This is a genomic window from Brevundimonas sp. NPDC007368 (genome assembly GCF_042869015.1).
Classification (GTDB): Bacteria; Pseudomonadota; Alphaproteobacteria; order Caulobacterales; family Caulobacteraceae; genus Brevundimonas.
Genome location: NZ_JBIAFA010000003.1, coordinates 438,273 through 484,683, shown reverse-complemented (window position 1 = coordinate 484,683; position 46,411 = coordinate 438,273). Strand labels below are relative to the sequence as shown.

Below are 46,411 nucleotides of genomic sequence, written 5' to 3'. Positions count from 1 at the left end.
GGCGCCCTGAACGAAGCGGCTCATACCCACCTCCTGCTGACCCGGAAGGCTATCCTAATTCGCTCGATCGGGAGGCGTTTTCACACAGCCTCGACTCTTAGGTGACCTTGGGAAGGTCCGCTCGTGGGTAAAGTCGGTGCGATCGACCCGCAACGTGGAGCTGTGTTGATCGGAATCGCTGACTGGAGGTAGCCGCCCGACACTTGGCGTGGCAGTCATTGGGTCAGGGAGAGCATCGTCGCCTCGGACACTCTGTAATCCGGGGCGCCGATGATGAGCCGATCCTATTGGGTCGTTCCGCTCTCGCCGCGAAGCATTTCTACGATCACACCCACCCCCACCACGATCTCTCGCGCCTTCTGAGCGGTCACCGGCTTACTGCCGTGAACCACCTCGTTTCGCAATCTCATCCACCCGTCGAGTTTCTTGCGATCCTGGGCCGGGATCAGGCCTAGCACAGTGGCCGCGTCCAGCATCGAGCGAAGCGACTCGACGCGGAACTTGTTGCTGGCGTGGAGGCTCGACATCGTCATGGACAAGGTTGGGTCGTTTAACCGTTCCCGGAGGCGCGTTTCGAGAAGCGTCATGGCCGAAATGACAGCGGCGCGAGGTTCGTTCTGCGAGAGGAGCCGCGCTGGCTCGGTGTCGAGGCCAAGGCCCAGTTCTCCAGCGAAGGTCGCAAGCAGCTGGGTCAGGTCTGAAACGAACCTTTCGATGTCGCCGAGCGGCCCCTCCGGAATGGGAAAATATTGCGCGCCGGCGATGTCCATGTGTCGCCCAGCCACGTCGGGCTGCACGACGATGGTGCGCAGCGCCGCCCGTGGATCCTTGCCGCTCGCGCGGCTGCGGCGCGTCAACGCCATGCGCAGCTCGGCGATGGTGCTTTGCGTGGTCGGCTCGACTACCATCACCGCGGATCGGTCGATCAAGGCGTCAATCTTCGCGTTGACGTTGTCGCCTGGCGAAATCACGTCGTCGGCCGTCACCGGCACAAAGCCAAGCGCCTGTACGTATGGGAAAACTTCGCTGCGGTAGAGGGACAGGCGGTCGACAGCGATTGAGAAGAAGCAAAGGCGGGTTGGCGCATCGCGGGGGAGGAGGAGCTCGCGCAGCGGTTCTTCTTCGGTGACCTTGCTAGCGGAGATAACGTTGTCGCGCCAATGGGCATGCAACTCTTCGAAGGCTTCGGCCAAGGTCTCGCCGTATCGCGACTTGGGACCCGGTAGGTTAACGACCTTGACGCCGCGCCGCTCGTAGCGGGCGATCTCGGACGCGCCAGCCTCGACCATGATGGCGTAGGCCATGCGCCCCGTACGGCCTAGTCTGCTGGTAACGATGTTCCAGATCTGCCGGAAGTCGGGGTCATCAAGGCTGTAGCCGACGAAAACCGCGGTGCGGGTGATCAGCAGGTTGGCCAGATAGGTTGCGATCAGAGGATAGCGCGCCAGGAATCCGTCATAGTCCTCCTCAGTCACGACCAAGCGGCTTGGGTGACGAAGGTCGCCGTGAAGCTTCAGGAGGAGTGTGCCGGAGGGCGAGCCGTTGATGGAAAGCTGCTCTTCGTCGACCACGGTGTAGACGTGGTTGGGCCCGCGCTCGTATTGGCGCTCGAGCAGAAAATCGAAGTTAGTCGTGCAGGCGATGTCGAACGGCAGTTCGCAGAACGCCTCGTGGGCGCGACCGGGCTGGGCGGTCTTGATGTGTAGGATGTCGATGAGGCGCTCGATCAGCTTGGAGCGGCCGAACTCGTGCTGGAAGGCCGAGATCGCATCCAAGGTACCCATCGGCGAGAAGTCGGTAAGGTCGCCCGACAGCGTCTCGCCTAGCTGAGGCCACAGCGGCATCTTTGTCTTCGGCGGCATCTTGGCATTCAGCGACATCCCCGCGCCGACCACAGGAAGCCAGCGCCCTGAGACCAAGTCCGCCAGCAAGGGCTTCGGGAAGAGCTCAAGGTGCTTGGTCGTCATCTTGTTTGCCGGTCCACGACGCCGGATTTTGACGTCTAGACGCAGAAGCTACGTAATCGACGCTCAGCTGCAAAGCTTCTTGCTGCGCGCTCCATCGGGCGCTACGCGGCCCAGCCGAGCCGTGGGCCAGGCTTAGGGTCGATTTCGACCCTAAGCCTGAACCATAAATGTCGTGTTCCTGAATGCTGCCAGCGTGAGCAACTGGCACCGAGCAGGGGAGGGATATCGAGGTCACCATCGAGGCCGGCCAGCCGCCGCGGGTAGTCTGTCAGAAGGTCTCGCAGGCCTGTTCTTGATCAAGCCTGATGGTCGCTCCGCCTGCGTCCGGGTTTGTCGCGAGCGGTCGCCATGGTGGCGTGACCGCGTTTCGCTTGGAAAGGTTATGTTTAAGGAAGTCTTTCCGCTTGCGTTGGATGGTGGGCCGCAACCGACGCGTCATGGGGACGCGGCAGCAGAGTTAGAAGCATGGCCGAGACGCAGATCGAGTGGACTGACGCCACTTGGAATCCGGTGGCGGGCTGCTCCATCGTCACCGCTGGTTGCACCAACTGCTACGCCATGCAGATGGCTCGCCGTCTCGAAGCCATGGGCGTCGAAAAATACGAAGGTCTGACCCGCAAGAGTGGCAAACGCGCGCTGTGGAACGGCGTGGTGCGCGAGGATCGTTCGGCGCTCGAAGTACCCTACGGATGGCGCAAGCCTCGGAAGATCTTCGTCAACTCAATGAGCGACCTCTTCCACGACGCGGTGAGCGAGGACTTCATCGTCGACGTGTGGCGGGTCATGCGCGAGACCCCGCATCACAATTACCAGATCCTCACCAAGCGGCCCGAGCGCATGGCCGAGGTCGTGGCGCGCGCGATCCCCGATGTGCTGCCAAATGTCTGGCTAGGCACCAGCGTCGAGAATGAAGACGTCATTGGCCGGATTGATCACTTGCGAGCCGTGCCGGCCGCCATACGGTTCATCTCGTTCGAGCCGCTGATCGGCCCGGTGGGGGCCGTGAATCTCATGGACGTGCACTGGGCGATTGTCGGCGGCGAGAGCGGTCTAAACGCGCGTCCGATCCGCGAAGATTGGATCGACGAGATTTACGCGCAATGCGATACCTATGATACAGCCTTCTTCTTCAAGCAGTGGGGCACTTGGGGCAAGGACAACAAGAAACGCTCCAAGAAAGCCAATGGCCGCGAATACCGCGGAAGGACCTGGAACGAGATGCCTGCGACGCCGGAAGCGATCTGAGGCCCAGGTCGTTTGCGACGCCGCCCGGCGGGGGATAGTCGGACGACATGGTCACCAAGCATTATGCGTGGAAGGTGGGTGAGCGGCTGCCGAAGATCGGCGCGCACAGCATCGCCAAACACGACGTCTTCGCCACCTACATCGACAGTTACATCAAGATCCTATCGTCCAATCCCCGCCGACGGGAATTGAACCTGACGATCGTCGATGGCTTTTGCGGCGGCGGCGCCTACCAGAACGGTTCGGTCATCGTTCCGGGGTCCCCGCTGAGGGTGCTTCGCGCGGTAAAGGCGGCCGAGGCTGGTCTGACGCTCACGCGCCAGAACGGCTTTCAGATGAAGTCGCAGTTCTTCTTCATCGACAAGCAGCCCGAGCATATTGAGTTCCTGCAGTATGAGCTCATGAAATCGGAATTCAGCGGCGAAGTCGGAGCTTCGATTTCGGTCTCCACCGGTCTGTTCGAGGAAAAGGCTGCCGAAGTCATCCAGAGGATCAAGGATCGCGGATCAAGCCACCGGGCGCTGTTCCTGCTGGACCAGTACGGCTGGAGCGCCGTCTCGTTCGCGACCATCCGGCAGATCTTCGCCTGCCTCCGCAATCCCGAGGTGCTGCTCACTTTCTCGGTCGACTCGCTGATCGACTACTTTTCGGACCAGACGGCGCGGACGTCCGGCGGCCGCGCGATCGAACTCGATCCGGCAATGGGCGAAGCGATCAAGGCGCTCAAGTCCGAACAGGATCAACGACGCCTCATTCAAGGCTTTCTTTACAAGCACATCATTGGCAGCACGGGCGCAAAATACTACACGCCCTTCTTCATCAGATCAGCCGACAGCCGGCGCTCCTATTGGTTGCTCCACCTGTCCAAGCATGAGCGGGCCCGGGACGAAATGGCTCGGCTCCACTGGGACATGAGCAATCTTTTCTCCCATCCTGGCGACGCCGGCTTCAACGCGCTCGGCTATGACCCTAGTGTCGATCCTAAGCAGATTAGGCTTGAGTTCGACTTCGGGGTGGACGCCCGCAAGGATTCACTAGCTGCGGCGATCAATCAGTTGCCTCGGATGATCCGGGACGACGCGCAGGATGCGAGCGTGCCGGTCACGCTCGGCGACCTCTTCCGGGCGCATTGCAACGAGACGCCGCTGACCTTCGAGATGGTCGCCGACGCGGTGATACAGCTGCGCGACACCTATGCTGAGGTCGACGTCTTCACCGCCGAAGGCAAGGCCCGTCCGGCGGCCAAGAGCCTCAAGTGGAACGACATGGTGCGTAACAGGCCGCAGAAGTCGTTCATCCGTCGAATGGGGGTCTAGCCTGCCGCGTTGTCCTGGAATCGGGTGTCAGCGAGACTTGGCGAGCACCGCCAGTACCGCGTCGACATCGGCCTGGCCGATGGCCATGAGCCTTTTGGCCTCAGTGCGCTGAATGTCGCCTTCTTGGAGGTGCGGCGGAGTCCGCAATTGGCGCCGAACAGTCATCTCTCTTGGTTTTTGGGGATCAGCCGACAGCGGGCCCTCCAAGCGTCGGTATGGGGTGGTTAGCGGACGCCGGTGCGGGTGAGGGGCAGCATAGCTAATCCCAGCCCAGTCGGGGCGATGGCGAAGTCCGACGCGACCCGCATACTGCGTGTTTCTAAGCCGGGGCTATCGAGTCCACGACGGCTTGCCAGCGTGCCGCGTTGTTTGCGGCACCCTCTTTCAAGCAGTTCTGTCGGTAGTGTTGAGCGTATTTGATTCTCAATCGATCAACGTCTGACTTCAGAACCTCTCTGAAGCGGGTATAGATTCCTGCACGAATGATGGCGGCTGTTTTGCTGTCATAGTTGGCACCGAGAGCTGGGCTGACAAATTTGTCGAGATACGTCACGCCGGCGTTGGGATGCCCAACGTATGATTTCTCGGATCGACGGCCTTGGTGCTCTATCGGATGCAGTAGGAAATTTTCATAGAGTACCGGCAGAGTTTCGCCACGTTCGAGAATTCTATCGTATTCCTCGACGACAAACCAGTAGACGTCTTGTTCGGTAGGCAATGACTGGGCGAGATCGCTCGCGACAAGTTCAGTCAGGCCCTCAAGTTCCTGTGAGTTCGTTGGGGCTTTTGAAAGCCATCTTTGGCCGATCCAAAGGCCAGGCTCTACGCCACCCATAGCACGAATGATGCCGCCCCAGCGTTTGCCTTCAGCGATCTCTCCACCAATCATGCATCGCTCGTAACAAGCCAATGCCGTCTTGAAACGACCGGCACTTAGGAAGCCATTTTGGCTTAGGCAGTAGTTTAGAAAAATCTTGGTGATCAGAAGCTGCGAAGTCGGCTCGCCGAACTGCTGCGAGATCGTTGGCTGCACCTGATCTCGAAGATATCGGAGCGCACCAGGATCGCTTTGCGCCGCTGCCCAAGCGACTTCGACCGGGTCGGGCTGGAAAGGGAAAAGAGCCAAGAGCCTTTTTGCGGCTTCGCCGAAACTCTGCTGGCGAGCAAACTCAGCCAAGATGAACCGCCATCCCGCTTCCTGATCCGTGACAAGCTGGCCTAAAGACTCGGTCGCCTGGTCCTCGATTTTTGCAAGTGCATCTTCCACCGACACCCGAGCGGCGGGACCCCTGGGGCCTATGCCGAAAATCTTACTCCACATCGGAAAGCGCGCCTTGGTTACACAGATGGATGGAAAGCGTCGCAAATCAGCATCATGAAGACAAGATGTCCGCAACGGGTCGGTTCGCGCCTTTGGCACCGCGTCCGAATGCAGACCTTCGGCCCATCCGCGCAATGTCGCGTTTGCGGCGTGGTCTGCATGGCCGCTCGTGGCGCATTTGCGACCTGCGCGCTTCCTCTGGACTTCCAGCGCGACGCGAGCGGTAGTCGTGGGCATGACGCGCGATGAACTTGACCGAGACCCCATGCTGGATCCCGACGACGCCCTGGAGGCCAAGCTGCGCCTCGGGGTCATGGCTTCGGCCATTCTGGACCATGCCCATATTCTGAGCACCGATACGAGCCTGTTGACGCTATCCGAAGCGGGGTCTGTGCTAAAGGGCTACGCAGAGGACTTTCAGAAGCTGGCCGCGGCGATGGAGGTCCTGGAGCGTCGTTCGGTTGTCCGCTCTATTCGAAGCTGACCAAGTCGGGCAGGGAGGTTTGTAGTCCCTGCGCTAGCTTTTCCAGCACCGTCACCGTGGGATTGCGCACGCCACGCTCGACGCCGGACACATAGGTGCGGTGCAGGTCGGCCCGGTCCGCCAGCTCCTCCTGAGACAGGCCCTGAGCCTGTCTCAACCGCTGCACGCGGGCTCCGAGTTTGCGGCGGACGTCCATGGCCGTAGATGAGGCGGATGCAGCCGATCGGGCGACAGACGATGAGTCTCATTTCAGGTTGACTTGAGCAGACCATTCGAGCGACCAGCGGCATGTGATGAGACTCATGGTCTGCGTAACGGATTGGGTGAAAGACCTCTTCCTCACAGCATGCCCTGGGCTTCTGCAGGACGGCGAGACGCCGTCGTTTCATTCAGTTGGGGGGCATATGGAAGCCTTGGTTTCGGCCGTCGGATTTGTGTCGGTCTTGGTCGTGTTGTTGGGACTAGCGATGCTGGTGAAACCGTTCTGGTTCATCCAGAAACGCTGGCAGGCGGGGCTGCTGATGGCGGCAGGCCTCTTTGTGGGAGGTTTCGTGAACGCCATGCCGGTCAAGCGGCCTTCTGGCATTCCCGAAGCGGAATGGGCTGAACGCGTCCGGGTTTGCGCGGAAGCCGACGAATTGCGCGAATGTCCGTTGAACAACGCTGATGTCGAAAAGGCCAGATTGAAGGTCGCGGAGGCGACCCGGAAGGCTGCAGCGGAGGCCGAGATCAAGACGGCCGAGAACCGGGCCAAGGAAGCCGAGAAGCTGGCCCGCGCCCGTGAACGAGAGTTGGAGGCGACCGCGTCTGCGATGGAAGGCGGCGCAGCCAAGATCAATGACACGACTCAGCAGCAGCTCTGGATCTCCGCGACCGAGCGCTCCGTAAAGGGCCATATGAAGGACCCGGGTTCGGTTCGCTTCCGCAATAGCCGCTTCAACGCCTACCAGGGGCGTACGCCCGTCGTATGCGGCGAGGTCAACGCCAAGAACGGCTTTGGGGGCCACACCGGCTACCAGAAGTACATCGCGTCCGGCGAGATCTTCGGTCCCTACCTCGAGGAGACGACGCCGGCTGGGGAGTTCGCCAAAGCCTGGAACGAACTCTGCGTTTAAAAGACCTGCTACAACTGCGACAGCGGCGTCCGGAGGACGCCGCTGTTCTCATTCATGCTGGCCTGGGTCCGTCGCGACGCGCATGACCACGGAGCGTGTTCCGCCCACCGCGACCGATGGCCCAGTTGAGGAATTGGCTGACGCTGTCCACCTGGTCGTCGTGCTTGGCGTTGGGGAAGGTCAGCATTTCGCGTCGCAAATCCTCCAGCCAGGGCGTGTCCCGGGGCAGTTTGGCGAACCCCGAGTAAAGCCGCTCTACCGAACTGTAGAGGCGTTCCGCCTTCGGCAGCCGGGCGTCCGCTCCGAGCCGCATGCAGGATGGGGCGTGGTGGGCTGGGTCGCCTATGCAGCGCATATCCCGCCCGAGGTCTTCCAGGAGGGCGGGGCCTAGCGAGGATTTCTCGACCAGGATGACGTCGGCGCGCCAGCGCTTCCGCTCCGAGCGGACCCGATCCAGGAGGTCGGCATAGGCCAGTCGGACGCGGATGACGTCGAGCAACAGCCAGCTGGCGCCGTCATGGCCCCAGACCGTACCGACGGAATAGTCAGCGGACGGGTCAGTGGACGCCGCTGGATCCCAACTGTGCACGACCTTATGCAGACCGTGACGCTCTGGGCGATCATTGTAGAACTGGATCCGGTCCCAGCGGACGTAGTCGCCTTCGGTCGGGGTTGGGTTCTGCTGGTACTGGGCCTCGAAGGCGCGACCGCCCATTTCCGCACGGATCCGCTCCAGCACCTCGCGGGATTCCCGGGCCGGGTTGAGCACGTCTCCGATCCGCCGTGCATGGCTGCGACCATGGGTGAGCGGGATGAGCTCATCTCGGACGGCGATGGCCGGCAGGTCCAGATGGCGAAAGCCGCCTTTGGCCGAAAGGTGGGCCGATACGTCGTCCTCATGCAGGCGCTGCTGAATGGCGACGATGGCGCCGGTCCGCTTATCGTCCAGACGGCTGAGGAGGGTCTCGTCGACGAACCTTTGGGCCTTGGAGCGGGCCTCAGGGAAGGCGGCGTCCTGGGCCTTCATCAGGTCGTCGATGATGATCAGGTCGGCGCCCAGGCCGGTCACCGTGCCGCCGACCGCGGTGGCGTAGCGATAGCCGCCCTGGCGCGTGGCCAGGTCCGCTTCGGTGTCGCGGACGATGGAGCGGGCGGTCTCGGGAAAGACCTGCGCGTACCAGGCCGAGTTGATCACCTTGCGGAAGTTGCGTGACAGGGCTGCCGAGAGATCCTGACCGTAGCTGGCGCAGATAATCCGCGTCTCTGGGCGGCGTCCCAGCAGCCAGGCGGGGAAGGCCACGGTCGTCATCACCGACTTCAAATGCCGCGGCGGTACGGTGATCTGAAGGCGGCGGTTAGAACCGTCGGCTATGTCCTCTAGCGCCCGCGCCATGGCCGAGAGGTACCAACCACGGGCGAGGGGCGTGCCTGGGTTGAGGGTTGGGAAGACCAGGTCCAGAAAGACGCTGAAGTCCCGTCGCGCGAGGGCGTGGACCATGGCGTCCGCCGGCAAGGGAAGGGTCATGCCGCCCTCCCTTCGCTGAGATCCGCGATGTAGCGGGCGATGATCTCGTCGTACTCGGCCGGCTGAAGTTCGCTAGTTGGTGACGATGCCTGCTGACTGGCGACAGCCGCCGCATCCTCTTGGGCGTATTTCATCAAGGCGGCGAAAGCCTTGGCGTCGCCCTTGGCGGCTTTGTCGACCTGCTGGATGACCGCGACCCGAGCCTTGGACATCATCCGCGTCCGACCGTTCTGAGTGACGGGAACGGGACGGTCCAGTTCTTCACGGAACAGGGTGAGGAAGTTTTTAGAGCCTTTGGGACGGCCCTTGGGGTTGCCGGACTGGCCTGGCTTGAACTGGGCCGCCTGCGGAGGTCGGCCGTAGCCGACCTCATAGTGGCGTGGTGACTTGGGAGGTTTGGACATGGATCATCCCCCTCAAGCGGTCGCACGCGTGCGCACACGCGCAGCGGGCAGGGTGATGACGGGCGACGCGACTGCGGGTGGAGCTGAAGTCGCTTTCAGCCGTTCCGCGCGGACCTGGCGGAAGGTCTGGCCGGTAGAGGCCAGGCGGGCCTCTCGGCCCGTGAACTCCTGCCAACGGATGACGCCGACATCCACATACTGGGGGTCCAGTTCTGTGGCGCGCCCGCGCCGTTTACACTGTTCGGCAGCGATCAAGGTGGTGCCGCTTCCGCTGAACAGGTCCAGGACGACGTCGCCTCGCGCCGAACTGTCGAGGATAGCGTCGCGGATCAAGGCGAGGGGTTTGACCGTGGGATGCATCTCCCGGGCTTTGGCCTTGGCGGCCCCGAAGCCGTTGACGCCTTCATAGGTCCAGACGTTGGCGCGGTTGCGTCCATGGACGCCCAATTCCACCCGGTTGAGGTGGGGCGCGCCGGCCTTGCGGAAGAGGAAGATAAGCTCGTGGCGCGAGCGATAGAAGCTGCCCATGCCGCCGGCGGTCTTGTCCCAGACGATCAGGTTGAGCAGGTCCAGCTTGGCGGCTGCAGCGGCCGTGAGCGTGTGGCTCATGTGTCGCCAGTCCATGCAGTAGTAGCAGAGGCCGCCGTCCATCAGGGTCTCGGCGATGCGCATCTGCACCTGGGTGCTGAAGCTGGTGAACTCGTCGTCGCTCATCTCGCCGGACGCCATGACGAACTCGCCGTGTTTGCCGCCGCTGGTGACATGGCCGGCCACGGCGACATTGTAGGGTGGGTCGGTGACCACGACCCGAACCTTCTCGCCTTCCAACAGCAAGGCAAAGCTCTGGGGATCGGTGGCGTCGGCGCACAGCAACCGATGATCCCCGAGCAGCCAAAGGTCGCTGACCTGACTGACCGGGGTGTCGGGCAGACCCGGCAAGCGATCGCCATGGTCGTCGCGGTTGCTGTCGCCGCCGAGAATGATGGCGTCGATCTTGGCGGGGGAGAAGCCGGTGACCTCCAGGCTGAAGCCGAGATCTAGGTTCGACAGCTCCTGCAGCTCGATCTTCAGGGTCTCGGCGTCCCAACCGGCCAACTGACCCAGTTGGTTCTCGGCGATAGCGAAGACGCGCAGGGCGTCGTCGTCCAGATGGCTGACGCGGATGCAGGGGACGTCGGTCATGCCGAGCTGGCGGGCCGCTTCGACCCGACCGTAGCCGGAGATGATCTTGTCCTCGGCGTTGATCAGGACCGGGACGAGGAAACCGAAGTGTCGAATGGCGCCGGACAGGGCCGTGATGGCGCTCTTCTTATGGATGCGCAGTTTGCGCGACAGGGGCGCCAGGTCGACGATCGGCCTGTTCTCAATCGCCAAGGCGAGGGTTGGGGGAAGCGAGGGCGCGATATCGGTCGCGTGGCCGTAGCCCGAGGACATGATGATCTCCTGAAGTTAGGCGCGCGCCCGCGGTCGTGCGGGCACGGGATCCTTTGATGGGATTAAGGGGGAAGCGATGGCGATGGCTAGGAACACGGCCTGCCCGGCATCTATGGTCAAGGCTTCGAGAACGGCCTGATGCTGTGCAGCTAGGCAGCGGGTTTAAGTCCCGCAAGGCGACGCTTCGAATATTCCCACAAGCGTCTGGACTTGCGCTGCATTGGAAGCGGTAGTGATCCCGTTCCCGCCCGGCCTTCCGGGCTCAGGTTAGTAGGGCGCAAGCCGCGCCGGCAAACCTGAGGGAACTCTTATGTCATCGTCCAAGACGTCCGCTATCGCTGCGGTGGCTGCACCGACCTCCAAACTCGATCGTTTGATCGCCCTGCTGCAACAGGCCGATGGGGTGGGCATGCCGGCCATGATGGCGGCCACCGGCTGGCAGGCGCATTCGGTCCGCGGCGCTCTGGCCGGCGCCCTGCGCAAGAAGGGCCATGCGGTCCGAAGCGAGAAATCGGAAGCGGGCCGCATCTGGCGCATCATTCCGGCGGAGCCGCAGGCATGACCGCCGATCTGGCGCAACAGCTGGCGACGATCCAGGACATGGGCGTGGACGGTTTGAGGTCGGTCTGGAGGGAGCGGCTCGGCGAGCCGCCCCCGATCCGCTCGCGCGACATCCTGCGCCGGGCGCTGGCGGAACAGCTTCAGATGGCGGGTGCGGGCCGGGATGCAGTGTTGGATCGGCGGCTGGCCAAGGTCGCCGCCCAGCATCGCACCGGATGCAAACCCAAGGTGCGGACAACGACCTTCAAGCCGGGTTCGACCCTGGTGCGGGAATGGCAGGGTGAGCGCCACCAGGTCGAGGTGGCCGCCGACGGCTACATCTGGAATGGCCAGAAGCACGCCAGCCTCTCCAAGGTCGCGCGCTTGATCACAGGCGTGCGTTGGAACGGACCTCGGTTCTTTGGTCTGCGAGAGGGCGAAGCCGCATGAAGACGCCCACCCGTCCGATCCGCTGCGCCATCTACACCCGCAAGAGCACCGAAGAGGGGCTGGAGCAGGACTACAATTCGCTGCACGCCCAGCGCGACGCCTGCGCCGCCTACATCCTGTCCCAGGCCGGCGAAGGCTGGACCCTTCTGCCTGAGGTCTATGACGACGGTGGGTTCAGCGGCGGCAATATGGAGCGGCCGGCGTTGAAGCGGCTGATGGCGGAGATCGAGGCGGGTCGGATCGACGTGGTCGTGGTCTATAAGGTCGACCGGCTGACGCGGGCGCTGACCGACTTCTCTCGGATCGTGGACGTCCTGGACAAGGCTGGGGCCAGCTTCGTCAGCGTGACCCAGGCCTTCAACACCACCACCTCTATGGGGCGATTGACCCTGAACGTGTTGCTGTCCTTTGCTCAGTTCGAGCGCGAGGTCACGGGCGAGCGCATCCGCGACAAGATCGCGGCGAGCAAGAAGCTGGGCATGTGGATGGGCGGCGGGGTGCCGCTCGGCTACGATCCGGACGGCCGCACGCTCGTCATCAATCCTGCCGAGGCGGAAACCGTGCGCGGCATCTACCACCGCTACCGGGAGCTGGGCTCGGTGCACCTGCTGTGCCGTGAACTGGCCGACCAGGGCGTTCTGTCGAAGCGCACCGTCAGCAAGACCGGCGGGGTGCGAGGCGGCGTGCCCATCGAACGGGGGGCGTTGTTCCATATTCTGCGCAACCGCATCTACATCGGCGAGATCCCCCACAACGGCGCCCATTACCCAGGTCAGCATCCGGCCATCGTCGATCGCGACCTGTTCGACGCGGTCCAGGCCAAGCTCGGCGAGAAGCAGCGTCGGCCACGAGCTAAGGGGCAGCCGCGCCGCCCACATACGGGCGCGCCCCTGACGGGCTTGATCTACGACAGCGCTGGCAACCGCATGTCCCCCGTCAGTTGCTCGCGCAAGAACGGCGCTACCTACCGCTATTATGTTTCGACCGCGATCCAGTCAGGCGCGCCAGATAAGGCGGGCGCGTGTCCGCGGGTGTCAGCGCCGATCGTGGAACAGGCCGTCGCTGACCACCTTCAGAGCTTGGGGCTCTGCCGACCAATCGACCTTGCGCCGGATTGGTCTCGCGTCCGCGATCTGATCGATCGGGTGGAGGTCGGCGCCGACGCCCTGACGGTCGCGCTTGATGCTGAGAGGCTCGATCTGGCGACACGCGATCTCCAGGGGCGTGAGCGCCTGATCCTGGAGCAGCTTGAGCGGAGAGAGGATGGGGTCGTGATCCGGATCCCGATGCGCATTCAGAGACGGGGCGGGAGCAAGATCGCCGTCGGCCCTCAGGGTCAGTCCCCTTTGCACAAGGCGGCGGTGGATCCAGCTCTGAGCTCGGCCCTGATCCGCGCGGAATCCTGGAAACGCAAGCTGTTGGCCGGCGAAGCCGAAAGCCTTGAGAGCATCGCGAAAGCCGAGGGGGTAAAGGCCGCTTACGCCGCTCGCCTGATCCGAACCGCCTTCCTGGCACCTGATCTGAAGCAGGCCATCCTTGATGGCGACCAGCCTGAAGGCCTGACCTTGCAGAAGGTGATGACCCTGGACGTTCCGCTCGATTGGGATGCGCAGCGGCGGCTCTATCGCGCCTGATGCGTTTGACGCCCTCGATCCCTGTTTAGGGCGAGGGCGTTCCCTGTTCCCCTGATATTTTTCCCTGATACGCCGTTTTGAATTCCCTGTTCCTGCCGCGGGAATTCGAGGCCTAGGATATCTGCTGTAGCCCGCCGCACTTGGGTTTGCGCGGCGGTTCTTTCGTTGCGGCGACCACGAGAGCTGAAGCGATTCCCTGTATTTCCCTGTAAACAGGCAACGCGCCTCTTTCCGGGGAAACCCAACCGACCATCGGCAAACGGAGACAGGGCGCGATAATGGCCGCTGAACAGGCGTGTTCAGTCGCGGCGGAGACGCCAGAATCGTCTCTGCTTCCGTGCAGCCTGCGGTAATGTCGGGGTAATTTTTTGTGAAACAGCGAACCGTCAGTCAGCGACTGACGGCGTGGCGGAGAGGGTGGGATTCGAACCCACGGTACGCTTCCACGTACGCCGCATTTCGAGTGCGGTACATTCGACCACTCTGCCACCTCTCCGCGGGGCCGATATTCGCTTGGTCGAGCGAGGGGCTTCTCTAGTCAAAGGCGGCGCGGGCCGCAAGCGATTCCAGCGAAGAAATTCGATAAAATTTTCAGCGCTGTCCGGGCAGGGTCAGGCCAGGCGCGGGACCGCCCAAGGGATCGGCGCCGACGAAGCGGAAAAGCTCGGCCGGACGACCGCCGGTATCGCTGGAAAAGACCCCTGTGGCCTGAACCAGACCGGCGCGTTCGACGCCGCGACGGAAGTTCTGCTTGTGCAGGGAAAGCCCCGCCACGGCCTCGGCCGCCGCCTGCAAGGCGGAAAGCGTGAAGGTGTCAGGCGTCAGGTCGAACAGGACCGGGCGGTACTTCAGCTTGGAGCGCAGGCGGCCCAGGGCGGTGGCGACGATGCGGCGGTGGTCGGAGGCCATCGGCAGATCGGGCAGAGCCGACGGCGGGGGGCGGTCGTGGTCGCGGGCGGATTCGGCGACCAGGCCGGCCTCATAGAGCAACTCGTAGCGCTCCAGCACCCGTTCCTCGTTCCAACGGCGCTCGGGCGTCAGGGCGAACAGGGTCTCGGCGCGGCCCAGGCGGCGCGCGTCGCCGTCGGCCCAGGCGCGCAGTGCGGGCGTCAGCGTCGCCATCACGGCGGGCGGGCCGTCGCGCCAGTCCTCCCACGGGAAGATGTCGAAGACGGGGGTCCAGGCGGCGTCCAGGCCGGGGGCCTCTGGGGCGTCGGCGGTCAGGGCCAGATAGCCGACCGAGACCTCGCGGGCGCGTTCAGGGCCGGGCGTGGCGCGCGGCGAGGCGCGGCCCGCATCGCCGAAGGTATAGAGTTGTTCGACGAAGCCGAGCGGAAAGCCGGTCTGCGCGGTGACGAAGGCGCGCAGGGCCAGTTCGAAGGTGCGGTCACGCGCCGGATCGAAGGGGCCGAAGGGCAGGGCCGGGGCCCCGTCGGCGGCATGGGTGGTCAGGACGACGGCCTGACCCGCGCGCAGGGCGATGACCACGGCCGACAGGCCGATCCGCACGCCCTGTTCGTGACCCTGAAGCGCCCCCGCCTGCGTCATGCAGTCCCTATTCCGTGTGCCAGGCGTCGGCGCCGGGCAGGATGCCGACAGCTTCGGCCAGAACGCGGTAGCGGTCCAGATAGCGTTGCTGCGCCACCGAGGCGGGCAGGGGGTCGATGATCAGGTCATAGCCGGCGGGCGGGGCGCCGAAGATCTGCAGCGACTCGCGGCGGTTGAAACCGGCCAGTTGCGTCGCCTCATAGAAGGCGCAGGCGCGGTCGGCCTTCTTGATCAGGGTCTTGATGGTCTGAGGCGTCTTGGGCGGGAGCTGGAAGCGGACGTGGATGGCGGCTTCCAGACGCGCCTCGAAGTCCTTGTAGCCGGCGCCGAGGGCCGACTTGAACGGCGAGATCATGTCGCCGATCACATATTCCGAGGCGTCGTGCAGCAGGGCGGCCAGGCGCCATTTCGGCTCCAGCCCCGGGCGGATGTGGGCGGCGATCTCCTCGACCACCAGCGAGTGCTGGGCGACCGAGAAGGCGTGCTCGCCGATCGTCTGGCCGTTCCAGCGGGCGACACGGGCCAGGCCGTGGGCGATGTCCTCGATCTCGATGTCGAACGGCGAGGGATCGAGCAGATCGAGGCGGCGGCCCGACAGCATCCGCTGCCAGGCGCGCGGGGGCTTGGGGGCTCTGGGCTTGGGCTTGGGCGCCAGGTCTTCGTGTTCTTCGGCCAAGTTCGGGATCCTGCGCATGGGGCAGGTGAGGTGACGCATCCCGAACGCCCGATCAAGGCCAAGCGTTGCGATTCGTGGGGGTTAATCCCCGACGTTGAGCGTCACCAGGGCCTTGGCGGCCTCGAACACGCGGTTTTCGTTGCGATCCTTGCCGCGCACGGTGGCGACGACGATGGGGCCGCCCGACGGGCCGCGCGCCTCATAGCCGACGACGCGCCAGCCTGTGGTCGAGGACTGGTCGGCGGTCATCATGAAGGTGGCGCGGACGGCTTCGCCCGGGGAACTGGTGCGGATGCGGGCGGCGCCGTCGCCGGCGTCGATTGTCACGGTGTCGGCGTCCGAGCTCGAGCCTGACCTGGAGCGGACGTTGACCTGGCTGTTCCGGTCGTCGGCGCGAATGGTGATGCCGCCGATCTTGATGGTGGCGCGGTCGCCGTCGGCGTCGATGTGCATCCCGGGCAGGCGGACGGTGGCCTTGTCGCCGCGGGCGTCGATGCGCATGCCGGGCGCGCTGATGTGGGCCGAGTCCGCAGCGGCTTCGGCCTCGGTTTCGGCCTTGGCCGCCGCGCGTTCGGCGTCGGCGCCCGCGCGCTCGGCTTCTGCCTCTGCCCGGGCGGCGTCGGCTTCGGCCCTGGCAGCCTCGGCGCGCGCGCGGTCTTCGTCGGCGCGGGCTTCCGCCAGGGCTTCCGGCAGATCGGCCGACAGGCGGTCTTCGAACTTCTTCAGCGCGTCCTGGACCGATCCCCCGTTCAGCGAAACCAGATGCAGAGTGACCTCGGAGCCGCGCGGGCCGCTGTAGACGCAGGCGGTCCCGTCAGCCTGGGCAGAGCCCTTGCGGGTCAGCACGCCCTGGGTCTGCGGGCATTGCAGGGTGTCGACGACCTTGAGCACGCCCGCTTCCTTGCCGGACGTGGTCGAGGTGATGCGCACCGTGCCGGCGTTGTCGCAGGCGGCGGTCATGAGCGCCAAGGCGCAGGCGGGCCAGAGGAGATGATGCATGGTCGGCTCCTGTTCAGGTCCGATTGTGCGCGCAAGGCGCGGCTATTCCAGTGAAATCGCGGTAATCGACGGGGGCGGAAGCGCGGCGGCTTCAGGAGCCGGGGCGGCCGCCTTCGCGACGGTTCAGGAAGGCCAGGCGTTCGAACAGATGCACGTCCTGCTCGTTCTTCAGCAGGGCGCCGTGCAGGGGCGGGATCAGCTTGCCCGGCGTCTTCTCGCGCAGGGTCTCGGGCGAAACGTCTTCGACCAGCAACAGCTTCAGCCAGTCCAGAAGCTCCGAGGTCGAGGGCTTCTTCTTCAGGCCCGGCGTGTCGCGGATTTCGTAAAAGGTCCGCAGCGCCTCGGCGACCAGGCGCGGCTTGATGCCGGGGAAATGGACCTCGACGATGTCCTGCATGGTCTCGGCGTCAGGGAAGCGGATGTAGTGGAAGAAGCAGCGGCGCAGGAAGGCGTCCGGCAGTTCCTTCTCGTTGTTCGAGGTGATGACGACCACTGGGCGGATCTCGGCGCGGATCGTCTCATCCGTTTCCTGGACGTAGAACTCCATCCGGTCGAGTTCCTGCAGCAGGTCGTTGGGGAACTCGATGTCGGCCTTGTCGATCTCGTCGATCAGCAGGACGGGGCGGACCGGGGCGGTGAAGGCCTCCCACAGCTTGCCCTTCTTCAGGTAGTTGCGGACGTCGTGGACCCGCTCGTCGCCCAGCTGGCTGTCGCGCAAGCGGCTGACGGCGTCGTATTCATAGAGGCCGTTATGGGCCTTGGTCGTCGACTTGACGTGCCAGGTGATCAGGGGCGCGTTCAGCGCCCGAGCCAGTTCATAGGCCAGGACCGTCTTGCCGGTGCCCGGCTCGCCCTTGATCAGCAGGGGGCGCTCCAGCGCCACCGCGGCATTGACGGCGACCTTCAGGTCGTCGGTGGCGATGTAGTTGGACGTGCCTTCGAACCGGCTCATGAACAACCTGCTCCAATCGGGTGAAATGAGCAGGTAGCTTATCAGGACGCGCCTGAACAGGCCGCCACGAAGGTCAGGTGATGCGCTTGGCCGAAACCGGGTCGCTGGCGGGGAAGGTTTCCTCGACGCCCTCGTCGATTAGGGCTTCCTGGCGGTTCTCCGCTTCCTTTTCCTTGTCCTTCAACTGGTCGGGCTTGCCTTCCTCGCGGGGGGCCTTCTTGGCGGGCGGGGTGTTGGGGTCGGCGTCTTCATGGGCCTTGGTCGGGCGATGGTCGCTCATGCTCTCTCCTCAGTATCAGGGCCATAGCCCAGGTCCTCGATGTCGTCGTCGGACAGGCGCTTCGCCTCCCAGTGGGCGGCGCTGGCCTGGGCGCCGCGCTGGTTGCGCATCAGGCCGGCGTAGACCAGTTCGACCTCGTCCGGGCCGGAGCCGACCTCGCCGTCGGCGTCGATCTCGCTGACCCGGGGAGGGTCCACGCCCAGCAAGGCGTCCGCCTCCGCTTCGATGCCCTCAAGCGCCAGCGCAGCGTCCAGATCCTGATCCTCCTCGTCGAACGGTTCGTCGTCGGCGTCGCCGTCGGCCTGGGTGACGTCCAGCACGTCGTCGGCTTCATCCAGCGAGAGATCGCCGTCGCCTTCGTCGTCGATATGGGTCTCGTCATAGATCTCGGCCTGATCCTGAGGGTCGAAATCGATGTCCGTATGCGCCACGGCCTCTACCTCCCTGTTCCTCAGGACAACGGCCCAGGTCGGCGCGGCGTTCCGCGTCAGCTCGCGGCTGCCGCCGGAGAGAAGTGGAAGAGATGGTTAACCACGACGCTTTACAGTTCCTCAGCCGCCGACCGTTCAGGTTGGGGCGCGTCACGGAGATTCCCTTTGCCGCTGAAATTATCGCTCAAGCCCGGCGAGAAATTCGTCCTGAACGGCGCCGTCGTCCAGAACGGCGACCGGCGCGGCGTCCTGGTCCTGCAGAACAAGGCCAGCGTCTTGCGCGAAAAGGACATCATGCAGCCCGAAGAGGCGACCACGCCCGCGCGCCGCATCTATTTCCCGGTCATGATGATGTATCTGGACGAGGGTGAGGCGGCGAAATTCTATGATGAATTCGCTCTGCGCCTGACGGAGTTCATGGGGGCGATCCGCAACCCCGAAATCCTGTCGGAATGCGTCGCCTGCTCCAAGCACGTGCTGGCGCGGCAGTACTACAAGGCCCTGATGGGCGCCCGTAAGATCGTCGATTACGAAGACCAAAGGCTCGGCAATGTCGCTTCAAGCGTACAAGACGGCGGCGACGCGGGCTGAATCACCGCGCGAAATGGAATACCGGCTGTTCGGCCAGGTGACCCGCGCCCTGATGCACGCGTCCACGGTCGACAAGTCGGACATCACCACCCGGATCGACGCGATCGACTGGAACCGTCGGCTGTGGTCGACCCTGTCCACCTCGTGCAGCGAGCCGTCCAACGCCATGCCGCAGGCGCTGCGGGCGCAGATCATTTCTCTGGATCTGTTCATCGGGCGGCACAGCTCGGCGGTGATGCGCGGCGACGGTGATTTCGAGACCCTGATCGACATCAACCGCATGGTCATGCAGGGCCTGGCGCCCCAGGCGCAGCCCGCCTGATCACGATGGCGGGAGCGGCCTTTACGACAGGCTGCGACCGGTCCTAGCCTGACCTTCCTGTTCAGCAGTCGAAAGGAGGTGGCCAGTGTCTCATTGTCATCAATCGCGAGCGAAGGCCGCGATCTGGACCTCGCGTGAGGCCCGGGCCTGATCCTTAGGGAAGGCAGCGGTCAGGCCGTTCGCGGTCCGACAATGAAGCGCCGCTGGGGCAACCCGGCGGCGCTTTTTCGTGGGCGCTAGAAGATCGTGGCGAACCAATGAGCGACGCCGTGAATAATGGCCATGACCGTCGTCCAGACCAGGGCCAGATAGACGCCGCAGACGGCCGTGCCGACCAGACCGGCGATGATGAAGACACCGTCGCGCTGAATGATGGCCAGGCCAAAGATGGCCAGGGTCAGGCCGGGCAGGGCGTCGCCGAAGGGCACGGGCAGGGCCATCATCAGCGCCAGCAGGATGCAGATCACGCCGACGACCACATCGGCGAATTCGCCGGTCAGAACGGGGATGCGGGGCCGGGTCAGACGTTCCACCTGACGCAGGCGCGGCAGGATCTTCTGACTGGCGCTCTGGTAGGTAGCGCGGCTGACGGAGGCTTTCATCAGCCAGCGCGGCAGCCAGACCTTGTCGCGCTGTAGCGCCAGTTCGGCGGCGATCAGGATGATCGGAACCGAGAAGACCGCCTTGCCGCCCGGGGGCCAGGGAATCAAAGCCATCAGCGCCAGCATCAGAATCACGGCGCCGAAGCCGCGTTCGCCGAAGGCCTCGACCATTTCCTTCAGGGTCAGCTTGGGATCATCGCCACGACCCAGCGATTCCAGAACGTCCGAAAACGTCCGGCTCTCATCAGGCGGCGGCGCGGGCACAAGCGTCATCAGGCGAGACTCGGGGGAGCGAAGGTTCGCCAAGTTAGGGGGCGCGTCCCCCATGCGCCATCCCTGACGCATGGGGTGCGGCTTAATGTTTCGTCACGATCAACGCGGCGTCGTGATGAAGGCCGCGGCTATCAACAAGGCGCCCGCGACCTGAAGACCGCGGTACAGCCGCAACTGACGTTGCACGCGGGGGCTGTCGGACGTGCGCAGGGATTTAAGCGCGCTTTCGAACTGGGCGTTGTCGTTTTCGTCGTCGATGTCGACGTCAGGCTCAAAAGACGTTCCCGGCATCCGTCGGCTGCGGTGCGCCGCCCGGTTCAAGTCGTTGGCGACGAGGCGCGAGAGAGCGAACGCCGCCACGGCGAGGAAAAGCAGTCCGAAAGGGAGCGCGAACCTCATCAGCCCAGAAGTTCGCGTCCGATCAGGAAGCGCCGGATTTCGTTGGTGCCGGCGCCGATGTCGTAAAGCTTGGCGTCGCGGACCAGGCGCTCGACCGGCCATTCCTTGGTGTAGCCGGCGCCCCCCAGGGCCTGGACGGCCTCCAGCGACACCTTCACGGCGTTTTCCGAGGCCAGCAGGATGGCTCCGGCCGCGTCATAGCGGGTGGTCTTGCCCTGATCGCAGGCGCGGGCCACGGCATAGACATAGGCGCGGGCGCTGTTCAGGGCGACGTACATGTCGGCGACCTTGGCCTGCATCAGCTGGAAGCTGCCGATGGCCTTGCCGAACTGCTTGCGCTCGCGGACGTAGGGCAGGACCACGTCCAGCGCCGCCTGCATGATGCCCAGAGGACCGGCCGACAGCACCGCGCGCTCATAGTCCAGGCCGCTCATCAGCACGCCGGCGCCGCCGCCGACGGGGCCCATGACGTTCTCTTCCGGGATCTCGCAGTCCTCGAACACCAGTTCGGCGGTGTCGGAGCCGCGCATGCCCATCTTGTCCAGCTTCTTGGAGACGCTGAAGCCCTTCATGCCGCGCTCGACCAGGAAGGCGGTGCAGCCCTTGGAGCCTGCCTCGGGATCGGTCTTGGCGTAAACCACCAGGGTGTCGGCCGAAGGCGCGTTGGTGATCCAGAACTTGGTGCCGTTCAGAACGTAGCGGTCGCCCTTCTTGTCGGCGCGGGTGCGCATCGACATGACGTCCGAGCCCGAGCCGGCCTCCGACATGGCTAGGGAGCCGACATGCTCGCCGCTGATCAGTTTCGGCAGGTATTTGTGCTTCTGCTCGGGCGTGCCCCAGCGGCGGATCTGGTTGACGCAGAGGTTGGAGTGGGCGCCGTAAGACAGACCGATCGAGGCCGAGGCGCGCGACACTTCTTCCATCGCCACGACGTGTTCGAGGTAGCCGAGGCCGAGGCCGCCGAACTCTTCCTCGACGGTGATGCCGTGCAGGCCCAGCTCGCCCATCTCGGGCCACAGCTCGCGTTTGAACTCGTTCTTTTCGTCGATTTCGGCGGCGAGGGGGGCCAGCCGGTCGGCGGCCCAGCGGGCGGTGGTTTCACGAATGGCGTCGGCGTCCTCGCCGAGGCCGAATTCCATGGATTGGGGCGCGAAGGGAATGCTCATGCCGCAAGGCGTAGCATCGCGCACGCGCTTCGCCTAGCGGCCTCAGACGACGCTTTTATTGTTCCGCTGGCGCGTCAGGTTCCAACCCGCGACGCCGATGAAGATCAGGCCGATGACGGCCAGGGCGCCGCCGATCAGCACGGTGCCGTCCGTCGCCTGCTGGGCGGCCAGAACGCGACGGAAGGCGGCGATTCCGGCCGCGAAGGCCAGCAGACCGATGCCGCCGATGAAGATGACGGCGCCTGTGTCGTTCAGTGCGGCAGGCGGCGCCGTGCGCTTCTCATGGCGCAGCACCTGAACCGTGGCAGGGGCGTCGTCTTCGGGGCGCTGGACGGTGTTGGGGCCCTGGACCGGCGCGGTGAGCAGAAGATCCAGCGGCGCGGGCCGGTCTGGCGCGGCGTCGAACAGGGCGCGTTCGGCCGAGCGGCGGCGATAGGGGGCGTCGATGGCGGGCTGGACCCGATCGGGCCAGCCGCTCAGGGCCTCAGCGGCGCGGGCGGGGGCGCCGGCGTTCAGTTGTTCCAGCACGTCGGACCCTTCGAAGCGCTGGACGCCGACCGAGAAGATGAAGCTGGCCAGGGCGTCGAACTGATGCTGGTTCAGCGGGATCGAGACACGGTTGTTGATGGTCTCGACGACGGGCAGCAGATCGTACTGCAGCAGCAGCTCGGCCTCGGCCTCGCTGATCGTCGCGCCGGGGCGGGCAGATTTCACGTGGCCGTAGCCGATGACCGGCGTGCCGTCGCGGCGACGCACCGTCCGGGGACGAAATCCCTCGAAGCTCTTGATCAGAAGCAGGCCCTCGCGGGACACCTTCAGACGCTGTGGCAGGGCTGCGGACACGGAATGACCCATTTCGAAACGGGCTTGCTCGCCCGTCAGGCGAAGCAGCAAGCCGCGTTCCGAACGGCGTCGGATCAGAGCAAGACGATGGTCGCCAGGCCCAGGAAGATGAGGAAGCCGAAGAAGTCCGTCGTCGCCGTCACGAAGACGGCCGAGGAAACGGCGGGGTCGAACTTCAGCTTCGACAGGGTCAGGGGCGTCAGAACCCCGACGGTGGCCGCGACCAGCAGGTTCAGCACCATGGCCGTAGCGATGACCGCCCCTATGCGCCAGTCGTGGAACCAGAAGCCCGCCGCCAGACCGACCAGGGGCGACAGCACCAGGCCATTGGCCAGGCCCACGGTCAGCTCGCGCCAGAAGGTGCGCACGGCGTTGGAGGAGGTCAGTTCACGCGTCGCCAGGGCGCGGACGGTGACGGTCAGGGCCTGGGTGCCGGCGTTGCCGCCGATGGCCGAGACGATGGGCATCAGCACGGCCAGGGCGACGATCTGCTGAATCGTGCCCTCGAAGAAGGCGATGACCCCGGCGCCGAGAATGGCGGTGAACAGGTTGACGCCCAGCCAGGGCACGCGACCGCGCACGATCTCCAGCACGCCCGAGGACCGATCTTCGTCCGAGACGCCGGCCAGGCGCAGGATGTCTTCGCGGTTCTCTTCCTGGATGATGTGGACGATGTCGTCGACCGTCAGCTGACCGACCAGCCGTCCGCCGCTGTCGACGACCGGGGCCGAGATCAGGTTGTACTTCTCGAAGATGTAGGCGACCTCTTCCTGGTCGACGTCGACATCAATCTCGTTGACCGGCTCCATCAGCTCGGACAGCGGCGTCTCGCGCGGCGCGCGCAGCAGGCGGCTGATGGCGACGCCGCCGACGGGGCGGTTCACCGGGTCGACGACATAGATGTCGAAGAAGAGCTCGGGCAGGTCCTCGCCCTGGCGACGGACGTGGTCGATGGTGTCGCCGACGTTCCAGAACTGCGGCGCGGCCATGACCTCGCGCTGCATCAGGCGGCCGGCCGAATCCTCGGAATAGGCCAGCGAGGTTTCGATCGCGGCGCGATCGACCTCGGGCATGGCGGCCAGCACCTTCTCGCGCTGGTCGTCCTCCAGATCCTCGACCACGGCGGCGGCGTCGTCGGATTCCAGTTCCTGCAGGGCCTCGGCCAGGGTCAGGTGAGGCACCCGTTCCAGCACTTCCTCGCGGATGCCGTCGTCCAGCTCGGGCAGGGTGTCGGCCAGCAGGTCCGGCGGCAGCCACTGAACCACCACGGCGCGATGCTCGGCCGTCAGGAAGCCCATCAGGTCGGCGACGTCGGCGGGGTGAAGGTCTTCCAGCAGGCCGCGCAGGCGCATGCCGTCGCCGTCGTCGGCGGCGTCCACGACCTTTTCGACGAAGGAGGCCGTCAGGGCGTAGTTCTCGCCGAGGGCGACGTGATCTTCGGTTTCGATTTCGGGAGCAGGGGCCGGGGAGGCGGTATCCGTGTTGGTCACGTGCTGCCTCCCCGAAATGTCAGCCTGGTATAGCCGAGTGTCGCCCTGTCAGATCAGATGGTGCGGTCGAGAAGACTCGAACTTCCACGGGTTGCCCCACAGCGACCTCAACGCTGCGCGTCTACCAATTCCGCCACGACCGCTCGCATCGGAGGGCGGGCAATAGCGGAGAGGCGACGGAAAGAAAAGGGGGTTTTGCGGAAATAGGCGAAGTCTCGGCTTTTCCTGCCGATTTGCCGTCAATAGCCGCGTCGGGTCGAGAAGGCGCAGCCTTCTGATTGCGGCTTTAACCTGAAGCCGCGTCGGGTCGAGAAGGCGCAGCCTTCTGATTGCGGCTTTAACCTGAAGCCGCGTCGGGTCGAGAAGGCGGAGCCTTTTGAGCGCGGTTAAGAATTATGCCGCGCCGGCCATGAAGTCATAGATGTCGGCGGGGCGGGTGACGGTGATGGCGATGCGATCGTCGCGAATCTCGATCTCGCCGCGCGCGACCGGGTGGTTGTTGGCCAGGATCCAGACCTCGTCGCGTTCAGAGGCGTCGAGCGGAATCACAGCGCCGCGCCCCATGCGCAGCAGCTGTTGCATCGGCAGGACCGAACGGCCCAGCACGACCGAAATCTCGACATCAACGGCTTCGATCTGGCTCAAGACGATACTCGCAATCAACGCGTGGCCCTTGCGCCGACGCGTTAGGACACACATTGAAGCCTCATGCTTGCCGACCCGTTAAGCCTGACCGAACCTTTGCTGCTCCGAGACGGCGGCCGCCCCGTGCAGTGGGCTGTCTCGACCGGATATGTCGACTATGAACCCGCCGTCGCCGCCATGGAGGCCCGCGTCGCCGCCATCGCTGCGGGCGAGGCCGAGGAAGTGGTCTGGCTGCTGGAGCATCCGCCCCTTTACACGGCGGGGGTCTCGGCCAAGGACGACGATCTGCTGGCGCCCGACCGCTTCCCGGTCCACCGCACGGGGCGAGGAGGGCAGTTCACCTATCACGGGCCGGGCCAGCGCGTGGCCTATGTCATGCTGGACCTGAACCGGCGCGGCAAGGATGTGCGGGCTTTCGTCCATGGTCTGGAAGACTGGATCATCGGCGCCCTGGACCAGTTCGGCGTCGAGGCCGGGATGCGCGAAGGCCGCGTCGGCGTCTGGGTCGAGCGCAAGGGCGCAGGCTGGAGCCGCGAGGACAAGATCGCCGCCATCGGCGTCAAGGTCCGCAAATGGGTCAGCTTCCACGGCATCAGCCTGAACGTGGAGCCCGACCTGGATCATTTCGGCGGCATCGTGCCCTGCGGCATCACCGAACACGGCGTCACCAGCCTGGTCGATCTGGGCGTTCTGGCGACGATGGACGAGGCGGACGGGGCGCTAAAGGCCGCGTTCCAGCGGGTGTTCGGGCCGGTTCAGGACGGCGAAGCGCCGCTCTAGCCCTTTGTCGGCGCGCCGTAGCGGTTGAAGGCCTTCTGCCCCGGCAGCAGGGCCAGATCGACGACGACCAACACCAGCAGAGCCAGGGCGATCCAGTCGAGCGGAGCCTGAGGGCGAGGCCAGGCCATGGCGAAGGCCAGCAAGATCGGCCCGCTCCACCATCCCGACCGCCCTCGGTCGTGCAGACGCTGCGACAGCAGGCAGGCGGCGCTGTAGAGCAGGGCCGCCGCGACGAGCCAGCCCATCAGGTCGCGCGCCTTCAGGGGCGCCAGCAGATCGAACGCCGCCCAGATCGCCAGAAGAACGCCTGCTCCAATGAGAAAGGCGATGCGACCGATGCGGCCGCTGGACGTTAGGAACAGGTCTGAGAAGCGGTGCATCCGACTTCGGCTCTGGCAGGGGCGAAACAATCCCGCTTAAGGCGCTGACCGGCTTGAGTAAACCGACCGGTCCGAAGGCAAGCGTCGCGGTCAATTCGTCGCGGGGCTTTAACGTGGACCTTTCTTGGGTTTAAACACGGCGAACCCGCGTTTCGACGGCCCTCTGGGAGTATCCTCCATGCAACGTCTGCTCACCGCCTCGGCGGCGGTTCTCGCACTGGCCTTCGCGGCCGGCGGCGCTTCCGCCCAGAACTTCAGCGACCTCGCGCGTCAGGACCTTCAGGCCATGCACGATGCGCTGAAGGCCAACCATCCGGCTGCCGTGGTGCCGGGCGCCGCCAGTGAATCCTTCCGCAGCTGGATCGACTCCGGCCTGCAGGACGCCATGGGCAAGGCCGGTCAGGTCAACAGCGGCGAAAGCCACGCCTACCTGCTGCGCTACTACGCCAACGGTTTCCGTGACGCGAACATCGCCACCAGCCCGACCTTTGAAGGGGCCAGCCCCTTCTTCGCCACCGGTTGGCCCGGCGTGGCCACGGCCTGGCGCAACGGCGAATATGTCGTTTCCTACGTGCAGCCGGGCGTGCGCGGGGCGCCGCCGGTCGGGGCCGTGGTCAAGGCCTGCAACCTCCAGCCGATCGCCGATTTCGCCAAGACCAAGCTTGACGGCTTCGAAGGCGACCTGACCACTGAAGCCGCGCGTGTTCGCACCGCCCCCTATCTGCTGTGGAACCGCAACAACCCCATGGCCGGCGGCGTGCCCTCGACCTGCGAGTTCCAGGTCGGCCGTCGCACCCGCGACTATACGCTGAGCCCGCAACCGGCGACCGCCGCCAACCTGGAGGCCGCCTACCGCGCCTCGGTCTTCACGCCCGGCGCGACCAAGCTGTCGATCGAACAGGTCGACGGTCGTCCGTGGGTTCATGTCAACTCGCTGGAAGACAACGCCGGCTGGGACGCCTTCTTCGCCCAGGTCGAAGCCCAGGTCGGCGCCCTGCGCGGCGCTCAGGGCCTGGTCATCGACCTGCGCGGCGCCGACGGCGACTCGGTCAACGCCACCTCGCGCGGCTATGGCCTGGCCAACCGTATCTGGACGCCGGAATTCACCGTCAGCCGCCAGCCGGAAGCCGGTCAGATCACCTATCGCGCCACTCCGGCCAACCGTCAGTGGTTCGCCGAAACCCTGGGCCGGATGCAGGCCGACCCCCGCTTCGTGCAGGAATCGGGCGCTGTGATTGAACAGACCCAGGCCATCGTCGCCGCCTTCGATGCGGCCATCGCCGCCGGTCAACCGACCTTCGTCATGCCGGGCCGTCCGTCGGTCGCCGACACCGGCGCGGCCAACCCGGTGCAGGGCAAGGTCGTGGTTCTGGTCGACGGCGGCTGCACCAACGGCTGCCTGGACACCCTGGACCTGCTGACCCGCCTGCCGAACGTGCAACTGGCCGGTTCAGCGACCGCCGTGGACTCGATCTTCATCGAGCCGACCGTGCAGCGTCTGCCGTCGAACTATTCGGACCTCAGCTACGGTCACAAGGCCTGGACGACGCGCAAGCGCGGCAACAACCAGGGCTATGTCCCGGCGCAGGGCCTGACCTATACGGGCAACCCGACCGACGAAGTCGCCGTCCGCACCTGGGTCGGTGGTCTCTTTTAAGGAGCCTACCGCGCTTCGCGCTACTTGAGGCCATCTGAGCGGGCCTACCGCCCGCGGGCTACTCGAGGCCCGTTCAAGCGATCAAGACAAATGGGGCCGGACGGTGGAAACATCGTCCGGCCCTTCCTATTTTGGGCGGATGACCCAGACAGAATCTCCCACGTCGCTGCGTTCGCCCTCGGGCTTTGACCTGACGCCGCCGAGCGAGAGCCAGCGCGTGGCGCTGGAGGCCGATCTGTCGCCGGAGGAAAAGCGTGTCCTTCTGGCCCATGGCACCGAGGCGCCCTTCTGCGGCACCTTGCTGGGCGAGAAGCGGGCAGGGGTCTTCTGCTGCCGGGAATGCGGCCTGCCGCTGTTCCGCTCGGCCACCAAGTTCGAGAGCGGCACGGGCTGGCCCAGTTTCAGCGTCCCGGTGGACGAGACGCACGTCCGCGCTGTCCGTGACGAGAGCTATGGCATGGTCCGCGTCGAGACCCGCTGCGCCCGCTGCGACAGCCATCAGGGCCATGTCTTCCCTGACGGCCCGCCGCCGTCCGGCCTGCGCTACTGCATCAACTCAGTCGCCCTCAGCTTCGTGCCGGAAGGCGAGGCTCTGCCCGACCCCCTGGGGCGCGGCGACGGGACCGCCTGACCTTGGCCGCATTTGCAGTTAGGGTGATGGCGAACGGGAGTATGGGCGCATGATGATCGAACTGGCCGCCGCCGCGATGTTGCTGGCGAACATGGACCCCGAAGGCGTGGTGGCGACCGCGCCGCGCGGCGATCAATCGGTGCCGACGGCATCGGCCGCCGCCCTTGCTGCGTCCACCACCGACGCCTCGCCCAGCACGACGGTGCAGAGCGCCGCGCCCCATGGCCTGTCCACCGATGAACAGATCGCCCGCTGGATCGGCGAGCGCACGGCGGAGACCGCCAGCAAGGCGCCGGCTGATCCCTGGGCCGAAAGCGAGCCGCGCAAGATGCACGGCGAGTTCAGCGTCGGCATGGGCACGGGCGGCTATCAGGACTATGCGGCGGCGGTGTCCCTGCCGATCGGCGAGAACGGCACCCTCAACCTCAGTGTCAGTCAGACCAAGAACGGCCCCTGGGGTTACGGCTACGGCTCGCCCTGGGGTTATGGCGGTCCCTACGGCGGCTACGCCCGTCCGTTCGGCGTGATGGAGCCGCCAGGCTTTGAGGGGACCTATTTCCGTGGTCGGCCTTATGCGCCGCTGCGCCTTCGCCCCGGCACGGATCAGGGCACGACGAAATCCGCCGGGGTTTCGCTCGAAATCGGCCGCTAAACACCTGTAGAGCCTAGATCGGGACTGAGGCCTTCGCGCCACGGCGCGGCCTGTTTCCATCGAAGCGTCCCATCGCCGCATTCCCTTTGGGGGGCGACCTCCCATATGCGGGAGGCGATAGAGGACCAGTATGGATAGTTTGCTTAGTTCGGCCGCCGATTTCATCGCCAGACATCATGTCTGGGCCGGGGTCGTTCTGGGGCTGGTCACCTTCTTCGAGTCTCTGGTGGTCATCGGCGCCTTTGTGCCGGCGACAGGCCTGCTGGTCGCCGCAGGCGGACTGGTGGCGGCGGGCGTGCTGGACCCTGTCAGCGTCATCGCCGGATGCGTCATCGGCGCGGTCATGGGCGACGCCATTTCCTACTGGATCGGCCGTCGGCTGGGCACGGGCGTGCTGCGCCAGCCCATGCTGTTGCCGCATCGTCGCAAGATCGCCTGGACGCGGCTGTATTGCCGTCGCTACGGCGTGGCCTCCATCTTCATCGGCCGCTTCTTCGGGCCGCTGCGGGCCTTCGTGCCGGTGATGGTGGGCGTGCTGCGGATGCGTCAGCGGGTGTTCCAGCTGGCCAATGTCACCTCGGCCTTCGTCTGGGTCCTGGCGATGCTTGCGCCGGGCTATCTGGCCGCCAAGGGTCTGGCTCAGCTGGAGTTCATGAGCGAGGCCCACGGCCCGACCCTGATGCTGATCGCCTTTGGCGCGGTCGTCGTGACCGCCGTGGTCGTCATGCGCTGGCTGAAAGGCCGGGCGGCCAAACGCTCCGCCATGCTGGCCGCAACGGTCGAGTAGTCTCTCTCCTACGCCGTGCAAGAAAAAGGGCCCGACCGGATGGTCGGGCCCTCTTCATGTCCGGACTGACGAACGTCAGTCGTGGCCGTGGCTGTGACCGTGCGCGTCGGCCTCGGCGGAAGCGGCGCCGGCGCTCCAGGCCTGACCGTCGGCGGTCTGGTGCCAGAAGGGCTGACGCGGAGGCTGACCGACCTCGTTCATCTGATTGTCGAAGATACGGCCGTTGATCATCGTGTAGCCGATCTTGACCGTGTTCCGCAGGTTCTCCAGCGGGTTGGCGTCCAGCACGACCAGGTCGGCCAGCTTGCCGGTCTCCAGCGAGCCGATGTCCTTGTCCATGCCCAGGGCCGCAGCGCCGTTCAGGGTGCCGACGCGCAGGGCCTGATGCGGGGTCATGCCGCCCTGTTCGAACATCCACAGCTCCCAGTGGGCGCCGAGGCCTTCGCGCTGGCCGTGAGCGCCGATCTGCACCGACACGCCTTCGTCAGCCAGACGCTTGGCCTCGCGGGCGATGGAGATGTGATTCAGTTCGTCCGGCTGCACATGGACCGGGCGACGGGCGCGACTGTCGAGGATGCGGCGCGGGACGTACTGGGTCAGGATTGGATCGTTCCAGACGTCCGTGGCCTGATACCAGTAGTTCTCGCCCCAGTTGCCGCCATAGGCCACGATCAGGGTGGGGGTGTAGGCCACCTTGGTCTGACGCCACAGCTGATGCACGTCGGCGTACAGACGGGCCAGCGGGATCGAGTGCTCGATTGTGGTGTGGCCATCCACCACCATGCTCATGTTGTGCTGATAGAGGGAGCCGCCCTCGGGCACGACCATCATGCCCAGTTCGCGCGCGGCCTCCAGAATCTGCTGACGCTGGTCGCGGCGGGGCTGGTTGTAGCTCTTGACGCTCCAGGCCCCGACGGCCTGCATCCGGCGCAGGTTGGACATTGCGTCGTCCAGATCATTGACCTGGGCCGTAAAGGGCGTGTTGGCGCCATAGAGGATGGTGCCGGTCGAGAAGATGCGCGGGCCGACCACGCGTCCGGCCTTGGCCAGCTCGCTGTGGGCGAAGATCTCGCTCGAATCATTGGACGGGTCGTGGATGGTGGTCACGCCGAACGCGAGCGCGGCGTAGTTGACCCAGGACTGCTGCGGGATGATCTCGTCCGAGCCCATCGAGCCGTGCCAGTGGGCGTCCACCAGGCCGGGGATGATGGTCTTGCCGGCCATGTCCATGACGCGGGCGTCGGCGGGCACCGTGACCGAGCCGCGCGGGCCGATGGCTTCGATGCGGTTGCCGTTGATGACGACCACGCCGTCCTCGATGACCTCGTCGCCCTTCATGGTGATCAGGCGGGCGCCGCTCAGGACCACGCGGCCGGTCGGCCTGGCGTAGTCGGCGCTGAAGCCGATCTTGATTCCATGCTCGGCGGGCTTGGGCAGTGCGGCGGGCGCGCCCTCGGCGAAGGCGAAACTTTCGCTCAGCGGACGCGAGAACAGCTCCGGTCCCATCGACCATTGCAGGCGGCTGGAATCGCCGGACCAGTGCAGCCATTCGCCGGCGTCGCGGGTGACGCGGGTCTGGGGCAGGGCCTTGGTGTCGGCGCCGACCGTGACGGCGCGGCCCGTCGAGACGAAGGGCGTCACATAGGCGTTGAAGCGCTCGGTCCAGGCCACCCAGTGCTCATCCGGCGAGACCGAGAACTCGGCCGCCCATTCGCTGCTCAGGTGTTTGCGTTCGTCCTCGCCCGACAGGCTGACCGATTTCAGCACGCGTTTGTCGCCGTCGCGGGCGGTCAGGAAGATCCGGTCGTTGCGGGCGCCGAATTGCGGGTTGGAGCCGTTCTCGGTGATCAGGGTCGGCTCGCCGCCGCGCACCGAGGTGCGATAGACGCCGGGATTGCGGCTCCACAGGGCGGTGCGCAGGAAGCCGTCGCTGGAGGTGCGATAGACGATGGTCTGACCGTCCGGCGAGAACTGCGGCTCCAGATAATGACCGGGCTGGGCGCTGATGACGCGGCCCTCGCCGCCGGCGGCGGGAATCACCCGCAGCGTGCCCAGGTCCTGATCATTCCAGGTCGTGTAGACGATGGAGCGGCCGTCGCGCGACCAGGACGGGTAGAGCTCGAAGTGGTCGCTCTGGCGCGTCAGGCGACGCGGGGCGCCGGCCACGCCGTTGCGCAGGTCGCGGATCCACAGGTTGCCGAGGGCCTCGAACACCACTTTGGAGCCGTCGGGCGAGGTCTGGGCCCAGCGGACCATCTTCACGTCGAACTGGTCAGGCGCGACCTCGACGGGGAAGCGCACGGCCTCCTGCACGCGGCGGGTGTCGGCGACGTGGAAGGGGATTTCGCTGACGGCCTTGGAGGCCACGTCGATGCGGTGGATCTTGCCGCCGGCCCAGAAGACGATCGAGCGGTTGTCGGGCGTCCAGCTCATCGTCGGATAGACGCCGTGAATGGCCCAGGTTTCCTGCAGGTCGCGGTCCAGGGCGTCGTGGATCGGGGTCTCGCGGCCCGATTCGAGGTCCATGACATAGAGGACGGACTTGTACCGGTCGCGCCGGATGAAGGCCAAGGACTTGCCGTCGGGCGAGGGGGTGGGGCGAATCGAGCCGCCCGGCCCAGTGACGAAGGGCGTGATCTCGCCCGTCTCGCGATCCAGACGCCGGATCACATAGATCTGGGTGTTCGGGTCCTTGGAGTAGTCGAACACGCCGCCCGGCGTGGAGTCATCGCTGAAGTAGAGGTAGCGGCCGTCGGGCGAGAAGGCGGGCTCGCCCGTGTCCTTCTGCTGGGTGCGGCGCTCGGTCAGCTGCACGCCGCCGCCGCCCGCGCGGTGGTACATCCACATCTCGCCCGCGCCCAGCGAGCGCGACGAGGTGAAGTGCTTGCGGCCGACGATGAACTGACCGTCCGGCGACCAGTCGGGCTGGGTCAACAGGCGAAAGGATTCGTTGGACACCTGCTTGGCGTTCGACCCGTCGCGATCCATGACCCACAGGTTGTCGCCGCCGCCCCGGTCCGAGGTGAAGGCGATGGAGCGGCCGTCCGGCGAATATTTGGGCTGCATGTCCCAGGCCACGCCCGAGGCGATGGCGCGGGCCTCGCCGCCGGTGATGGGCATGACATAGATGTCGCCCAGCAGATCGAAGACGATCTCGCGGCCGTCCGGGCTGACGTCCAGCGACATCCAGGTGCCCTCGGTGACGTCGATGGCGGCATCGTGCGACGCGCCGGGCGGGTTCTGGACGTCCCACTTCGGCTTGGCCGGCGGGGTTGCGGCGGCCGCCGTTGAGTCGGTCGCAGGCGCGGTTTGCGCGAACGCCGGGAAGGCCACGGCCAGGGCCGCGACGGTGGTCAACAAGCTGCGCTTCATGGAAAGCCCCCAAACCCCTCGAAACTGAGGTCGGAAGGTCTAGCGGGCAGGGGACTGTCTTGACCAGACGTCAGGCGCCGAACGGGCGCAATTAGACCGCGTCAGGACATCGCATCTGATTGTCGGAGAAATTGGCCCGGGCCCTTGCAAATCATTGATCTGCAAGGGCCCGGATGGTGCCGCCGGGGGGAATCGAACCCACGACCTCAGCCTTACCAAGGATGCGCTCTACCACTGAGCTACGGCGGCCCCTCAACGAGGAGAGCGGCCGTATAGCCAACGACTTCGGGGCGGCACAAGCGGAAAATGCACGCTTGATCAAAAACTTTGCACGCGGTCTGCTGCACAACATGGATACCCCGCCCAAAGACCCTGGTCCCGCCGCACAAGACGTGGAGCAAACGCGCGAGCAGAAGGCCAAGGCCGAACGCGCCGTGCGCCTGGCCGCTGCGCTTCGCACCAACCTGAAGCGCCGTAAGGCGCCGACCGCCGCGCCGCGCCCCGCCACGGAGCGCAACTGAAAGTCATCGTCCTTGCGCGCACGCGGCTCTTTCGCGAGGGCGTAAGGGCTTGCTAGATAAGCGGTTCGCCGGGGCGCAGTGTTTCCGGCCGCGAAAGATTTCATGGACAGCATCGTCATCCACGGCGGCAACCGCCTGAACGGCCAGATCGAGGTCAGCGGCGCCAAGAATTCGGCCATCAAGCTGATGGCGGCCTCGATCCTGACGGATCAGCCCCTGCTGCTGACCAATATGCCGCGTCTGGCGGACACCCGGTTCCTGGGCCAACTGCTGCAGCAGTTCGGCGTCGAGGTCACCGAACGCAACGGCGCGGACGGGCAGGAGACCCTGTTCCATGCGCCGAAACTGACCTCGACCTTCGCCCCCTATGATCTGGTTCGCCAGATGCGGGCCTCGTTCAACGTCCTGGGGCCGCTGCTGGCCCGTTCCGGCGAGGCCAAGGTCTCGCTGCCCGGCGGCTGCACCATCGGCGCGCGTCCGGTCGACCTGCACCTGATGGCCCTGACGGCCATGGGCGCGGAGATCGAACTGGAAGAGGGCTATGTCTCCGCCCATGCGCCCAAGGGCCTGCAAGGGGCCGAGATCGAGTTCCCCTTCGTTTCGGTCGGCGCGACCGAGCACGCCCTGTTGGCGGCGGTGCTGGCCAACGGAACGACCGTGCTGAAGCGCGCCGCGCGCGAGCCCGAGATCGGCGACCTGGCCCGCTGCCTGATCGCCATGGGCGCCAAGATCGAAGGCCTGGACACCGATGTCCTGACCATCACCGGCGTCTCGTCGCTTAACGGCACGACTTGGTCGGTGATCCCCGACCGGATCGAGATGGGCTCTTACGCCCTGGCCGCCGCCATGGCCGGAGGCGAGGTGCGCCTGACCAAGGGCCGCGCCGACCTGATCACCGCCCTGACCGACAAGATGATCGAGGCGGGCGTCGAGGTCGAAGCCACCGCCGACGGCGTCATCGTGCGTCGTGACCCGACGCAGCGGTTGAAGGCCGTCAACGTCACGACCGAGATCTATCCGGGCTTCGCCACCGACCTGCAGGCCCAGTTCATGGCCCTGATGACGACGGCCGAAGGCACGAGCATCATCCACGAGAACATCTTCGAGAACCGTTTCATGCACGCGCCCGAGCTGGCGCGTCTGGGCGCCGACATCTCGGTCCACGCGGGCGAAGCCCACGTGCGCGGCGTCGAGAAGCTGACCGGCGCGCCGGTCATGGCCACGGATCTGCGCGCCTCGATCAGCCTGGTCATGGCCGGTCTGGTCGCCGAGGGCGAAACCACGGTCGGTCGCGTGTATCATCTGGATCGCGGCTTCGAGCGGATGGAAGAAAAGCTGGGAGCCTGCGGCGCCGATGTGCGGCGCGTGAAAGGCGGAGCGGATGAGCACTGAGGTCGAGACGATCTCCGACAACGACGCGGCGGCCGAGGCCCTGGCCCCTATGGCTCCCTTGCGCCTGCTGGCCGAGGACGCCGTCGATCTGCAGATCATCTCGGCCGCGCTTCAGGACGCCATCATGCGGCCTGTCGACATTCGTTGGGAAAAGGACGCACGGCGCCTGACCATCGTCCTGTCGCGCTTCTGCTGGGAATGCGGCGGCACGCGCGTCATGGCGGCGATGCAGTTCGGCGACGTCGAGGCGGTCAAGAGCCGGCGGCTGCCGCGCCTGCCCGAATCGGCGCTGGAGCTGCTGGCGCTGGACTTTGAGCCGACCGAAGCGCCCGGCGGCCGCGTCATCCTGATGTTCGCCGGCGGCGGCGATCTGCGCATCGACGTGGAATGCCTGGACGCCGTGCTGACCGACCTGTCCGACCGCTGGCCCGCGCGCATGGCGCCGACCCATCTGGACGAGACCCCTTCTGACGAGGCCAAGGCATGAGCGGTCCGCACAAGCTGTCGTCGATCGAAGTCGACGCCGCGACCCTTCCGGCGGCCACCGCCGAGATCGAGCATCAGCGCCGCGTCGCCATCTTCGACCTGATCGAACAGAACAGCTTTACGCCCGAGGGCGCCGAGGGCGGTCCCTATGCGCTGCGTCTGTCCTCGCAGGACAACCGCCTGGCCTTCGACATCTCCGGGCCGGATTTTTCGCGCACCCACGTGCTGTCGCTGTCGCCGATGAAGACGGTGATCCGCGACTACGCCCTGATCTGCGAAAGCTATTACGAGGCCCTGCGCGGCTCTTCGCCCAGCCAGATCGAGTCCGTCGACATGGGGCGTCGCGGCCTGCACAACGAGGGCGCCGAACTGCTCCGGGGACGTCTTGAGGGCAAGGTCGAGATCGACAAGGAAACCGCCCGTCGGCTGTTCACGCTGGTTTGCGCCGTCTATCGACGCGGCTGAACTCGACTATTTCGGCGTTTTGGTGCATTAGGCGCCTCCTTCACGGCTCGCGTTCACGCCCGACGCGAGCCTTAAGCTGTTTTTCGGGCGAGAGAGACCGCATGGCCAAGGAAGAGCTTCTCGAGTTCCCCGGCGTTGTCAGCGAACTGCTGCCGAACGCCACTTTCCGCGTGACGCTGGAAAACGACCACGAGATCATCGCCCATACCGCCGGCAAGATGCGCAAGAACCGCATCCGCGTTCTGGCGGGCGACAAGGTGCTGGTTGAAATGACGCCCTACGACCTGACCAAGGGCCGCATCACCTATCGCTTCAAGTAAGGACGCGCGTGTCGCGTCCTGACCTTTCGGCTCCGAGGCTGGTTCTGGCCTCGTCGAGCCCGCGCCGCATTGAGCTGCTGGCGCAGATCGGGGTGGTTCCCGATCATGTTGATCCCGCCGACATCGACGAGACCCCGCTGAAAGGCGAGACGCCGTTGCGTCTGGCCGAGCGCCTGGCGCGCGGCAAGGCCGAGGTGGTGGCCGCGCGTTCGCCCGACGCCATCGTCCTGGCCGCCGACACCGTCGTCGCCCTGGGTCGTCGCCTGCTGGAAAAGCCGGCGGACGAGGCCGAAGCCCAACGCTTCCTCGAACTGCTGTCGGGCCGCAATCACCGCGTCTTCACCGGCGTCGTCGTGATCGCTGATGGTCGGGCGACCTGCCGCGTCGTGGACACCCGCGTTTCCTTCAAGACCCTGTCGCCTGAAGAGATCGCGACCTATGTCGCCTCGGGCGAGTGGCGCGGCAAGGCGGGCGGATACGGCATCCAGGGGGCGGCCGCCGCCTTCGTGCGCCGCATCGTCGGCAGCCATCCGGCCGTGATGGGCCTGCCGCTCTATGAGGCGGCCAATCTGCTGCGCGGCGCCGGCTGGCGGCCCAGGACCGCCTGACGTGGCCGATGTCGAGGTCTTCCTCGATGAGACGCCGGGCGAAACCCGCGGCGTCATCGCCCGCGACGGCCTCTTTACTCAACTGATCCTCCACCGCGACAGCGACCGGCCGAGCGATCGGCTGGGCGCGCGTTGCGTCGGCCGTATCGCGCGGGTCGAACCGGGCCTGCGCGGCGCCTTCGTCGACCTGGGCGCGGGCGAGCCGTTCGGCTTTCTGCCTCTGGGCAAGGACGACAAGACGGGGGAGGGGGCCAAGCTCGAGGTCGAGGTCGTCGCCGAGCCGCGTGAGCGCAAGGGCCCGGTGCTGCGTCGTCTCGGCGAGGCGTCGGGCGAGCCGCGCCTGCTGGCGCCCGGGCCGGATGTCACGGCGATTCTGGCGGCGCTGGCGCCAGGGATCGAGCGCGAGACCGGCGTCGCCGCGATCCGCGCCGCCCTGGAGGCCGAAGAAGACGCCCTTTCCACCGCCTTGGTCGAATCGAGCAGCGGGCTGGACCTGATGATTCAGCGCACCCGCGCCCTGATCGCGGTTGATATCGATCACGCGCCCGCGCCGGGACGTGATTCACGCAAGAACCGGGAAGCGGCCAACCGCGCCGGATTGTCACATGCGGCCCGCCTTCTGGCCCTTAATGGGTGGGGCGGTCTGGTGGTGATCGATCTCGCCGGCGTCGGCCTGCACGGCGACACTATAATGAAGATGGCGCGCGCCGCCTTCGTCGGAGAGCCCCAGGCGGCCTTCGGTCCTCTGAGCCGGTTCGGCCTGATGCAGTTGTCCCTGCCGTGGCGACGGACGCCGCTGGACGAGCGACTGCTGGACGGACGCGGGCGACCGACCCTCGCGACCTGCGCCATAGATATGACGCGACGGCTTCGGCTGGCCTTGCTGTCTGACCCCGCGACGCCGCGCCTCGTCGCGCGTTGCGCGCCTGAGGTCGCCGTCCTGGCCGCGCCGCTGGTCGAGGCCCTGGGGCCGAGGGCAGGCGTGAGGGCGGATTCCCTGATCGCCGTCGGCGTCGTTAGAATTGAAGAGGCCCGGTGATGTCGCTTTGCCCTATTTGCCGCCGTCAGAAGCCGGATCCGGCCTACAAGCCGTTCTGCTCCAAGCGCTGCGCCGACGTCGATCTGCAGCGCTGGTTCACAGGCGGCTACGCCATTCCGACCGATGAAGTGGTCGATGATGAAAAAGATCGCTGAATTGAGTGAATTGGCGTCTGGACAGCCCCGTCAGCCTCGCCTATAGACCCGCCTCTCGCGACGACGTCGTGCGCCTGGATAGCTCAGCTGGTAGAGCAGCGGATTGAAAATCCGCGTGTCGGTGGTTCGAACCCGCCTCCAGGCACCACTCCCCCTTCAAGTGATGCATTCGCCCCTGTGGCGAAGCTGTGCCGTAAAATGGCCTAAATTTCGCCTTGGGAATTGCATTTCGGTAAGGTGGCTCGATGCGACGTTTTCGTGTCGCTGCCATTACGAAAACCGCAAATATCTTGCTCGCCACCCCGATTGCTGCAGGTGCGAAGGGGAAAAGAAACTTTGCGCACTTGACGCTACGTGGGGCGTTCGCCAAAGGGACTTAACCGCATTCCTGCTTGCAGGTCGAGGTGACCGGGATATTGTGCCCGGACCTTGGCGGCGGCGCTCGTTTTCGAACGGGGGTTGCAGGAGGGCGGCTCCACTGGTCCGGCTCGATCCGGCGGTGGCGCAATTTCATTATAGGGACGGCCGACTGACGCGGTCCGTGTCTTGGGTTCCACGTGTCAGACCAAAGCAGGAACTGGCGAAAAATGCTCGATAGCAAGAAGACGAATATCCTCCTCGCAATGGCCGGCGCCGCCGTCCTGATGGCGAGCTCGCCGGTTCTGGCGCAAGACGCCGCAGCCCCGGCCGCTGCCCCGGCAGCCGCCGCCTCGACCGCCGCTCCGGCTGCCGACGCTGCTGCTCCGGCCGCTGACGCTGCTGCCCCCGCCGCCGACCCGACCTCGGTCAGCGAGTCGGTTTCGGGCGGCCACAGCGGCGGCATCACCCCGGTCTCCATGTTCATGGAAGCCACCGCGGTCGTTAAGATCGTCATGATCGGCCTGCTGCTGGCCTCGGTCCTGTCGTGGACCATGCTGCTCATCAAGCTGCTCGAGTTCGGCGCCCTGAACAAAACCACCGACCGCTTCCTGGAAGCCTTCCGCGGCGCTCGCACGATCGCTGACATGCGTCGCGTCGCCACCTCGGAAGACTTCGACGGCAACCCGCTGGCCGACATGGCCGCCGCCGCCACCGAGGAAATCGAACTGTCGCGTCAGGCTGGCCTGAGCGTCACCGGCGATCACCGCGACTCGGCTCTGCTGCGCGCCCAAACCGCCGTCGCCGCCGTTCAATCGGGTCTGCCGAAGCGCCTGTCGGGCGGCCAGCAGTTCCTGGCTTCGACGGGTTCGACCGGTCCGTTCGTCGGTCTGTTCGGCACCGTTTACGGCATCATGAACTCCTTCATCGGCATCGCCGAGTCCAACACGACCAACCTGGCCGTCGTTGCTCCGGGTATCGCTGAAGCCCTGCTCGCCACCGGTATCGGCCTGTTCGCCGCTATCCCGGCCGTTATCTTCTACAACTACTTCAACACGCGCATCTCGAACTACGGCACGCGTTCGGACGGCTTCAACGCTGAACTGATCAACGCCATCTCGCGTCAGCTCGACAAGGGAGCGTAAGACGGATGGCCGCCAAACTTTCCGGTTCCGGCGGCGGCAAGTACACCGTCGAGGCTAATGCCGAGATCAATGTCACGCCTTTCGTTGACATCATGCTCGTCCTCCTCATCATCTTCATGGTGGCGGCTCCGCTCGCCACCGTGTCGGTGCCGGTGAAACTGCCTCGCGCCGTTGCGCCTCCCGGCAAGAACCCGCCGACGCCCGTCTTCATCTCCATCCAGAACGATGGCGATGTCTGGATTGGCGACCTGCGGTCCTCGCCTGGTTCGCTCGGCGACGATCTGCGGGTGCAGATCGGGCGCAGGAACCCTTCGGAAGAACGTATTTTCATTCGTGCAGACCAGCAGACTCGGTACGGCGACTTCATGCAGGTCATGAACGCTCTCCAGGACAATGGTTTCTACAGCGTCGCCCTGGTTGGCGAAGACAACTCGTAAGGGGGCGGGGCGCATAGCATGACAGCTGAACCTCACCACCGTGATCCGATCCTGGATCCGCCGAAGAAGAAGAAGAAGCTTTCGACCGGCGCCGTCGTGGGCATCACCGTCTCGGTGATCGTCCACGCTCTGGCGGGCCTGTACTTGTACAACAACAAGTTCAAGCTGAAGGAAATGACCTACGAGGACGAGGCCGTCGATGTCGAGCTGATGGAGGTTCCCCCTCCGCCGCCGCCGCCGCCGCCGCCGCCGCCTCCGCCGGACACCCCTCCGCCGCCGAAGCTTCAGGTGCGTGAACCGCAGATCAACACCCAGGCGCCTCCGCCTCCGGTGACTGTGGCCATCGAACCGACGAAGAAGGAAGACCGTCAGGAATACACGGGCCCGCCCGTGATCGTCCCCGGACCTCCGCCTCCGCCGGCTCCTCCCGCGCCGCCGAAGCCTTCGGTCATCACCAACCCGAGCTGGTCCCGCCAGGTCTCGCCCGAGTTCCCGGAACGCGCTCAGTCGCGCGGTATCGAAACCGGTTCGGCCAAGGTGAACTGCGCGGTCGCCGCCAACGGCAGCCTTTCGGACTGCCGCATCGTGGACGAAGACCCCGCCGGCGCCGGTTTCGGTCAAGCGGTTATTCGGGCGGCCCGTTCGGGTCGTCTGGCGCCGCGGACTGTCGACGGCGCCGCCGTCGGCGCCCGCGTCGAGTTCACGACCCGCTTCCGTCTGGACTAAGGATCTCTTTCGAGATCCAGCTGAACGCCCCGGAGGAAACTCCGGGGCGTTTTTCGTCGTTCCGCTCTCGGTCGTGATCGGGCGTGGTTCTCAACCCGCCGGAGGAGGCTCCCGTGAATCGTGTTTCCTGCATGGCCGTCGTCTTCTCCTCCATGATCGGCCTTGGCGCTGCCGGATGCGCAGGCCATGACAAGCCGTCCGATGTGTCCGGCACCGGATGGGCGAAGGTGAATTGCGGGTTTGACACGCAAGGTCGCCTTTTGGATTGCCGGATCGTTGAGGAAAGCCCCGTGGGCGCTGGCCTTGGGGAAAGGGTGCTCGAGGCTGTAGGCGCGGGGCGTCTGGCGCCTCGGACGGTCGAGGCAGTTCAACCTGGCGCCCGCGTCGAGTTCACGACCCGCTTCCGTCTGGACTAAAGATCTCTTTCGAGATCAGGTTGAACGCCCTGGAGGAAACTCCGGGGCGTTTTTCTTTGGTCCGCTGCTCGGGAAGCAGCCGGCGGCATGGAGCCTGAGGGCGAGCTGTGCATTATGAACCTCGAACTTTTCTGGAGGTCCCGTGTCGTCCAAGTCCCTTCTCGCCGCCCTGCTGCTGGGCGCTGGTCTCACGAGCCTGGGTGCTTGCGCCTACAACGAGACCCTGGGTCGCAATCAATTCCTGATCGTCGATGACAGCGCCCTGATCCAGCAGTCTCAGGCGGCGTGGACCGAAACCCTCCGCACCCAGAAGGTGTCGAACAACGCCGCTCAGAACGCGCGTGTGCGCCGCGTCGGCGACCGCATCGTCCAGGCCGCGCGGCTGAGTGATCGTCACTGGGACTATGCGGTGTTCGAGGATGCGACGCCGAACGCCTTCGTATTGCCGTCCGGCCATATCGGGGTGACGACAGGGCTGTTGAACATCGCCAGGAACGACGACCAGCTGGCGACCGTCATCGGTCACGAGGTCGGCCATGTGGTGGCGCGTCACGCCGCCGAGCGCTCGTCGACCAATGCCGCCACCGGACTGGTGCTGGGCGCGGTGCAGAGCCAGGCGGGGGACTACAGTCAGGCGGTTCAGGCTTTCGGCGGCCTGGGCGCGCAACTCGGAGTGCTGCTGCCCTTCTCACGCAGTCATGAGTTGGAGGCCGACCGGTTGGGCGTCGATTACCTGGCCGCCGCCGGCTACAAGCCGTCCGAGGCCGTTGCTCTGTGGCGGACCATGGCGCAGCAGCGTCAGACCTCGACCCCGCAGTTCGCCTCGACCCACCCGTCGGATCAGACGCGGATCACGGCTCTGGAGCAGTACATCGCCAGCCGGGGATGGAACTGACGGGGATAAAAGCGATTTCCCGCGTTGAGGGTGAAAAGGGTGCTTGCTCCGCCGGGCGAGGCCCGCTAGAGAACCGCCCTCGCGCAGAGATGTGCAGCCTTAGCTCAGTTGGTTAGAGCGCCGGTTTGTGGAGCCGGAGGTCCTCAGTTCAAACCTGAGAGGCTGTACCATTTTCCTGATAGGGTCGTTCCGACGACGCAGGGAGATGCACGATGACCGCCCCGCAGTGGGACCCCGCACAATACAGCCGGTTTGAAGTCCAGCGCGATCGCGCGGCGCTGGATCTGCTCGTCCGTCTGCCCGAGGATTTCGCCCCGCGCGAGATCTGGGATTTGGGCTGTGGAACCGGGCAGCACGCGGCCCTGCTGAAGAGCCGACATCCCGAGGCAGGGGTGCACGGCATGGATTCCAGCGCAGCCATGCTGGATCAGGCTCGGACCCTGGCGGACGACGTGGACTGGTCCGTCGGCGACATCGCAACCTGGGCGCCCGAGCGGCCCGCGGATCTGATCTTCGCCAACGCTTCCCTGCAATGGCTGCCCGATCACGCGCCCCTGTTCCGGCGACTGGCCGAGGCCCTCGGGCCGGGTGGGGTGCTGGCCGTTCAGATGCCGCTGAGCTGGGACACGCTGCATCATCGCCTGATGCGCGAAACCGTGGCGGAGAAGCGCTGGGCCTCTCTCTTCGCCGACGTCACCGCGCGGGTTCAGGCCATGTCGCCCGAGGCCTATTACGACGTGCTGGCGCCCCTGTGCGACGACGTCGACATCTGGTCGACCACCTACCTGCACGTTCTGGCGGGCGAAAACGCCGTGCTGGAGTGGATGAAGGGGACGGCGCTGCGGCCCTATCTGACCGCCCTGGACGGCGATCCCGAGGCGCAAGACGCCTTCCTGGCCGCATTGGGCGGGCGGCTGTCGGCGGCCTTCCCTAGGCGGGCGGACGGGGCGACTCTTCTACCATTTCCTCGTCTGTTTCTTGTCGCGCAGCGTCGTTGATGCGGTGGCGATGCAGGTGCTCGACAGGGCATTTCAACGTCGCCAGCGCGGTCTTGGTCGCCGCATAGCCTGAGGACACCGCCGGGGCGTAGGCCTTCCAGTCGCGGATATCGACGCCTTCGGGACGGGGCAGGATGAGCAGGTCGGTGTCGGCCCGGGCCTGCATCAGTTCGGCCTCGGTCGTCAGGGTGGCGGAGCGCATCAACACCGAGACGATCGGCGGCCCCTTCTTCCAGGCCCCCGAGACGATCCAGCGCCACCACGACGGCGGATCTTCCAGCGCCCTGGGATCGACGCCGCGCGTCTGGGACACGTCCACGCCGACGACAGGCCCGCTGTTCAGGCGGCGCATGACCTCGCTGGGGAAGTTGCGCAGCACGGCGCCGTCCACCAGCACCTGCCCGTTCATCACCACGGGCGGCATGACGCCGGGGATGGAGATGGAGGCCCGCAGGGCGTGGCGCAGCATGCCCTCGCGATGCACCTCGACCTTGCCGGACGTCAGATTGGTCGAGACCGCGAAGAAGGGCAGGGGCATGTCTTCGATGTTCACGTCGCCATAGGCGTCCTGCATCAGGCCCGCGACCTTGCGCGCGTGGGTCATGGCGATGATGGGGAAGGCGATGTCCGACAGGGGGTCGGATTCGACGAAGGCCTTGCGGATCCGTTCGTCCAGTTCCTCGTCCGACCAGCCGAGACCGGGGCCGGCGGCGACGACGGCGCCCATGCTGGAGCCGCCGATGAAGTCGATCGGCATGCCGGCTTCGCGCAGGGCCCGCAGCGCGCCGATGTGGGCGTAGGCGCGGGCCCCGCCGCCGGACAGGACCACCCCGACCGCCGAGCCGGTGACGATGCGGGCGATGCGCGCCGTGTCGTCGAACAAACCCTCGACCGCATGGAACCAGCGGCCGGGCCTGAAGGCGTCCAGCCAGGCGCGGGTTCTGGTGGGGCGTCCCATGTGGGCGGGGCGCAGCAGGATCAGGTCGGTCAGCGGGTGGGCCTCGTCCTCGATCTCGGGCGGAAGGACGGGAGCGTGCGGCTTGTGGTCGGCGTCGCCGACGATGAAGACGCGATCGACCTGACGGGCGCACAGCGAGGCCCAGCCGGGTTCGTCCGACTCGGCGACATAGAGGACGTAGTCGTGGGCGTCCTCGACGCTGGAGAACCACTCGGCGGCGGACGACAGGGCGGTGTGGTCGATGATCCGGCAGGTGAATCCTTGAGCTTCGACGGCGCGGGCGACGCGCTCCACGAAGCTCCTGATCGGCTGGGTGCGGGCCGAGACGAAGCCGAAGACGGTCGGGTCCGAGCCGGTCGAGTTCCGGTCGCGGGCCCGCATCAGCATGATCTGGCCCAGTTCGGCCATCAGGGCCGGCTCGTTGCGGGCGGCCTCGAAGAAGGCGTCGCGGGGCAGGGCGACCACGTCGCTGTCGCGCAGGGCCACGACATTGGCCATGTGGGTCGTGCCCGCCAGCATGGCCATTTCGCCGACCGGATCGCCGGGCTTGATGACGCCGATGAACTGGGGGCCGCGCCCGTTGTCATCCTTGAACACGCCCAGTCGCCCGGCGCGCAGCAGGTAGAGGGTGTCGGCGGGATCACCCGCGGAGAACAGCCGTTCGCCCCGCGTCAGGGCGAACCAGCTGGCGCGGGTGTTCTTCGTGCCCTCGAAGACGCGCGCGAGGGCGGCCTCCAGCGAGTCGGGCAGCGTGTCGGGACGTTCAACAGCCATGCTTGGGGTTTAGGCCGGATTTCGTCGGACGGGAAACAGAACGACTTCCACCCGAGGCGGAAGCCTCCTAAACCTTGGGGCATGCCCAAGCTGATTTCTGCTGTCGATCGCAACAGTCCTGCTTTCAAGTCGCTGGATGCGCACAATCGCGCCCTGCGAGAAGAGCTTTACGAGAAGGTGGCCAAGGCCGCGCGCGGCGGCTCCGACGCCAGCCGCGACCGCCATGTGGCGCGAGGCAAGCTGTTGCCGCGCGACCGGGTCGAGCGCCTGCTGGACCCCGGCTCGCCCTTCCTCGAGGTCGGCCAACTGGCCGCCAACGGCATGTATCGCGACGAAGCGCCCGGCGCGGGCATGATCTGCGGCGTCGGCCGGGTGTCGGGCCGCGAGGTCATGATCGTCGCCAACGACCCGACGGTGAAGGGCGGCGCCTACTATCCCCTGACGGTGAAGAAGCACCTGCGGGCCCAAGAAATCGCCGAGCAGAACAACCTGCCCTGCGTCTATCTGGTCGATTCCGGCGGGGCCAACCTGCCGCACCAGGCCGAGGTCTTCCCGGACCGCGACCATTTCGGCCGCATCTTCTTCAACCAGGCGCGGATGAGCGCGAAGTCGATTCCTCAGATCGCCTGCGTCATGGGCTCCTGCACGGCGGGCGGCGCCTATGTGCCCGCCATGTCCGACGAGACGGTGATCGTGCGCAATCAGGGCACCATCTTCCTGGCCGGGCCGCCGCTGGTGAAGGCCGCGACCGGCGAGGTCATCTCGGCCGAGGAACTGGGCGGCGCCGAGACCCACGGCCGCAAGTCGGGCGTGGTCGACCATGTGGCCGAGAACGATGAGCACGCCCTGGAAATCGTCCGCTCCATCGTCGCCAACCTGAACACCATCAAGCCCCAGCCGCTGGACGTGCGCGAGCCGCGCGCCCCGGCCTATGATCCGGCGGAACTGTACGGCATCATCCCCGACGACGTCCGCGCCCCCTATGACGTGCGCGAGGTCATCGCCCGCATTGTCGACGGCTCGGAACTGGACGAGTTCAAGGCCCTCTACGGCACGTCGCTGGTGTGCGGCTTCGCCCGTATCTGGGGGCAGCCGGTCGCAATCCTGGCCAACAACGGGGTCCTGTTCAGCGAGAGCGCCCAGAAGGGCGCGCACTTCATCGAACTGGCGTGCAAGCGCAAGATTCCGCTGCTCTTCCTGCAGAACATCTCGGGCTTCATGGTCGGCGGAAAGTATGAGGCCGAAGGCATCGCCAAACATGGCGCCAAGCTGGTCACGGCGGTCGCCTCGGCCGAGGTGCCCAAGTTCACCGTCCTGATCGGCGGCAGCTTCGGCGCCGGCAACTACGGCATGTGCGGCCGGGCCTACAGCCCGCGCTTCCTCTTCACCTGGCCCAACAGCCGCATCAGCGTGATGGGCGGCGAGCAGGCGGCCAGCGTCCTGGCCACCGTTCACCGCGACGCGGATACATGGACGCCCGAGGAGGCCGAGACCTTCAAGGCGCCGATCCGCCAGAAGTACGAGGACGAGGGCAACCCCTATTACGCCACCGCCCGCCTGTGGGACGACGGCGTCATCGACCCGGCCCAGACCCGCGACGTCCTGGGCCTGGCCATCAGCGCCAGCCTGAACGCCCCGATTCCCGAGACGACCTTCGGCGTGTTCCGGATGTAATCGGGCGCAAGCTCAACATTGATCCGCAGCAAGGACCAAAGCCCTGCTGCCGCGTTTCACTTCGGCGAAGGAGCCGACCATGACCGACCAGAAACCGACCGAAGAAGACCTGAACGCTTTGGACGTCACCGACG

The 46,411-nt window shown here is 65.7% G+C and carries 51 protein-coding genes and 5 tRNA genes (1 of these 56 running past the window's edge); 32 read left to right on the top strand and 24 right to left on the bottom strand.

Going from position 1 to position 46,411, the window contains the following annotated elements; genetic code table 11:
• Positions 1–284: 284 nt before the first annotated feature.
• A complete protein-coding gene (locus ACFYLW_RS09105) occupies positions 285–1,967 on the bottom strand; it encodes an SIR2 family protein (protein WP_390182979.1) in 1,683 nt (560 codons plus the stop codon).
• 465 nt (positions 1,968–2,432) lie between these two features.
• Here ACFYLW_RS09105 and ACFYLW_RS09100 point away from each other — a divergent pair, with 465 nt between their 5' ends.
• Positions 2,433–3,212 (top strand): DUF5131 family protein, encoded by a 780-nt coding sequence (locus tag ACFYLW_RS09100; RefSeq protein ID WP_390182978.1) that lies wholly within the window; start codon positions 2,433–2,435, stop codon positions 3,210–3,212.
• Between the two features lie 47 nt (positions 3,213–3,259).
• Positions 3,260–4,528: a three-Cys-motif partner protein TcmP gene (locus ACFYLW_RS09095; protein ID WP_390182977.1), complete on the top strand. Its 1,269-nt coding sequence runs from the start codon at positions 3,260–3,262 to the stop codon at positions 4,526–4,528.
• A 319-nt stretch (positions 4,529–4,847) separates the two neighbouring features.
• Here the strand turns inward: ACFYLW_RS09095 and ACFYLW_RS09090 are convergent, their stop codons facing one another.
• The gene (locus ACFYLW_RS09090) at positions 4,848–6,086 is read right to left on the bottom strand and encodes a hypothetical protein (protein ID WP_390182976.1); all 1,239 of its coding nucleotides are present in this window, start codon (positions 6,084–6,086) and stop codon (positions 4,848–4,850) included.
• A gap of 28 nt (positions 6,087–6,114) precedes the next feature.
• On the opposite strand from ACFYLW_RS09090, the gene ACFYLW_RS09085 reads away from it, so the two are divergent.
• The gene (locus ACFYLW_RS09085; protein WP_390182975.1) at positions 6,115–6,333 is read left to right on the top strand and encodes a hypothetical protein; all 219 of its coding nucleotides are present in this window, start codon (positions 6,115–6,117) and stop codon (positions 6,331–6,333) included.
• Here the strand turns inward: ACFYLW_RS09085 and ACFYLW_RS09080 are convergent.
• On the bottom strand, positions 6,320–6,499 hold the full coding sequence (locus tag ACFYLW_RS09080; protein ID WP_312063994.1) for a helix-turn-helix transcriptional regulator: 180 nt from the start codon (positions 6,497–6,499) through the stop codon (positions 6,320–6,322). The two genes, ACFYLW_RS09085 and ACFYLW_RS09080, sit on opposite strands and share 14 nt — an antisense overlap.
• Positions 6,500–6,737: 238 nt before the next feature.
• Between ACFYLW_RS09080 and ACFYLW_RS09075 the strand changes: the two genes are divergently transcribed.
• Positions 6,738–7,448 carry a hypothetical protein gene (locus ACFYLW_RS09075; protein ID WP_390182974.1) on the top strand — a complete coding sequence of 237 codons (711 nt, stop codon included), beginning with the start codon at positions 6,738–6,740 and terminating at the stop codon, positions 7,446–7,448.
• A 52-nt stretch (positions 7,449–7,500) separates the two neighbouring features.
• Here ACFYLW_RS09075 and terL read toward each other — a convergent pair whose 3' ends face one another.
• The 3 genes from terL to ACFYLW_RS09060 are packed head-to-tail and all read right to left on the bottom strand — an operon-like array spanning position 7,501 to position 10,811.
• Positions 7,501–8,973 (bottom strand): phage terminase large subunit, encoded by a 1,473-nt coding sequence (gene terL, locus ACFYLW_RS09070; protein WP_390182973.1) that lies wholly within the window; start codon positions 8,971–8,973, stop codon positions 7,501–7,503.
• Positions 8,970–9,377 (bottom strand): DUF5681 domain-containing protein, encoded by a 408-nt coding sequence (locus tag ACFYLW_RS09065; RefSeq protein ID WP_390182972.1) that lies wholly within the window; start codon positions 9,375–9,377, stop codon positions 8,970–8,972. Before ACFYLW_RS09065 ends, terL begins: the two co-directional genes overlap by 4 nt.
• A gap of 12 nt (positions 9,378–9,389) precedes the next feature.
• Positions 9,390–10,811 (bottom strand): site-specific DNA-methyltransferase, encoded by a 1,422-nt coding sequence (locus ACFYLW_RS09060; RefSeq protein WP_390182970.1) that lies wholly within the window; start codon positions 10,809–10,811, stop codon positions 9,390–9,392.
• Between the two features lie 310 nt (positions 10,812–11,121).
• Here ACFYLW_RS09060 and ACFYLW_RS09055 point away from each other — a divergent pair, with 310 nt between their 5' ends.
• The 3 genes from ACFYLW_RS09055 to ACFYLW_RS09045 are packed head-to-tail and all read left to right on the top strand — an operon-like array spanning position 11,122 to position 13,435.
• Entirely contained in the window at positions 11,122–11,373 is a 252-nt protein-coding gene (locus ACFYLW_RS09055) for a DUF3489 domain-containing protein (RefSeq protein ID WP_390182968.1), read from the top strand.
• Positions 11,370–11,801, top strand: coding sequence for a DUF2924 domain-containing protein (locus ACFYLW_RS09050; protein WP_390182966.1), 432 nt, complete (start codon positions 11,370–11,372; stop codon positions 11,799–11,801). The genes ACFYLW_RS09055 and ACFYLW_RS09050 overlap by 4 nt, the downstream gene beginning before the upstream one ends.
• Positions 11,798–13,435, top strand: coding sequence for a recombinase family protein (locus ACFYLW_RS09045; protein ID WP_390182964.1), 1,638 nt, complete (start codon positions 11,798–11,800; stop codon positions 13,433–13,435). The genes ACFYLW_RS09050 and ACFYLW_RS09045 overlap by 4 nt, the downstream gene beginning before the upstream one ends.
• A gap of 406 nt (positions 13,436–13,841) precedes the next feature.
• On the opposite strand, the gene ACFYLW_RS09040 is transcribed toward ACFYLW_RS09045, so the two are convergent.
• From ACFYLW_RS09040 to ACFYLW_RS09010, 7 genes are all read right to left on the bottom strand, one after another.
• A tRNA-Ser gene (locus tag ACFYLW_RS09040) sits at positions 13,842–13,931 on the bottom strand.
• 95 nt (positions 13,932–14,026) lie between these two features.
• On the bottom strand, positions 14,027–14,983 hold the full coding sequence (locus ACFYLW_RS09035; RefSeq protein WP_312066023.1) for an NAD regulator: 957 nt from the start codon (positions 14,981–14,983) through the stop codon (positions 14,027–14,029).
• Positions 14,984–14,990: 7 nt separating this feature from the next.
• Positions 14,991–15,584, bottom strand: a complete 594-nt coding sequence (locus ACFYLW_RS09030) for a YfbR-like 5'-deoxynucleotidase (RefSeq protein WP_114817816.1) — start codon at positions 15,582–15,584, stop codon at positions 14,991–14,993.
• Between the two features lie 156 nt (positions 15,585–15,740).
• Complete coding sequence (locus ACFYLW_RS09025) at positions 15,741–16,658, bottom strand: methyltransferase type 11 (protein ID WP_390182963.1); 918 nt, start codon at positions 16,656–16,658, stop codon at positions 15,741–15,743.
• 91 nt (positions 16,659–16,749) lie between these two features.
• Positions 16,750–17,610 carry a MoxR family ATPase gene (locus ACFYLW_RS09020; RefSeq protein ID WP_313472863.1) on the bottom strand — a complete coding sequence of 287 codons (861 nt, stop codon included), beginning with the start codon at positions 17,608–17,610 and terminating at the stop codon, positions 16,750–16,752.
• A 73-nt stretch (positions 17,611–17,683) separates the two neighbouring features.
• Positions 17,684–17,890 (bottom strand): hypothetical protein, encoded by a 207-nt coding sequence (locus ACFYLW_RS09015; RefSeq protein ID WP_313472862.1) that lies wholly within the window; start codon positions 17,888–17,890, stop codon positions 17,684–17,686.
• Positions 17,887–18,321: a hypothetical protein gene (locus tag ACFYLW_RS09010; protein ID WP_292082118.1), complete on the bottom strand. Its 435-nt coding sequence runs from the start codon at positions 18,319–18,321 to the stop codon at positions 17,887–17,889. Before ACFYLW_RS09010 ends, ACFYLW_RS09015 begins: the two co-directional genes overlap by 4 nt.
• Before the next feature lie 165 nt (positions 18,322–18,486).
• On the opposite strand from ACFYLW_RS09010, the gene flbT reads away from it, so the two are divergent.
• Positions 18,487–18,912 (top strand): flagellar biosynthesis repressor FlbT, encoded by a 426-nt coding sequence (gene flbT / locus ACFYLW_RS09005; RefSeq protein ID WP_292082120.1) that lies wholly within the window; start codon positions 18,487–18,489, stop codon positions 18,910–18,912.
• On the top strand, positions 18,872–19,234 hold the full coding sequence (gene flaF, locus ACFYLW_RS09000; protein WP_292082122.1) for a flagellar biosynthesis regulator FlaF: 363 nt from the start codon (positions 18,872–18,874) through the stop codon (positions 19,232–19,234). Before flbT ends, flaF begins: the two co-directional genes overlap by 41 nt.
• Before the next feature lie 236 nt (positions 19,235–19,470).
• Here the strand turns inward: flaF and ACFYLW_RS08995 are convergent, their stop codons facing one another.
• The 7 genes from ACFYLW_RS08995 to ACFYLW_RS08965 all read right to left on the bottom strand — a co-directional run bounded on the left by ACFYLW_RS08995 (position 19,471) and on the right by ACFYLW_RS08965 (position 24,706).
• Positions 19,471–20,109 carry an exopolysaccharide biosynthesis protein gene (locus ACFYLW_RS08995; protein ID WP_312063943.1) on the bottom strand — a complete coding sequence of 213 codons (639 nt, stop codon included), beginning with the start codon at positions 20,107–20,109 and terminating at the stop codon, positions 19,471–19,473.
• Positions 20,110–20,208: 99 nt separating this feature from the next.
• Positions 20,209–20,508: a hypothetical protein gene (locus tag ACFYLW_RS08990; RefSeq protein WP_313472861.1), complete on the bottom strand. Its 300-nt coding sequence runs from the start codon at positions 20,506–20,508 to the stop codon at positions 20,209–20,211.
• Positions 20,508–21,674: an isovaleryl-CoA dehydrogenase gene (locus ACFYLW_RS08985; protein WP_390182962.1), complete on the bottom strand. Its 1,167-nt coding sequence runs from the start codon at positions 21,672–21,674 to the stop codon at positions 20,508–20,510. The genes ACFYLW_RS08990 and ACFYLW_RS08985 overlap by 1 nt, the downstream gene beginning before the upstream one ends.
• Before the next feature lie 42 nt (positions 21,675–21,716).
• The gene (locus ACFYLW_RS08980; protein ID WP_313472860.1) at positions 21,717–22,568 is read right to left on the bottom strand and encodes a lysozyme; all 852 of its coding nucleotides are present in this window, start codon (positions 22,566–22,568) and stop codon (positions 21,717–21,719) included.
• A gap of 23 nt (positions 22,569–22,591) precedes the next feature.
• On the bottom strand, positions 22,592–24,007 hold the full coding sequence (mgtE, locus tag ACFYLW_RS08975) for a magnesium transporter (RefSeq protein ID WP_312063949.1): 1,416 nt from the start codon (positions 24,005–24,007) through the stop codon (positions 22,592–22,594).
• 58 nt (positions 24,008–24,065) lie between these two features.
• A tRNA-Leu gene (locus tag ACFYLW_RS08970) sits at positions 24,066–24,150 on the bottom strand.
• A gap of 250 nt (positions 24,151–24,400) precedes the next feature.
• Positions 24,401–24,706, bottom strand: coding sequence for a FliM/FliN family flagellar motor switch protein (locus ACFYLW_RS08965; RefSeq protein WP_313412952.1), 306 nt, complete (start codon positions 24,704–24,706; stop codon positions 24,401–24,403).
• A gap of 9 nt (positions 24,707–24,715) precedes the next feature.
• On the opposite strand from ACFYLW_RS08965, the gene lipB reads away from it, so the two are divergent.
• Complete coding sequence (lipB, locus tag ACFYLW_RS08960; protein WP_313472859.1) at positions 24,716–25,432, top strand: lipoyl(octanoyl) transferase LipB; 717 nt, start codon at positions 24,716–24,718, stop codon at positions 25,430–25,432.
• On the opposite strand, the gene ACFYLW_RS08955 is transcribed toward lipB, so the two are convergent.
• Positions 25,429–25,812, bottom strand: a complete 384-nt coding sequence (locus ACFYLW_RS08955; protein ID WP_313472858.1) for a DUF805 domain-containing protein — start codon at positions 25,810–25,812, stop codon at positions 25,429–25,431. The genes lipB and ACFYLW_RS08955 overlap by 4 nt on opposite strands.
• A gap of 178 nt (positions 25,813–25,990) precedes the next feature.
• Between ACFYLW_RS08955 and ACFYLW_RS08950 the strand changes: the two genes are divergently transcribed.
• The 4 genes from ACFYLW_RS08950 (at position 25,991) to ACFYLW_RS08935 (ending at position 29,539) form a co-directional block, all read left to right on the top strand.
• Entirely contained in the window at positions 25,991–27,469 is a 1,479-nt protein-coding gene (locus tag ACFYLW_RS08950; protein ID WP_312063954.1) for a hypothetical protein, read from the top strand.
• Positions 27,470–27,608: 139 nt separating this feature from the next.
• A complete protein-coding gene (msrB, locus tag ACFYLW_RS08945; protein ID WP_312063956.1) occupies positions 27,609–28,100 on the top strand; it encodes a peptide-methionine (R)-S-oxide reductase MsrB in 492 nt (163 codons plus the stop codon).
• Between the two features lie 49 nt (positions 28,101–28,149).
• Positions 28,150–28,752, top strand: a complete 603-nt coding sequence (locus tag ACFYLW_RS08940) for a hypothetical protein (protein WP_313472857.1) — start codon at positions 28,150–28,152, stop codon at positions 28,750–28,752.
• 130 nt (positions 28,753–28,882) lie between these two features.
• On the top strand, positions 28,883–29,539 hold the full coding sequence (locus ACFYLW_RS08935) for a DedA family protein (protein WP_313472856.1): 657 nt from the start codon (positions 28,883–28,885) through the stop codon (positions 29,537–29,539).
• Positions 29,540–29,614: 75 nt separating this feature from the next.
• Here ACFYLW_RS08935 and ACFYLW_RS08930 read toward each other — a convergent pair whose 3' ends face one another.
• Together ACFYLW_RS08930 and ACFYLW_RS08925 are read right to left on the bottom strand one after the other, a co-directional pair.
• Entirely contained in the window at positions 29,615–32,899 is a 3,285-nt protein-coding gene (locus tag ACFYLW_RS08930; protein ID WP_313472855.1) for an amidohydrolase family protein, read from the bottom strand.
• A gap of 186 nt (positions 32,900–33,085) precedes the next feature.
• Positions 33,086–33,160 (bottom strand) — tRNA-Thr (locus ACFYLW_RS08925).
• Between the two features lie 65 nt (positions 33,161–33,225).
• Here ACFYLW_RS08925 and ACFYLW_RS08920 point away from each other — a divergent pair.
• The 16 genes from ACFYLW_RS08920 to ACFYLW_RS08845 all read left to right on the top strand — a co-directional run bounded on the left by ACFYLW_RS08920 (position 33,226) and on the right by ACFYLW_RS08845 (position 42,871).
• Positions 33,226–33,432: a hypothetical protein gene (locus ACFYLW_RS08920; RefSeq protein ID WP_313472854.1), complete on the top strand. Its 207-nt coding sequence runs from the start codon at positions 33,226–33,228 to the stop codon at positions 33,430–33,432.
• Positions 33,433–33,534: 102 nt separating this feature from the next.
• Positions 33,535–34,824, top strand: a complete 1,290-nt coding sequence (gene murA / locus ACFYLW_RS08915) for a UDP-N-acetylglucosamine 1-carboxyvinyltransferase (protein ID WP_313472853.1) — start codon at positions 33,535–33,537, stop codon at positions 34,822–34,824.
• Positions 34,814–35,311, top strand: a complete 498-nt coding sequence (locus tag ACFYLW_RS08910) for a DUF2948 family protein (RefSeq protein ID WP_313472852.1) — start codon at positions 34,814–34,816, stop codon at positions 35,309–35,311. The genes murA and ACFYLW_RS08910 overlap by 11 nt, the downstream gene beginning before the upstream one ends.
• Complete coding sequence (locus ACFYLW_RS08905; RefSeq protein WP_312063964.1) at positions 35,308–35,775, top strand: UPF0262 family protein; 468 nt, start codon at positions 35,308–35,310, stop codon at positions 35,773–35,775. The genes ACFYLW_RS08910 and ACFYLW_RS08905 overlap by 4 nt, the downstream gene beginning before the upstream one ends.
• 101 nt (positions 35,776–35,876) lie before the next feature.
• Complete coding sequence (gene infA, locus ACFYLW_RS08900) at positions 35,877–36,095, top strand: translation initiation factor IF-1 (protein WP_003164348.1); 219 nt, start codon at positions 35,877–35,879, stop codon at positions 36,093–36,095.
• An 8-nt stretch (positions 36,096–36,103) separates the two neighbouring features.
• Positions 36,104–36,703, top strand: a complete 600-nt coding sequence (locus tag ACFYLW_RS08895) for a nucleoside triphosphate pyrophosphatase (protein ID WP_313472851.1) — start codon at positions 36,104–36,106, stop codon at positions 36,701–36,703.
• 1 nt (position 36,704) lies between these two features.
• Complete coding sequence (locus ACFYLW_RS08890) at positions 36,705–37,742, top strand: ribonuclease E/G (protein WP_313472850.1); 1,038 nt, start codon at positions 36,705–36,707, stop codon at positions 37,740–37,742.
• Positions 37,739–37,897 (top strand): DNA gyrase inhibitor YacG, encoded by a 159-nt coding sequence (locus tag ACFYLW_RS08885; protein WP_292082156.1) that lies wholly within the window; start codon positions 37,739–37,741, stop codon positions 37,895–37,897. The genes ACFYLW_RS08890 and ACFYLW_RS08885 overlap by 4 nt, the downstream gene beginning before the upstream one ends.
• A gap of 72 nt (positions 37,898–37,969) precedes the next feature.
• A tRNA-Phe gene (locus tag ACFYLW_RS08880) sits at positions 37,970–38,045 on the top strand.
• A 439-nt stretch (positions 38,046–38,484) separates the two neighbouring features.
• A complete protein-coding gene (locus ACFYLW_RS08875) occupies positions 38,485–39,399 on the top strand; it encodes a MotA/TolQ/ExbB proton channel family protein (protein WP_292082157.1) in 915 nt (304 codons plus the stop codon).
• 5 nt (positions 39,400–39,404) lie between these two features.
• Positions 39,405–39,836 (top strand): biopolymer transporter ExbD, encoded by a 432-nt coding sequence (locus ACFYLW_RS08870; protein ID WP_292082158.1) that lies wholly within the window; start codon positions 39,405–39,407, stop codon positions 39,834–39,836.
• Between the two features lie 18 nt (positions 39,837–39,854).
• On the top strand, positions 39,855–40,562 hold the full coding sequence (locus ACFYLW_RS08865; RefSeq protein ID WP_313472849.1) for an energy transducer TonB: 708 nt from the start codon (positions 39,855–39,857) through the stop codon (positions 40,560–40,562).
• A 113-nt stretch (positions 40,563–40,675) separates the two neighbouring features.
• Entirely contained in the window at positions 40,676–40,978 is a 303-nt protein-coding gene (locus tag ACFYLW_RS08860; RefSeq protein ID WP_313472848.1) for a hypothetical protein, read from the top strand.
• A 142-nt stretch (positions 40,979–41,120) separates the two neighbouring features.
• A complete protein-coding gene (locus ACFYLW_RS08855) occupies positions 41,121–41,873 on the top strand; it encodes a M48 family metallopeptidase (protein WP_313472847.1) in 753 nt (250 codons plus the stop codon).
• Positions 41,874–41,966: 93 nt separating this feature from the next.
• Positions 41,967–42,043 (top strand) — tRNA-His (locus tag ACFYLW_RS08850).
• Positions 42,044–42,085: 42 nt separating this feature from the next.
• Positions 42,086–42,871: a methyltransferase domain-containing protein gene (locus ACFYLW_RS08845; RefSeq protein WP_313472846.1), complete on the top strand. Its 786-nt coding sequence runs from the start codon at positions 42,086–42,088 to the stop codon at positions 42,869–42,871.
• Here the strand turns inward: ACFYLW_RS08845 and ACFYLW_RS08840 are convergent.
• Positions 42,804–44,603 (bottom strand): patatin-like phospholipase family protein, encoded by a 1,800-nt coding sequence (locus ACFYLW_RS08840; RefSeq protein ID WP_313472845.1) that lies wholly within the window; start codon positions 44,601–44,603, stop codon positions 42,804–42,806. The genes ACFYLW_RS08845 and ACFYLW_RS08840 overlap by 68 nt on opposite strands.
• Positions 44,604–44,684: 81 nt before the next feature.
• Here ACFYLW_RS08840 and ACFYLW_RS08835 point away from each other — a divergent pair, with 81 nt between their 5' ends.
• Positions 44,685–46,277, top strand: coding sequence for a carboxyl transferase domain-containing protein (locus ACFYLW_RS08835; RefSeq protein WP_390182961.1), 1,593 nt, complete (start codon positions 44,685–44,687; stop codon positions 46,275–46,277).
• Between the two features lie 79 nt (positions 46,278–46,356).
• Positions 46,357–46,411, top strand: partial view of an enoyl-CoA hydratase-related protein gene (locus tag ACFYLW_RS08830; protein WP_313472843.1) — the 5' portion only. 848 nt of this gene lie beyond the right edge of the window; the window shows 55 of its 903 coding nt (coding positions 1–55); its start codon is at positions 46,357–46,359; its stop codon lies off the right edge, out of view.

Bases quoted from the DNA above. Each gene is read 5' to 3' on its own strand.
- ACFYLW_RS09015 (WP_313472862.1), bottom strand. From the start codon at position 17,890: ATGAGCGACCATCGCCCGACCAAGGCCCATGAAGACGCCGACCCCAAC.
- ACFYLW_RS09045 (WP_390182964.1), top strand. From the start codon at position 11,798: ATGAAGACGCCCACCCGTCCGATCCGCTGCGCCATCTACACCCGCAAG.
- flaF (WP_292082122.1), top strand. From the start codon at position 18,872: ATGTCGCTTCAAGCGTACAAGACGGCGGCGACGCGGGCTGAATCACCG.
- ACFYLW_RS08870 (WP_292082158.1), top strand. From the start codon at position 39,405: ATGGCCGCCAAACTTTCCGGTTCCGGCGGCGGCAAGTACACCGTCGAG.
- ACFYLW_RS09060 (WP_390182970.1), bottom strand. From the start codon at position 10,811: ATGTCCTCGGGCTACGGCCACGCGACCGATATCGCGCCCTCGCTTCCC.
- ACFYLW_RS09025 (WP_390182963.1), bottom strand. From the start codon at position 16,658: ATGCATCATCTCCTCTGGCCCGCCTGCGCCTTGGCGCTCATGACCGCC.
- ACFYLW_RS08990 (WP_313472861.1), bottom strand. From the start codon at position 20,508: ATGAGGTTCGCGCTCCCTTTCGGACTGCTTTTCCTCGCCGTGGCGGCG.
- msrB (WP_312063956.1), top strand. From the start codon at position 27,609: ATGACCCAGACAGAATCTCCCACGTCGCTGCGTTCGCCCTCGGGCTTT.
- ACFYLW_RS09020 (WP_313472863.1), bottom strand. From the start codon at position 17,610: ATGAGCCGGTTCGAAGGCACGTCCAACTACATCGCCACCGACGACCTG.
- ACFYLW_RS08940 (WP_313472857.1), top strand. From the start codon at position 28,150: ATGATGATCGAACTGGCCGCCGCCGCGATGTTGCTGGCGAACATGGAC.
- ACFYLW_RS08910 (WP_313472852.1), top strand. From the start codon at position 34,814: ATGAGCACTGAGGTCGAGACGATCTCCGACAACGACGCGGCGGCCGAG.
- murA (WP_313472853.1), top strand. From the start codon at position 33,535: ATGGACAGCATCGTCATCCACGGCGGCAACCGCCTGAACGGCCAGATC.
- ACFYLW_RS09105 (WP_390182979.1), bottom strand. From the start codon at position 1,967: ATGACGACCAAGCACCTTGAGCTCTTCCCGAAGCCCTTGCTGGCGGAC.
- terL (WP_390182973.1), bottom strand. From the start codon at position 8,973: ATGACCCTTCCCTTGCCGGCGGACGCCATGGTCCACGCCCTCGCGCGA.
- ACFYLW_RS08840 (WP_313472845.1), bottom strand. From the start codon at position 44,603: ATGGCTGTTGAACGTCCCGACACGCTGCCCGACTCGCTGGAGGCCGCC.
- ACFYLW_RS09100 (WP_390182978.1), top strand. From the start codon at position 2,433: ATGGCCGAGACGCAGATCGAGTGGACTGACGCCACTTGGAATCCGGTG.
- ACFYLW_RS09095 (WP_390182977.1), top strand. From the start codon at position 3,260: ATGGTCACCAAGCATTATGCGTGGAAGGTGGGTGAGCGGCTGCCGAAG.
- ACFYLW_RS09055 (WP_390182968.1), top strand. From the start codon at position 11,122: ATGTCATCGTCCAAGACGTCCGCTATCGCTGCGGTGGCTGCACCGACC.
- ACFYLW_RS08935 (WP_313472856.1), top strand. From the start codon at position 28,883: ATGGATAGTTTGCTTAGTTCGGCCGCCGATTTCATCGCCAGACATCAT.
- ACFYLW_RS08950 (WP_312063954.1), top strand. From the start codon at position 25,991: ATGCAACGTCTGCTCACCGCCTCGGCGGCGGTTCTCGCACTGGCCTTC.
- ACFYLW_RS08995 (WP_312063943.1), bottom strand. From the start codon at position 20,109: ATGACGCTTGTGCCCGCGCCGCCGCCTGATGAGAGCCGGACGTTTTCG.
- ACFYLW_RS09035 (WP_312066023.1), bottom strand. From the start codon at position 14,983: ATGACGCAGGCGGGGGCGCTTCAGGGTCACGAACAGGGCGTGCGGATC.
- ACFYLW_RS08965 (WP_313412952.1), bottom strand. From the start codon at position 24,706: ATGTGTGTCCTAACGCGTCGGCGCAAGGGCCACGCGTTGATTGCGAGT.
- ACFYLW_RS08865 (WP_313472849.1), top strand. From the start codon at position 39,855: ATGACAGCTGAACCTCACCACCGTGATCCGATCCTGGATCCGCCGAAG.
- ACFYLW_RS09065 (WP_390182972.1), bottom strand. From the start codon at position 9,377: ATGTCCAAACCTCCCAAGTCACCACGCCACTATGAGGTCGGCTACGGC.
- ACFYLW_RS08955 (WP_313472858.1), bottom strand. From the start codon at position 25,812: ATGCACCGCTTCTCAGACCTGTTCCTAACGTCCAGCGGCCGCATCGGT.
- ACFYLW_RS08905 (WP_312063964.1), top strand. From the start codon at position 35,308: ATGAGCGGTCCGCACAAGCTGTCGTCGATCGAAGTCGACGCCGCGACC.
- ACFYLW_RS09090 (WP_390182976.1), bottom strand. From the start codon at position 6,086: ATGCCCACGACTACCGCTCGCGTCGCGCTGGAAGTCCAGAGGAAGCGC.
- ACFYLW_RS09030 (WP_114817816.1), bottom strand. From the start codon at position 15,584: ATGCTGTCGGGCCGCCGCCTCGATCTGCTCGATCCCTCGCCGTTCGAC.
- ACFYLW_RS08835 (WP_390182961.1), top strand. From the start codon at position 44,685: ATGCCCAAGCTGATTTCTGCTGTCGATCGCAACAGTCCTGCTTTCAAG.
- ACFYLW_RS08845 (WP_313472846.1), top strand. From the start codon at position 42,086: ATGACCGCCCCGCAGTGGGACCCCGCACAATACAGCCGGTTTGAAGTC.
- ACFYLW_RS09085 (WP_390182975.1), top strand. From the start codon at position 6,115: ATGCTGGATCCCGACGACGCCCTGGAGGCCAAGCTGCGCCTCGGGGTC.
- ACFYLW_RS08985 (WP_390182962.1), bottom strand. From the start codon at position 21,674: ATGAGCATTCCCTTCGCGCCCCAATCCATGGAATTCGGCCTCGGCGAG.
- infA (WP_003164348.1), top strand. From the start codon at position 35,877: ATGGCCAAGGAAGAGCTTCTCGAGTTCCCCGGCGTTGTCAGCGAACTG.
- lipB (WP_313472859.1), top strand. From the start codon at position 24,716: ATGCTTGCCGACCCGTTAAGCCTGACCGAACCTTTGCTGCTCCGAGAC.
- ACFYLW_RS09075 (WP_390182974.1), top strand. From the start codon at position 6,738: ATGGAAGCCTTGGTTTCGGCCGTCGGATTTGTGTCGGTCTTGGTCGTG.
- ACFYLW_RS08875 (WP_292082157.1), top strand. From the start codon at position 38,485: ATGCTCGATAGCAAGAAGACGAATATCCTCCTCGCAATGGCCGGCGCC.
- ACFYLW_RS09050 (WP_390182966.1), top strand. From the start codon at position 11,370: ATGACCGCCGATCTGGCGCAACAGCTGGCGACGATCCAGGACATGGGC.